The sequence below is a fragment of the Pedobacter sp. AC163 genome, assembly GCF_979258665.1.
This window is the reverse complement of the sequence record NZ_OZ409872.1, coordinates 4,094,676-4,152,346: the sequence shown is the minus strand read 5'-3', so window position 1 is coordinate 4,152,346 and position 57,671 is coordinate 4,094,676. Positions and strand designations below refer to the sequence as shown.

The following is a 57,671-nucleotide window of genomic DNA, read 5'->3' as shown; positions in this document are numbered from 1 at the left end:
AAGCCCTAACCAGTAAATGGGAAGGGCTTGAAAATGGTTTTTTATAAAATTGTTACTGATCCCACCATAATCTTGTGGTTCTTGGTACATCAACAGGAACGTTTGCTCCATTTTTACTTCTTTCACCCTGAGTGTAATCCAGGCGGCGAATGAAAGTTGGCAATGCATTATTCACTGGCAATGTAAAATCTTTGTATTTATAATCGAAACGGCGAGCATCATTCCAGGCTTCTGGGTTGAGATAGGTGGCGATATATTTTTCTTTAAAGATTAAATCTTTAGTAAGAGCAGCTGCACCTACAGAAACCGTAGGCCTTGCTAAATAAGCAGCCTTATCTGTTGCTTCAACCTGAAATTTATCCATGTTCGCAGAAATTCCTGCCAAATACGCGTTATATGATCTCGTTCTGTCGGTATCAAAAGCAGCTTCTGCTTCAATAAATTTTAGCTCTGCGTAGGTTACCAGAAAAATTGGAGAAGTGTTTCCGCTCCAGGGAGAATTCTGTGAGATATAATTTTCATTTTTCAAAGTGTTTGCTCCGGGAGGTCGATTACCTGCTCCGTTTACAGTGCCAATCCATTTTCCATCAACGGTTAAGTCAGTAATTTTTGGTAGTCGTGGATCAATCGGACCAGGATATGATGTCCCGTTTAATGCGTCTATCAGTTGCTCAGACAACCAACCACCTAAAGATTGCTGTGAATTGCTTAACGCAACTCCGGCCCAAAAATTACGTTCTCTAAAAGTCTGCATTCTTGCATCTTCATTGTTATTAGCGATTGATTTGCTCACAGCATCTAAAACAGCTGCCGGATTGTAGCTAGCGTTTTTACTTACTTTATTCAATAGTCTGGCTTTTAAAGCGTAAGCAAATTTTAACCAGTTGGCTCTTTCAGTTGCAGGAGTAGTGCCATAGATTAAATCGCTGGCTGCCGCTAATTTTACTGCTGAGTTTGTTTTTGCCAACTCCACAATGGCCTCATCAATCAATGCCATAGAAGATGCATAAACATCTTGTTGCTTATCATACTTCGGAACTAAATTATTGATATTGAAAGCTTCAGAAAAAGGAGCATCGCCCCATAAATCATTCACCATGATCAAATTGTAGGCAATGATCACATCGGCAACGCCCTTATATTCACTTGAATTTTGAGCAATTGCCAGCTTTTTCATTTCATTGGCATCAGCCATAGCAAAATATAATGCATCCCAGGTACCGCTAAAATCTATGGCCTGGTAAGTATCGCCGGCGCCATTGGCAGCAGGATTGGCTGTATACTGCACGTAAGGCAAAATAATACTCGCCACATTATAGTTATTTAAACCCGCTTTATAAGTAGAAGTTGCTAATAAGGCGTTTAAGGTTGGGTTAGCAACCTGGTTTGGATTATCTGATAGTTTATCAAAGTAACTATCCTTACAGCCTTGCAAACCTAATGTTGCAATCATGGCCGAAAACAAGGTATATTTTATAATCTTTTGCATCTTAATTCTTTTTAAAAACCAACATTAAGCGTGAACAGAATCTGACGTGAAGATGGATAGGTAAATCCTGCAGAGCCATCATTGTTGCTTCCTGCATCATAAGAACTTGATTCAGGATCTACGCCGTAATATTTTGTCCATAACCACAAATTGTTTCCCGTAACCGATAACGAAGCGTTTTTAATTGCTTTTGCAGGTAACCAATTCTGTGGAAAACGGTAAGATAAACTCGCTGAACGTAAACGTACCCAGGAAGCATCAGATACAAATGGCTCAGATACATTTCTGTAATAAATCCGGTAATAACCCTCGCCGTAATTAACACCATCAGGGCCGGTAGTTTGGCCGAGCCAAACTTGTTTGGTATTCGGCGTTCCATTTGCAAGTACACCTTCAAATGTTTTAAACGATCTTCTGTCTGTTGTGTAATCTGGCAAGCCAAATGCCGAATAAAAATCTTCTAACCAGTTATATTTCTCGAAACCTAAACGGGCATCAAACAACACGTTTAAGCTGAAGTTTTTGTAGTTGAACGTGTTTCCTAAACCAATAATATAATCTGGTTGAGAGTTACCTAACAATCTTTGTGTGCCACCGGAAATAATTGGAAAACCATTTGCTCCGATTAGTAAAGGAAGGTTTTTATCTAAAACGATTGGATCTTGAGGGTTTGGAGAATACCTCTGGAAATAACTTCCATAAATATTTCCGTAAGGCTGGCCTTCTATCAGTTTCATGGTTACCCCAGCATTTCCATAACCTCTCGCAGCGCCATACACAATCTCTTTAATGCCATTAGGCATGTTAAGCACCTTGTTTCTATTTGCCGAAAGGTTAAGGTTTACGCTCCAGTTGAAATCTTTACCTACAATTGGTTTACCATTAATTACCAATTCTACACCTCGGTTACGAATATCGCCCGCATTAATTGATTTGGTTACATAACCTACAGCTGATGAAATCTGGGTTTGAATAATTTGATCCTGACTTAATGAATAATAGTAAGTGAAGTCAAATCCCAAGCGGTTTTTGAAAAACGACATTTCCAAACCTGCCTCGTAGGTGTTTGTAAACTCTGGTAATAAATCAGGATTACCCAGGTTAGAGGCAATTGTTAAACCACCCGTGCCTGTTGGTAAACTACCGTAAGGAGAATAGCCTGTAAAAGTAGAATATTCCGAAGCATCCTTACCAATCCGTGCATAAGACAACCTTAGTTTAGCCTGATTGATCACTGATGGCAGTTTTAAATGATCAGAGAAAACGTAGCTTAAACTTGCAGAAGGATAAAAGAATGATCTGTTTTCTTTTGGCAAGGTTGAAGTGATATCATTTCTTCCTGTAACGGTTAAGAACAGATAATTCTTATAATCAAACGTAGCCTCTCCAAAATAACCCACCAAACGCTTTTCGCGGAGGTTTTGGCTTAGTGTTACCACCCCTGCGTTAGTAAGATTAAAGAAATTATAAATCCCTAAAATACTACCTAAGGTTCCAATTTCTTTAATTCGTCTGTCGTAAAGTTCTTGCCCTAACCTTAAAGTACCTGTGATGTCTTCCCCTAATTTAGTTGTAAAAGTAGCAACTAAAGTACTGTTCAACGTTCTAAATTTGGTATTGTACTCTCCATAAAAGCCCTGCTCATTATCATACATCGCTTCACCGGTATACATTGGGCCACGAGCTGTTCTCACCCTGTTATCATTATAAGTATCGATACCAAAACGATACGACAGATTTAACCATTTTGCAGGATCATAACTTAAACTTGCACCGCCAATGAAGCGGTTTACATCGCCTTTAAGCTTATTATTAGCGGTTCCCCAAATCGGATTATTTGTTCCAAGATATTTTTGAGAACCATCTGCATTTTCATAATCAGAAACATCGTATCGAGGTGAAAAATAAGCTAAACCTTCTCCAAACCGATCGGCGGCATAAGTATAACCACCAGAATTGGTAAAGTTCATGTTAACAGAAGCCTTAAACTTTGGACTAATAATGAGATCGGTATTTAGTCTTGCAGATAAGTTTTTATTATCCGTATTAGGCATCATCCCTTTTTGGTAAAGTTGCGAGATGGAGGAGAAAAATTTAATAGCATCACTTCCACCAGTTAATGAAACCGAATTCTTAACCTGCTGTCCAGTGCCAAAAGCCTGATCATAATTATTAAAAAGCTTATCAGGATGGGTTGGATCAATTAATTTTGCTTCAGCAATTGTTGGTCCCCAAGCTGGTCCGATACCACCTGGAGGATTGGTATAAACACCTAAAACCCCTTGTGTATACTCTGTTTGAACTTTCGGACTAATTAACACATTCTCGAAACCGTAAGTACTGTTGAAATTTACCTGGATTCCATTTTGTTTACCTCTTTTTGTGGTAATTACTACTACGCCGTTTGCTCCTCTTAAACCATATAAAGCTGTCGCTGCACCACCTTTTAAGATGTTAATGGTTTCAATATCTTCAGGATTTACATCAGAAGCTCTATTGGTTACCCCTCTCGAGCCATAAGAATTACCACCTGGATTCGCACCCACAGTTGAAGTTGAGTTATCAATCTGTACTCCATCAATTACATAAAGCGGATCGCCAGAAATGTTTGGGTCAATGGAGTTTACACCCCTAACCCTGATACTTGCACCCTGACCAGGACCGCCACCAGTACTTGAAATAGTAGCACCAGCAACTTTTCCCTGTAACGCATTAACTAAATTGGGTTGATGGTTATAGTTTAAATCTTCCGATTTAACCGTTTGTGCAGCATAACCTAAAGATTTTGCCTGCCTGGTAATTCCTAAAGCTGTAGAAACGGTAACTTCTTCAAGCTGTTGTGAATCTGAAGCCAACGCCAAAGCAATTGTAGTTCTGTTACCAACAGTAACTTCCTGTGTTTTGTAACCGATTAAACTGACTACTAAAACTGCAGATGAAGAAGGTACCTGAATAGTAAAACTACCATTACTATCAGTTGATGTTCCGGTAGTGCTTCCTTTTACTTTAACGCTGGCGCCAGGTAATGGCCCAGAATCATCAGAAGAAGTAATTTTTCCTGTTATTGTTTTTACCTGAGCCATAGAAGGAAGACCCGTTAGCAAAACACACAGAAAAAATAGTGATGTAAAGATTTTTCTCATATCTCTATTATTTAGGTTAAGGTTTGTTAGTTAGATGCAATATATAGTTTTTATAAATAAAAAACCGCATAAAAACTGAGCAAAAACTGGTTAACTCTAAATAAATAAAGAAAATTTCCATAAAACCTGCAACAAGAATCAGCCATATCGAAATTATACCGCAAAAACAAGCATAATCTTTGCTAAACAAACGGGTTACAAGATAATTTCCAGACCCTAAGTGTATTTTATACACCGTAAACAAAAAAGCCTTCGATAAAAATCGAAGGCTTTAATATTTGTCTCTAAATTTTATTGTTGAATGCCGCCCATTCCGCCACCACCTTGTTGTTGGTCTTGTTTAGCATCATCATTTTTAATTTTTTTCTTTTCTGTGAATTTCAATTTACCAAAACTATAACTGAAGTTAACTCCAAAAGAACGAAGCGGATAGTAGATATTCATGCTTTGATATATTGTACCCGTAGCATTTACCGCATTATTTACTGTTTTAATATGAAGATCTTTTGTAAATGGATTTAACACGTTTACTCCAATGCTTCCTTTTTTCTTAAATAAATCCTTTTTAAATGAGGCACCGTAAATATAAAACGGATCTGTAACGCCTTGATAAGTACGCACTCTTGAGGTAATAACATTGAATAGTTCAAAATTATATCCTTTACCGAAACCGTAAGCCGAACGTACAAACCAATTGAAATTGAAGTAAGTTCCAGTATTAACATTCGTTTCGTTATTCGTTACCGAGTAAGTACTACCAACAAAATTGGTCATCAATGTCCATTTTGGTTTAGGATTGTAAGAACCGAACAAGTTAAAGCCATAGGTTTCTGCAGTACCCACATTAATATACGAACTCAAGGTTTTGTTAATTCCATTTTCTGTAACAGGTGAAATAGAACGCTCTATTACGCCACCTGTACGACGATAAAATAATGAAGCCGTAATAACTGAACCTTTGATATAAGTGTTGTAACCCAATTCAAAATTCTGACTTAACTCAGGATCCAATTGTGGGTTACCTTGCATGATATTAAACTGGTCGCTTTCGTTACGGAAAGGATTCAGATAATTCTGGGTTGGTCTTTGAACACGGCGATTATAGCTCAATTTCAAAGTAGCCCCACCTTTTAAAGTTCTGGAAAGAATGGCACTTGGAAACAAGTTCAAATAATCATTTTTCTGGATTCCGCTGTTTTGAGTATTAAAATCAATCTGTGTATACTCTGCTCTGACACCACCTTTGAATTTCCATTTTTTCGATAAATCGAAAGCAATTACACCGTAAGCTGCACCTACATTCTGGTTATAATCAAAATCTTGTGCAGCAATATCAAACTGACTTTTGATATCGCGTAAAATAGCTTTTGCACCAACCTCTAAAACGGTAGCTTTTGAAAACGGATAAGTATAATCCGTTTGAAAAGTATACTCATTGTTTTTACCCGTATTGTTGCTATTGGTAATTAAGCCTGTCGGGAAAGCCGCAGAGGTAAGTGTATTACTGAAACGTGTGGGATTTCTACCTGCGGAAAGCTGTGCAGAAATGGAAAATTCTTCTCCCTCCTTCTTACTCGTTTTACGGTAATCCACGTTCCAATCTAAATTCCTGAAGGTCATTTCCATATCTCCAATATTTGCTGCACCAATGTTGTTGATGATATAATTGGTTTCACTTGGTCCTCCGTTAGAAAAGCTATTGATTTTAGCTGTTGTGCTAATGTTATTGTACGCATTAAAATCATAATCTAAACCCAGGCTTCCGTTGTAGCCATCACGTCTCCACTTAGAAAATCCATTTTGCGAAATGCTATTGGTTGTACCGTTCAAATAAGTGGTATTGGTTATAAATTCTGTAAGCGATTTTTGCGGATAAGCCAGGTTAGTACCTAAACTGGTATTCACACTTAAACGGCCAGTTTTAGCAGTTAAGTTAAACGCTCCATTGTTCTGGCGTGTTCCAACTGATGCATTAACACTTCCGCTAACACCTTGTGCGGTAGATTTTTTAGTGATGATATTTATGATACCTCCCGATCCTTCAGCATCGTATTTTGCAGAGGGACTGGTAATCACTTCAACACTTTTAATTTGTTCTGCCGGAATCATTTTCAAGGCATCAGCTACACTGCTGGCCATTGTTCCTGAAGGTTTACCATTGATTAACACACGAACAGCCCCGCCACGCAATTGTACATTTCCCGTCGCATCAACCGATAACATGGGCACTTTACGCATCACGTCTGTAGCATCGCCACCGGCATTAGTTCCGTCAGCTTCAGCGTTGTAAACCATTCTGTCGATCTTATTTTCGATCACTGCTTTTGTTCCCTGAACCTGTACATCAGCCAACGTATTTTCTGTTGAAGAAATATAAATGGTTCCTAAATTCTGATCGGGTTTTGCCGGCGTGGTGTTAACCAAAATAGTTTTGGTCTTGTAACCCATAAAACCGATCATCAATTTATAAGAATCAGGCGCAACATTTTGCAATGATAACTTTCCTTTCGGATCTGTTACCCCACCGTTTACTGATTTATTATCCTTTGTATTAATAAGCGAAACTGTTGCGTAATCTATAGGCTGTTTGGTAACAGAATCTAAAATGGTTGCCGTAACGCGGCCAAAAACGCTTGGTTTTTTTGCACCTCCACCTAAACCACCGGGAAATTGGGCCTGAGCGTTGATAAATATTCCCAGCGATAGGATTAAGAGTAAAATTCTTTTCATATTAGTTTGTTAATCTTTGGTTATTAGTCGGCGGAAGAGGCCATTTGTTACAATGCAGGAGAATACTTTTTCGCAACTTCGTTAATTTAGTCGGCAAAGGTGCAAATTTTTCAGACAATAACAGCGTAAAAATGATAGACCACTAGAAATGTAAAAGGAAAGAAAAACAGATTACAAAAAAGCAAAAAAAACATGCTTTTTATCCGTCATTCAATTTCATTTGGTAGTGATAGCGATATGATTACGGAGTGCAAATATCCTTAGAAAGAATAGATCTTTTCCAGAACATTGAAGCATTGAACCAACCGAAGTAGTTTAAGTAAGAGACATTAGAGGATAAAATCAATATGCACTGTCTAACCACCGCATATTGATTTTATCAGGGAAAAATGGATTCTGTCAACAGAATTGACTATACTTTTCTTATTTTGATGATCCGCATCCAGTGCAAAACCTTCATTACCGGATAGGTTGGATCAAACTCCCACCATTTAGTAGCAAAGTTCGGACTATTGGGTTTTTTATGGTGATTATTCTGAAACAACTCGCCCATTAATAAGAAATCCCATGGTAAAGAGTTTTTGCTATGGTCATCGTTATCGTGGTTGGAATAACCATATTTATGCCCGCACCAGTTAACAATGGCGCCATGTAACGGACCCATTAAAAAATGAATTGGCAACAAAATAAACAACCACCAATGGTTTGCAAACATGATATAAAAACCGATATAAAATAAACCACAAGCAATTCGCCATAACCAAGAATTTCCAATCTTATCAACAATAGGCCATTCAGGATAATTACCCTGAAAAGCCGGCTCAGGCTGTATCTTAAACTGTAAATAGTTCATATACATATTCTTTGTAGCAATCATCATCCCGAAAACATCTTTAAAAAAATGCGGGGAGTGCGGATCCTTTTCCGTATCGCTATAAGCATGGTGCATACGGTGCAAAATAGCGTAAGCCCTAGGATTCAAGAATGATGAACCTTGAGAAATAAGTAAAATTAAATAAAAGAATTTTTCCCAGAAAGGTTCCATCTTAAACATTTTGTGCGATGAATAACGGTGAAGGAAAAAGGTTTGGCTAAATAAGGATAAGAACCAATGGCAAAGAAAGAAAATGAGGATAATCATGTATTGTGTGTATGCTTTATTAACGTATTTTATCTACGTTTAGTTTTTGGCGGTTAGAAAACCAGGTATCCAAAGGAGGAGTTATAATAATCCTGCCCGATTAAAACGAGCAGGATTTAAAAAAATATTATCTGCCAAAATCATCCTGAACGCGAACGATATCGCTTTCATCAGATGGGTTTGATGAATCCGTATGTTGCCAAATCTCAGCTACAACACCCCAGTCATCTAAACCGATTAAACGGTGGCGTTCACCTTGTTGTAATTTAATTTGATCTTTTGGGGCGTATGTTTTCACTTCACCCTCTTCGTCAGTCTGACTGGTTTTAATGCCTACTGTACCGGTAACCACTTGCCAGATTTCGGCTCTGCGGTGGTGGTATTGCCATGATAAACGGGTATTCGGAGCAACGATCAATATTTTTGGACTTAACTTACCGCCAATTTTTAAACTCTCTACATCTAAGCCATCAAAATAAGTATCAGCAAATTGTTGAGCCTGCGCCTCATCAATTACAAAGAAACCACCCCAAGGACGTGTTTCATCGCGGTTTACCACATTAAAACCTTCAATCTTTAAACGTTGTGCAACGCTGTCAAATATTTCTTTTTTATCGTTTGTCATTACTAATTAAGTTGTTTTAAAGCTAAGAGACTGTAAACAATTTGGTTGATCACATTCTACAGTTTTGGCAAAAATAATGCTTATAAATTAAAAACTCCTTTTTAACGCTGCATTTTTTGGTAATATTTTCGAGCCGTTCAGAGTCTGGAGAAAACGAAAAGTTTAATCTTCCGCTGTCGAGAGGAAAAGATTAACTTCGATGTTGAATCAGAAAAATATTTCTGTATAAATTGGATAGTCGTTAAAACTTTGGTACTGGAAGGTTATTCATTTGGAAGCGCTTCAACTTTTAGTTTGGGGAAACGAAGCGATATCAACGTTATTTTACTTTAGCGAAAGCTATATTTTGTGAATCCTGTTCTGCACTAAGCTCCTGGGCTTTGATTTTATTCATTGCCATTTCAATAGTAACAGAGGCATTTGGTTTTTGATATTGATCAGAGATAGACGCTGTAACGGATAATATTTGTTTAAGTGTGGCAAAGAATTGACGATCCTTATTTTTTACATATTGTAAATCTCTACCAGATTCACTATAGCTCCTATTTACATTTTCAGCACAGTTTTTCTGGTAAGCATCCAACATTAGCAACTTGTTTGTAATAGCCTCTAACGCTTTTTTCGACAATAAAAAACCTTTTATTTCTACCACTTCATTGTTTTTTAAAACATAGGTATGGCCATCAAAGACAACTAATGAATTGGAGTTAAAAATTGATTTGGCTACTGGGAGCGGAATGCGTAACCGTTTAATTAAGCTTTTATTGAATTGGTATCGCTGATCAGCCAATTGCTTAACATATTGGTTACCATCAATAGCCTGATTTATATTCTGTGCATCAGCATGATAAATAAAACTGGAGAGGAGAATGGCGATAATGAAGATGTTTTTCATGCTTAATTTTTGATTCTCAAAATAACACAAAAATTTTCAAATTATGTATAATAAAGTTTACAATTTACTTTACACTTGAACAACTAAAAGTTGTATAGCTAATTTCCCCGTAATTTTTAGCACAAAAAAAGCCGATTTAACTTCATAAATCGGCTTCTTGCGGAAAGTGTCGAATTGAATATCAGCCTAATAATGTGCAATAGGCGACCAAAATATTTTTCCAGTAATACCTGAGTCTTAATTGCAATTACACGGCTTTGGTACAATTCTGTCAACCGAGTTGATTTTCTAGTCCTATCTAACTATACTCAACTTTGTTGTTAAACTATTTCACTTCAAATGTAATGAGTACTGCTGCATGATCTGATGGATATTTTATATCATGCTTTTCGAGAACCTTTGATGTTAACGGTATTATATCATCGCCTTTAAAATAAACATAATCAATTCTATCTTTAAATGCTTCCGGGAACTGAGGACTCCATGTGATGCCCCTTTCTTTTAACGGGTCGGGATGTAGTACTCGATACGCATCTTTAAAGCCGGCCTTCTCTAACAAGATTCCAGTTGGAAATGGCATAACGTGTCCCTTATTTAAGTGTTTTGTGGCAGTTGTCCAATCTAAGTGAGAACCAGTATTAAAATCTCCGCAAAAGATAATAGGTATATTTTGTTTTAATTCTTTTTTCATTGCATGAAGAATATCATTCATCTTAGCTGCATTAACCCTTTGTTGTTTACTCATCCATGATGCGCTATCGAGTTTTACATTTTTCTCTAAATCATCCCAATAATCGAAAGGGTAGTTAATCCAGTTTGTAACAAACAATATTTGCTTTCCATCACCCAGGTAGATATGTGCACCACCATTATTGAAGGGTGCCTCACCTTCTATCGTATCCCCAATTGGAAATCGACTCATGATGGAGAGATTAGTGCTACGCAAATAGAAATAATAGCCCAACGCGTCAGCAATTCGGGCCCCTGACCCATAGGTTTCCTGCATTGAAATGATATCAGCGCCCGATGACCTAATCACATCAGCAATTCGCATCGGACCAACATATTTCCCAGTTTCATTTCCACCATGCCAGATATTGTAATTCATTACGCTAACTTTCTGTGGATTGAAATTCGTTTTATTTTTGGTTGGTTTGCCAGCCGCTAGTTCATAACCTGAGAGTATTTGTTTTGAATCTAATATTCCATCAAAAACCAGAACCTCATCAATCATTCCATTAAATGTGTCCCATTGTAGTAACTCACCTTTTGCTACTCCTCCAATATTCAGTTGAGATTCCTTATTTAATCCAGCCAATTGCGGGGTTGCATAAATAGCCACATTAATACCATCATAATATAAACGAACTTCTTTCTTTAGATGATCAAATGAATAGACCAGCTGATGCCAATCCCCGTCGGTAATGGGCTGCCGTTGCAAAGTGGGTTTGTAATCGTATCTGTTCTTACCCTTAAATCCGCTCCAATACCAGGCCCCGTTAGATTGCTTTCCCAATTCCAGAACATTTGACGAACCATCAGGCAATTTCGTTGTGGCTGTTAGCACAGCATAACTTTCATCATCTTGCATAGAAGCTTTCACCCAAACTGAAATGGTATATGATCCGTAAGCTATTGACGGAGGCAACTTCCTTTGAATGGGCTGTCGAAACGCAGCACTTTCGCTCAGGTCTAAACAATCACCGCTTATCCCTTTTGAAGTTTGGTAACCAGTTAAGTCAGTTTTACTGAAATGTTCTTCGAATAATATTTTATGCTGTGCTTTAGCAAAAAAGGTAGTCACGATAAGTATTGTTGCTAATACCGCTTTCATTAATTCTTATTTTAATACTTATGGATATTGTTCCACAATTTAGAGATCACTCAGTTTTAAAAAGCATTGCTTTGAAAAAATCTACTATGCCTGAGCTTTTTCTATGAAAATGGTCAAGCATAGTAAATCGGTGATTTTGTTGCTAGCTACTCTACTTTACAGTCCACATCACTCCGTTAGTCGTATCTCCATCGGGATATTGACTGGCAACGGCAGCTGCAACATTTGATGCATTATTTTGATATTCATCTGTTGGATAAATCCATCGCTTTGGAACTTTCCCACCATTTAACGTTCCCGGGCCAACACTAAAAGAAGGTATCCCCGTTCTGCGTTGATCATAAAATGGTTCCCATCCTGAGTTCATAAAGAATGAGATGTACTTTTGAGTAAGTATCATGGTTAAGCCATTGCTGGCATCATATTTAACCAAACTTTCATTCAAATAATTAGTGGCCGTTGAGCCAGAAATCTTATAGAACGCAAGTGAAGCGAGTATACCATTGTTATAATGACTTTCAGCACTTCCGGTTGTCCAGCCTCTCACAATACCTTCTGCAATTAGAAATTCCTGTTCTGCATAGCTAAGTAAAATCATGGGCTCATTGGCAGGAGCGGCAAGACTTGAATACCGTTTGGCGAGTAAGGAAGCGTTTGCGGCGGAACTTTGTTGTGCGGCCGGCGTTAAACCAGCGTCAACTCCGTTATAACTTGAAAATACGCCTGCAGTCTGCCCAGCTATGGGTTCTGCGAAAGAAAATATTCTCGGATCTCTCCGTGCTTTCAGTAAATTCACAAACGATAATTCAGGAGAAACTAAAGAAGCTACACTTAAGCTTCCTGCCGTTGGGTAATAATTGCTTATATCTGAAGTGTTATAAACAATCTGTGCATTGTCGGCAATGCTTGTCATCAAAGGATATTTGGATGGATTTGATACAATGGAATTAAACTGAGATTTGATATCAATCTTGGAGTTGCCTTCGCGTTTTGATAAATGGATTAACATTCTCAACCGGTAAGCATTGGCCAATTGCTTCCATCGCTTAATAGTTCCCCCGTAAATAATATCGCCACTAATGGCAGTTCCACCTTCTGCCAATTGCGAATTTGCCAATTCCAATTCGTTTAAAATGCCTGCATAAACATCTTCTTGTGTAGAATATTTTGGTTTTTCAATTCCACTTTCTACCATTAAAGCTTCCGCATAAGGCACATCGCCGAAGGTATCCGTTAATTGGCTAAACAATATTGCTCTGAAGAAATGGCCTAAACCTGCATAACTGGTATTTCCCTGAGCAAGTTCTTCCATTTTCTTTACCTGCCTTAAAGTATTATATGCACCAAAAGACGAGCGACTCCAGTTGTAGTTAACATATTCGCTTGGGCGTTCGTAATAGGTTAGGTGCCGTACAGCATAAGCAGAACCCATCGGATCAACATTAAATACCGAATTACAAATATTTGTTAGCAACAGTGCAGGTGTTGCTGTAGTAGGTAAATTTGGGTTTTCTAAATAATAATCGAATTTTTTACAAGCGCCCAGCGATAGTAAAACTGTAAACAAAACAGTGATTTTCTTTATATTCATGACAATATCTTTAGTGTCTAAAACTTTAAATTTAAATTGAACCCGATATTGCGGGTTGTTGGTTCTGCTAACGAAAAATCTGTATAACCATCAGGATCCATGTAAGGAACTTTAGACCATAATGCAAGATTACGCCCTACAATTGATGCACTTAAACCTTTAAAGGGTGTTTTCTTAAGGAACGCTGCAGGGATTTGATAGCTGAATATAATTTCTCTCAATTTCACGAAAGTACGGTCATATAAGTTGGCACCTTCTACACCGTTTGCATAGTTTGCAAATACAAAATCTACATAGTTAACTGACGTTGTATTTGGAGCAAACGTACGGGTATCGCTGGTTATATTTCCTTTTAGGTCATAGGTTACTGTTCCCCCAGTTTGAACTACACCACCATTATTATAGGTTTTTTTGTTGGCATATGCATCGTCTCTGAAACTATTTGCTGTAGCAGGATGCATACCGCCTTCATACATTTTGGCCTCTAAGCCGTTAAACATTACACCACCAACACGTCCATCTATGGAGAAGCTCAAACCGAAATTTTTGTATCTAAATGCATTGATCACTCCAAATTCCCAATCAGGGCCGGTATAACCAAGATTTATCACTTGATTGATGTATTGCGGAATTCCCGATTGGTGAACAATTTGACCATCTGGTGATCGTTGCCAATCGTACCCACGAAAAACATCAGTTCTGTCTCCGACTTCCACGCCGCCTCGTATTAAATCACCGTTGGAATATTCTTCAACTGTTCTGCGTAATCTAGAATAATTGGCCGTAATATTCCAACTGAAATCTCTCGTTCTTACAGGCTCACCACTTAGAACAAGTTCAATACCACGGCGTCTATATTTATCTCCATTGGTTTGGGCCGATGTAAAACCTGTTGCAATAGATAAAGGGATGGATACCACATTATCTACCAAGTCATAATTAAAATAGGTAAAGTCTAACCCAATTCTGTTCCTTAAAAACCTTACTTCAGCTCCATACTCCTGAGAAACAGTTTTATTTGGCTTTAAACCTGGTAAAAGAATTGAGCCTGGCGTAATCAATGATGGATTTCCAGCCCAACGTGAACCAACTGTATAGTTTGTCAGGGTACTATAGGGATCTACATCAGTTTTAGCATTTGCTAATGCACCTCTTAATTTAACCATGGATATTACTTCTGGTAGTTTCACCATTTCAGATACGATTAAACTCAACGAAGCCGAAGGATAAAAATAGGTATTGTACGGTGATTGTAAGGCTGAAGACCAGTCGTTACGACCTGTTATGCTAAGGGTTGCTATCCTTTTATAATTTAAATCGACAGAACCGTAAGCGCTGTATACCAGTTTTTCGGTTAATGAATTGGAAGATTTAAGGGGGTCTCTCGAGTTTGCGAGGTTATACCACTCCGGAACTGCTAAACCACCAACTGTATTAGAGGCAAGACCATTCGCCTGATCAAGGCGGCTACTTGCTCCTGCTCTTGCAGAAACATTAAAATCCTTTAAAAACGTTTTGTTATAAGATAATAATACATCAGTAACGACACGTAAAGTATTGTTTTTACTCAAACTGTAATTTCCAAACGGCGCTGCATCTGTTCCATAGTTGATATAACTGTATGGAATTTTACTATCGCTATTTGCCTGATTATTAGTAATCCCTCCCCTAACCAATAGTTTCATGTCTTTATTAAAGTCGTAGGTCATGTTCGCCTGTGCAACCACAACATCATTTGTGTACTTACGAACCTTCTCTCCTGCCAGAAACCATGGATTATTGTACCAACTGTAATTATAGGTAAACTGTTCTGTACCCTCACGCCCTGGTTTCCAATAATTTCTTAGGTCATTGATATCTACTTCTGGGCCCATCCACAACACGATGTTGTATAAATAGTTATCTGGGGAATAACCCGAAGTTGGATAGTTTGGAGAATATTGTTTGTTGTAGGACAGACTTGCTTCTGCTCTTAATTTATCATTTATTTTGAGGCTACCGGCTAAATTCAAAGTAGTAGAATTTAGTTTTGTTCCAGGTACCTGCCCTTGTTGATAAACCTGCGATGCCGATATTCTATAGTCAGCACGATCGGTACTGCCTGCAAAGTTTATGTTGTGAGTAGTTAGTAAGCCGTTGTTCAAAAAACTTTTTAGGTTATCATCACTTCTAGTAATCCAAGGTAACGGTATAAGCTTTCCTGTGGCCTGATCTCTCGGACTATTGTATTGCGCAATTTCGACAAAACCGCTTTTAGTGGTCGGATCCGGTACATTAAGCTTTGGGCCCCATACATAGCCATAGCCATCGTTTATTCCCCCGCCCTTTCCATCTACAAAAGAATACTGTCCATTAAATCCCATTCCATACTCTGATTGGGTTTCTGGGATACGCAAAAAACCAGCTTGGAATTGAGTGCTTGTGTTATAGGCCATTTCTAAACCTGGCGCACCTCCCTTACCTTTTTTGGTGGTAATCATTATGGCGCCATTTTGAGCCAATGAGCCGTACAGCGCAGCGGACGCCGTTCCTTTGAGTACAGTTACATTTTCAATATCATCAGCATTAAGACTCCACATATCAAAATTTGCAGGCGCAGGTACTCCGTCAATCACGATTGTTGTACCAGCTCCTCTTAAAGTAATTCCAGGATTTTCAAAAAGGGTAGTTTTGGTTTGAACTTGCAAACCAGCTACTTTTCCTACTAAACTAGTCGCTACGTTGGCTTCTCTAGCAACCTGCAATGCTGCACCTTTAACTTCTTGAACGGCATAGGTAATCTGACGTTTCTCTTTAGTAATACCAAGCGCAGTCACAACAACTTCTTGCATTAAAATTTGAGATGATTTAAGAATTACATCAATACGGGTTTTGCCATTTATGGCAATTTGTTGTTGTTCAAATCCAACATAGCTAAATATTAGGGTTCCGTTTTCAGGTGCTTTAATAACAAATTGCCCGTTGGCATCTGTCACTGCAGCGCTTTTAGTTCTATCTTTTACCACAACCGATACCCCTGAAAGTACTCCTACTGAATCTCTGACTGTTCCGGAAATCGAAATATCTTGTTGACCGGTATTGACAACCTTTTTATCATCAGCAATACTGCTAATAATAATTGTTCTGGCAATTTGCTTGTAACTCATTTTCCTCGAACTCAGCAATTCAGTTAATACCTGATCGAGCGAAGCATGCTTAACATCAATTGTCACTGGTCGCGATTGTTTTAGCAATAAATCATTATAAAAAAACTTAAGTTTTGTTTGCTTTCCAATTTCTGAAAGCACTTTAACCAGCGGGTAATCTTTTACTGAGAGATTAATCTCTTGTGCATTACCGGAAGCAAATAAAGCACTTGTGAAAAAAAGAACCAGAAACACAGTCAATTTCATGGTAATAATAATTTTAGTCGATTTTGAATAGTTCACAGGACTGCCATTCGGCTTTTTGCCATAGCGGAAATAATTCATAATTTTGGTAGTTAGAGTTGTTTACAGTTGTTCAGCTTTGCATTTTTACGGGGGTGCCGGAATCACCCTCGTTTAATTTTTGTTTGGTAGTTTATTTCATTCATAGTTATAGTTATTTATTTGGTTTAAATTTGATTATTAAATTCTTCTTATTTATTTCAAATTTTGCTGATGTAATGGGCTTTAGCATTTCTAAAACCTCTGAAAGATTGGCTTTCCTATCTATGCTGCCAGTGTAAAGTTCGTTTGGCACTACTCCTTCATAGCTTAACTCAACATCATACCAATTGGAAATCTCATTCATGATATTTTCCAAACGGTCATTCTTGAAATAAAAGTAGCCGTCTTTCCAAGCCGTTGTCTGTTCTAAGTCGGCATCTCTGACTTGAATGTTTTTCTCTGCCTTACGAACTATCGCCTGTTTACCTGGAATTAACTTTACAGATTGACCAAGCGCTGAAACCATTACCGAACCCTCAGTCAAGGTTGCCTTCAGATTAGAAAACTGATCTGAATTTATGTTAAATTCGGTACCCAAAGCTTTGACAATAGTATTACCAGTTTGGGCAATAAAGGGCATCTTTGGATTTTTAGCGACCTGGAAATAGGCTTCACCTGTGAGATAAACCCTACGTTCCACACCATTGAAACGCGTAGGAAAACGCAGTGAGGAGGAAGCATTTAGCCAGACTTTCGAGCCATCTGGCAATAGAAGCTCGTAACTACTTCCCTTTGGAACAATTAGCGTATTAGTTAAAATTTTTTCCTCTTCTCCGCTGTCGCGATAAACTAACTGACCGTGTTCATTGGCAATTGTTGTCCCATCAGACTCCGTCAGTGCTGTTTTATCATTATTCAATTCAACAGTACGGCCATTGGAAAGTATCAGTGTAGCTTTTTTCCCTACGGGCAGTACATCATTAGCATAGCCATAAGCATTGCTTTGGATAATTTGTGCATCAGTATGTCTCAACCAGTTCCAACATGCCAGGCATACCAAAATAGTGGCCGCTATTCCACCGATCCACAATAACCGATGCCTTGAACTGACATTTTTCGAAGGGGTTTCTCTTTTATTTTTGATACTTAAAAACAAGCGTTCTTTAACGTTATCGACAATGAGAGTTACGTTATCGCCAGAATCAAATGTTTTTTCCAATTCATTCTTCACCAGAATAGTCAAATCCTCTGGAACTACGTCTTTATCAAAATAGCTTAAAATTTCTTTTAAATCGCTATCCGAATAACGGTCTTCCAAATAGGAATTAAACAACTGAATTACTTTTGAATCTTTTTTCAACTTCTTAATTTTATACTAATACGAACAACTCTAAAAAAGTCACTAGTATAAAATATTTTTTTTTAAGAAGGTTGTTATTGGCCTTAAAAACGAACTGCTGAAGCAATCAAAATTGCGATCAAACATTGGAAATAGGATGAGCCGGAGAGTTGAGCCCGAATGTGCTTATTTGCTTTTACAAGATGATTACTTATAGTATTTACAGAAATCCCTAACAAATTACTGATCTCTTCGTATGATTTCCCTTCAAGTTTACAAAGCTTAAAAACCAACCGGCTTTGCGGAGATAAACTTTCCAGTATCTTATTTAGAAAATCTCTTTTTTGGTGATCGTCGAATATTTCTTCGATATGGGTGTAACTTAAATTCTGATTTACCGCTAAATGCTTCTCGAAAGATTTGATTTTCGCTGCCTTTCTAAAGAAATCGATTACCATGTTATGTGCTATACGATAAAGATAGGCACGGAAGGAAAGATTCTGATCCAACTGGGAACGGTTCTCCCAGATTTTGAGGAAAAGATCATGCAGCAGATCTTCCACCATTGACTCCGATTTTAATAACCTCAATAAATTCTGGGCAATCTGTGTTTTGTATCTATCATACAACATCTCAAAAGCCACCTCATCGCCAAACCTTAGCCTCTCCACTAAATCAAAATCAGAAATAACATGCACCTTTTGGTTCAACTTTTCCATTAATAAAGAGTATACTGACAACAATTTTTGACGTTATTTCATCTAGATTAAATTAAATGATATAAGTCTATCTAACTCTACAAGTTAGCGGCAATTATTAAATTTATAAAAATTATTTTAGATTCAAAGTTACATCGCGGGTGTTAAGACTATATGAAAACTATTTAAAGAAATATCCTCTACAGGAATAAGTGACTAGCTCCTCTGTCACCAGATTACTCTTCCAACAACAAAATTAACACCTGATTAACAGGTCATTAATTTGTTTATCACAAGAAAAGCTCGGCTACTAACTTGCTTTAAACTACAATATGGAATTTTAGGCGCACAAGATAAAGGTGTTTAAAAGTTGTACGCTAACGTCTGCAATAATGTTGAAGTATATAAACTTCAGGATCTCTTCAGAATTCGATGATAGCTTTGGCCTTTCGGCCAGAATGAATATCAAACTAATGAACATTTTTAAAAAATTAAATAGTCTATTTCAGTACAGATTTGGACCTGTACTACTTGCTGTGATTTTGCTATGCACCGCTTCGCTGCTGACCAGGATTTCGCTCTTAGTTTATTCCTCGGCATCTTTTGAATGGAGTTCAACAAATCTCATCAAGGTATTTTTTATTGGCCTATTCTATGATCTGGCAGCTGCTTCTTATGCAATAATCCCCCTTATTCTTTATCTGTGGATTTTTCCATCGAGATGGTACAGCAAAAAAATAAGTAAGATATTAATCCTTGCCTATTTTTTTGTGGTAATATTCACGCTTATTTTTAATGCAATTTCCGAATGGATTTTCTGGGAAGAATTTTCGGTACGCTATAACTTTATTGCGGTCGATTACCTGGTTTACACTACTGAAGTTATCGGAAATATCAGGCAGTCGTACCCTGTTATTCCCATTTTAACGATCCTTCTTGTCCTTTCAGCATTTATCACTTACTTATTAAGGAAAAAAGTGTGGGAATCTACCCTTATTCCAATGCATTTTGCAAAGCGTTCAAAGTTTCTATTGCTATTTCTTATCGCTCCGATTGCGACTTACTTTTTAGTTAGCCATAACTGGAAAAATCACAGTCGCAATCAATATGTAAATGAACTTTCGGGCAATGGCATGTACGATTTTGGCTTTGCCTTTTGGCACAACCAGTTAGATTACGATACATTTTATAAGACTATACCACTGGAAAAAGCCTTGTCTATCATCAGAAAAGATCTTGATTTTTTACCTGTTAATTCAAGCGACCGCAACACCATCAGGAATATCAAAGCTGATTCGGCTGAAAAGAGAATGAACGTCATCCTGATTAGCGTAGAAAGTTTGAGTGCAGAATTCCTGGGAAGTTATGGCAATACGCAAGGCATCACACCCAATCTGGATTCACTTGCAAAAGAGGGTTTGCTGTTCACCAATTTATATGCTTCAGGTACTCGAACGGTTCGTGGCCTGGAGGCATTATCACTTTGCATTCCGCCAACTCCAGGGCAATCTATCGTTAAACGCCCTAACAACAAAAACCTCTTTACATTGGGCAGTGTATTTCAATCTAAAGGCTACAGCAGCAGGTTTATCTATGGCGGTTATGGCTACTTTGATAATATGAACGAATTTTTTTCTCAAAATGGTTATCAAGTCACTGATCGAAATGCATTGAGTGAAAAGGAAATCCATTATGAAAATACCTGGGGTGTTGCCGATGAAGACCTTTTTACACTTTCGCTCAGGGAACTGGACAAGGATTACAAAAGCAAAAAACCTTTCTTTGCGCACATCATGACGGTTTCTAACCACAGGCCATACACTTATCCGGAAGGCCGCATTGATATTCCATCACACACCGGGCGAGAAGGCGCCGTAAAATATACCGATTACGCGATTGGAAGATTTATCAGAGAAGCAAAACTTAAACTCTGGTTTGAGAATACACTTTTCGTCATCGTTGCAGATCATTGTGCATCAAGTGCCGGAAAAGTTGAACTTCCAGTTGATAAATACCATATTCCAATGATTATGTATTCACCAGCACATATTAAGCCTGGCAAATTCGAAAAACTTGTGGCACAGATCGATATTGGGCCTTCAATATTAGGATTGCTCAACTTTAGCTATCAAAGTAAGTTCTTCGGCCGGGATGTTTTTAAAATGAAAGACCAGCAGCAAAGGGCGTTTATCAGTACCTATCAGAGCTTAGGATATATTAAGAACAACAAACTTATCATTTTAGATCCAAACAGGAAAGCAACCACGTATACGCCGAATTTCAAAACCGGGGCTTCCAAATTAATCCCTTCTGAAAGTTGGCTAACAGATGAGGCCATTGCGAATTACCAGTTGGCGTCTTACTTGTATTCAAGTGGCGGATATCATCAATAAATCTCTCTCATATATCCTTAAAACAACAGAAAACGCTACTTGCCATTGCGTTTGGCAATGCAAAATTTGTCGGTTAAAGCCTATGGAGAAAGCTTACGTTAACAATCAATTATGAAAAATCTACTATTTATTGCACTCGTTGCGATTTCATCGACAATACCTTGGGAACAGAACTTTGAAACCGCTCAGAAAAACGCTAAAGAGCAGCACAAGCTTATTCTCCTGAATTTTTCGGGCTCGGATTGGTGCGGCCCATGTATTAGAATGCATAGTGAAATTTTTGCTGATCAGGGATTTATAAAAATGGCAACAGCAAACCTGGTGATGATTAATGCAGATTTTCCCAGAAACAAGAAAAAACAGCCTGCGGAACCGATTAAAAAGCAGAACGAAATGTTGGCTGATAAATATAACCCAATGGGGAAATTTCCTTATACAGTAATTCTGGATCAGGATGGAAAAGTACTCAAAGCGTATGATGGGTTGCCAAATCAAACTGCAGGTGAATTTGCAAACGAGCTTCAAAGAATCTGCGATGCAAAAAGATAGAGAATTACAGCTCCCTAAAGCTTTCAAACTTACAGAGCGCTTGATGGGAAATACTTTTGAGCTAACTGTGGTTGCAAACAACGAAGATTGGGCAATGCAAAAGATCAGGCTGGCGATTGATGAAATAAAAAGAATTGAAAAACTATTCACCACGTTTGATGAGAATAGTCAAACCAATCAAATTAATAGCCAAGCTGGAATTGGGCGGATAAAAGTTGACCCTGAAGTTTATCAGTTGATAGAACGTTCCATAAGGATATCAGCAATTACAGATGGTGCATTCGATCTTACTTACGGCTCTATTAATAGGAAATTATGGAATTTCGATAGTACCATGACACGTCTTCCCGATAGCGAAACGGCCAGATCAATGGTGAGATTGATCAATTATAAAAACATCATTCTTGATCCTAAAAATAATACCGTAATGCTTAAAGAAAAGGGAATGCGGATAGGTTTTGGAGGAATAGCAAAAGGTTATGCGGCCGAAATGGCAAAATCTCTGTTAAAAAAAGAAGGAGTAGACGCTGGAATTGTAAATGCTTCCGGCGACCTCACCACTTGGGGCACACAGCCCAATGGGGATCCATGGACAATTGGCATTGTTGACCCAGATCATAAAAACACCCCATTTTCTTATTTGAACGTAACCGATATGGCAGTTGCTACATCTGGCAATTATGAAAAGTTTGTAAATATTGGCGGCAAAAAGTATTCGCACACCATTAATCCCAAAACCGGCCTTCCAGTTACCGGCATAAAAAGCGTAACCATTATTAGTCCAAATGCAGAAATAGCCGATGCCATGGCGACTCCAGTTACCGTAATGGGGATTTCAGCAGGTTTGGATATGATCAACCAAATTAATTACCTGGGCTGCATCATTGTAGACGACAATAATAAAATCTATACCAGTAAAAATATCAACCTAAAATGAAAGCAAAATTGATCAAACGAATGCTCGTGGTAGCAATGGCACTTGGTGTATTGCTCTTTGTACCTTCCTGCACAACAGTTAAAGAATATCAAAAGAACAGATTAAACGATGCAGAAATGATTCTAGGGAATAGGAAGATTGAGAAGACTGAGCTCAGCTTTCAAGGATACCGGGAAGGTGCTTCGGGCGCAAATTCGGGAAAAAGCGGCGGTGGTTGCGGATGTAATTAAGAAGATAAACACATGAAAAAAATATTTTTAACTGCAGCGGCTGTTTTCGCATTATTGCACTCCTTTGCCCAAACAACACCAAAAGACAGTACTGGTTTTCAGAGCAGAAAACTTAAACTGGATGAGGTAAATCTAGTTTCAAGTTATTATACACAAGATGGAAACAATGCTGCCGTCACGGGCGGTATCGGCTCACAAAAACTCACTGATATTGCCAACGTATTTGATGTAAAAATGGTTAAATATGATGCTAAATCACGCAAACATACTTTTGGTCTTGAAGTGGGGATCGATCATTATACTTCCGCATCATCGGATATGATCGATCTTCAGGCAAACTCTTCTGCCTCCCATGCCGATACCAGAATTTATCCTTCGTTAAGCTGGAACATTGAAAATGAAAAGAAAGGAACCACTTTAGCATTCGGTCTTTCTTCATCAACAGAATTCGATTACCAATCATTTGGTGGTAACGTGAGTTTCTCTACCAAAACCAAGGACAAAAGTGGGGAGTTTACTGCTAAATTGCAAACTTACCTGGATCAAGTTACTTTAATTCAGCCAATTGAACTGAGAACAAATACGATGGACCATGAGCAGTATGGATCGGCAGCACGAAATACATTTGCAGGTTCTTTATCATACTCACAAATTATTAATGAAAGATTTCATGTGATGTTGCTGGCAGATGTGGTGCAACAGAATGGCTATCTTAGTCTTCCTTTTCATAGGGTTTATTTTAAAGATAACACTGTGCACCAGGAAAATCTTCCAGACAGCAGGCTTAAAATCCCGCTGGGTTTTAGGGCAAACTACTTTATTGGCAATAACCTGATTATTAAAACCTACTACCGTTATTATACCGATAACTGGGGACTTAAATCTCACACCGCGGACATAGAAGTGCCTATCAAAATCAATTCCTTCTTCTCGATTAGCCCTTTCTATAGATATTATACTCAAACGGCAGCCAAATATTTCGCTCCGTTTCAAACGCATACTGCGGCAGATCAATATTATAACAGCAATTATGATTTATCTAAGTTCAACAGTAATTTTTATGGTGCAGGTATTCGCTTCGCCCCACCGAAGGGCGTATGGGGTATGCAACATTTCAGCATGCTCGAAATTAGATATGGGCATTATGCTAAAAACATTAACATGAGTTCGGATATTATTTCATTGAACATCAAATACAAATAAGGCTACTTTAGCTATCTTGTAGCAATTTCAACATACATGAAAATACTGGTTATAGAGGACGAGCATACGTTACGGACAAACATTATCGAATACCTGATGGCAGAAGGTAACGTATGCGACCAAGCTAAAACTTTTGCTGAGGCTGCGCAAAAAACCGCCATTTACAGTTATGATTGTATCTTGTTGGATCTTACCTTACCAGATGGTGATGGGCTAAAATTGCTGGCCGATTTTAAAAAGATGGAGCGGAAAGATGGCGTCATCATTATTACCGCAAGAAATTCGGTTGATCAACGTATAGAAGGCCTTAGCCTGGGGGCGGATGATTATCTTATTAAGCCATTTCATCTTTCAGAACTTAGCGCAAGGATCATGGCGGTTATCCGTAGGCGCACCTTTAATGGAAGTGATCTTGTAGTATTTAATGAGCTAACCATTGATATTCAAGCCAAAGAAGTTAAAGTAAACGGTAAGGGCATCAGTTTAACCAGAAAAGAGTTTGATTTATTGATATATTTTGTAGCTAACAGATCGAAAGTAATCGCCAAGTCTGCCGCAGTGGAACACATATGGGGCGATCATGCAGATATGGCAGACAGTTTTGACTTTATTTACACTCACATCAAGAATATCCGTAAAAAGCTAGTAGATGCCGGTGCAAAGGATTATTTTCATTCTGTTTATGGCGTAGGATATAAATTTACCGATCAATGAAGCTTTTTTCCCGATACAATCAAATTCTTTTAGCGACGGCATTTTTTGGTCTCTGCATGATTGGCTATCTCTTCTACCTTACAATGGGTCGATACCTTAATCAACAGGTAGACCGTTATCTTGAAGAGGAACAGTTGGAAGTAAGGGAAAATGCCCGTTCAATAAATTCCGACAATGCACACGAAATTTTTAAAGACCTGGTAGTAGACTATCAAAAAATCCAACGAATATCCATCAAAAAGCATTTTGCAGATACTGCTTTTTTCAACCCAAAAAAACAAATCAGGGAATCAGCAAGGTATCTCAAAGAAGATTTGCTTTTAAATGGGCAGCCAGTTAGGGTAACGGTTATTGTTTCAAAAATTGCCCATAGCGAACAAATAAAGGGCATTTTCTTAAGCATCATGCTTCCGGTTGCTGCCCTTTTTGTGCTTCTTTTAGTGGTAAACCGCATGATGATAGCAAGACTTTGGAAACCATTTAATGAACTCCTTCTTAACCTAAAATCATTTAATCTCAATCAACAGGATAACTTTAGGCAAGTTGAAACTCCCATCTTAGAATTTAGAGAACTAAATAATGCAATAGCAGAAATTTCTCAACGCATCCGGTCAGAATATAGAGAGATTAAGCTTTTTACCGAAAATGCTTCACATGAAATGATGACACCGATTGCGGTAATCAACTCTAAACTTGAAATGATGCTCCAGAGTGATGAGCTTAGCGAACAGCAGGGTAAAGATATACACGAACTTTATAAGGCGACTTCGAAGCTCACTAAGCTGAACCAATCGTTGCTGTTATTGGTAAAAATTGACAATAACCTATTGAGAGACCAGCAAGAAGTTGATATAAAAAATGTAATTGAGGAAAGGATAGGCTATTTTCAAGAACTGTTGCATAACAAGAAGATTTCATTCAATCTTGAACTGGATGAGAAAACGCTTTTGATGAGTAAATTTTTGGCCGAAACGCTGATAGATAATCTTATTGGAAATGCAATCAGGCATAACCACGTGGGCGGTAATATCCACCTATTGCTTACTAAGGATAAGCTCAAGATTACCAACACGAGCACTCTTCCCGCTATTGACCCGCAACATGCATTTGAGCGTTTTTACAAGGGAATGCAGTCTGAAGGAATGGGGCTTGGATTGGCCATTGTGAAACAGATTGCTTTGCTCCATAAATTTAAAATCTCGTACAGCCATCAGGATGGCAAACATACTTTCTGTCTTGATTTTTAAAGCTAATTATAGCTAGATCAGGGTAAGACACCAGTTATTGACTGTTACTTTTTTTGGAAAGTATGATAAACAGGCTCTAAGTAGGTACATTGTAGCTAACATTTGATAAGATTGGCATTTGATAGCTCATAAATTGTTGTCTCCAAACGATATCTAAAAGCGATTTTATATTCACAATTTAAGTGTCCGGCTGAGTTTTTTGAATTCTCAACCACCAAATCCATCTGAAAGGGTTAAAGGCTATGCCCCCTTATTTCTCACTTTACGATTTATCTTAATTTTAAAAAAATCACCTCATATGGGATTATTGTTTTGCGTTATACGATGTCCCTTGTTTCCAGCCCAATCTATTTATTTTTTACTGATAGAGTAAAATCCGAAAATTTTTGATTTCGCATTCAATAACTTATCCTTAAAATGTATCCTTTCTTCCTTGATTTGTATAATTTGAAGCAGAGCTCATATCCTAATTTTGTTTCATAATTTAAGTGTGAATAATGAAAGATAGCAAAAAGACAATAGCAGTGATTGGAGCAACAGGCTCACAAGGTTCAAGCGTAGTAAAAATTCTTGCAAACGAAGGCTCTTTTAATGTGAGAGCACTAACACGTAATCCAGAAAATTATTCTGGCAAGGCGCATGAAGCAGTGTATGCAGACCTGACCGATTTGCAGTCATTAAAGGAAGCTTTAAATGATGCTTACGGCGTATTTGTAGTAACCAACTATTGGGGAGGTGCAGACGAAATTGGCCAGGGGAAAAATGCCGTCGAAGCTGCAAAGGCAGTGGGAATAGAGCATTTTGTTTGGTCCACGCTTCCTGATGTTGAATCAATTAGCAATGGTGAATTCGACGTTCCTTTTTTTACAAACAAATCAAAGGTAGATGATGCAGTGAAAAATGCGGGATTTAGGTACTCAACATTTGTAGAAGCTCCATTCTATTTCCAAAATCTTGCATCTTGGCTTGCACCACAACAGCAGCAAGACGGCACAATTGGTTGGGCGCTACCACTAGATCCAACAAAAGAAGTAGTACATTGGTCAGACATCAACGATATGGGGAAAATTGTGGCAGGCGCATTTTCGCAGCCAGAAAAAGCAGGCAATGGCAATTACCTTACATTGGCAACAGAATTGTTCAGTTTTAACGATATTATCTCGACTTACAAAAAGTACGGTAAAGTGTATAGCTATTCACAGCTCTCAGGCGCAGTATTTTCAACTCTTATGGAAGGAGGAAAAGGGGTAGCAGATATGTTTGGGTTTTGTGAAAAATATACCTATATGGGCCCGGGTTCCGCTTCACGAATAGAATTTGCCAAAGAAATAGCTACTAGTAAATATGTAAGTTTTGAGGAATGGATAAATCAAAATAGTTAGGAAGACAGGTTAGATACCAAAACATATAACACTGAGAGGCTTCTCAAATAATAAGCAAGCCTTAAAACATCCAGGCAATAGTTCTAATAAAACTCATTGTCTGGTTAGTCTAGAGCTATCAAATATTGGAGTCACATGGATTTATTTAAATATTATTTAATAGCAAAGACCGATAACTTAATTTAGATATAAATCGTAACTTCTGCATCAATACATGAAACATTTCAAAACTATAACTGAAGTATACAAAACAAATGGATTTCCTCCACCAGAAAATCCATTGCTTGGGGTATTAACATTTAAAGAAATAAGAGACTGCGCATTTGTTTACTCAGAATTCACGTTAGGTTTTTATAAGATTGCTTTGAAAAAGGTGAAGTCTGGTACGCTAATGTATGGAAAGACAAAATATGATAGCGATACCGGTTCTATGTTCTTTATGAAACCCAACCAAATCATACAGATGAATAACATTGAATTGGAAGAGAATGGATTCATCATCTTTATAGATGAAGATTACCTGGTCAACCATCCGCTTTATGCTACGATTAAAAAATACGGGTACTTCGATTATGAGGCCAATGAGGCACTGCATCTGTCTCCTAAAGAAGAAGAAACCATTTGGGCTATCTTTAATAAATTACGTGAGGAATATTACAACAACCAGGATAATCTCAGTAGAGAAATAATGATAGGCTATGTTGAGTCGATTCTCAAATATTCATCGAGATTTTATAATCGGCAGTTCTTGAATCGGACTGTTTTATCAGGCACAATAATTTCTAAGTTTACAGATATACTAAAAGTTTACTTTGAGAGCGGAAATCTGCAAGCCCATGGACTGCCAACTGTAAAATATATGGCTTCCAGGTTATCGTTATCTGCAGGATATCTAAGTGATTTACTGAAACAGGAAACCGGTAAGACCGCCATAGACCATATCCACCTGGCGTTAATCCTCGAAGCGAAAAACATATTGATGAGTACAAACATCAACATATCAGAGACTGCATTCCAACTTGGTTTTGAAAACCCTCCCTATTTTTCTAGACTATTTAAAAAAGCTGTCGGGATTACCCCATCCGAATTTCGGAACCAGTTTATGAATTAACGGAGGAAAAAGTATACTCAGACAGTTAGCATGGCAACTGGATCCAACTGAGTCTGATTAAAGCGTCTATTTATTCCCTATTCAAAAATAATAATTCGGGGTTTTTGAATTTGCGAAAGTATTGACAAACTAATTTAAATAAGAAAAACCCTTAAAACTTAATTTAAGGGTTTGATTTAATGTAGTGGAGAATATCGGATTGAAAAATTCGCCTAATATTTCTCCGTAGATGCCTTTTTGATACTCTGAGAGGGGTTTTACTTTTCTCATTTCGCTACTTTTAAGAGGTATTTGGCAGACTTTTGTCAGACTTTTTACCCTTGGTTTCTATCTTAAAATTAAGAAAAAACCAGCTTTATTGCAAGAGAAACTGGTTTTTATTCTCATAGGATTTGAGTTCCAAAGGACATAACTGTCAGACTTTTACCTAAAGACTTTAAACGTCTGTTAAATATATGAGATAAATACCTGATAATGAATATATTAATCAACAGTAAAATTTCAGCATTCGAGGTCTACATATCAAACAATTAATACCCTTCACGAAATAGCTGATTGTAATTCCCAATGGTTCTGATCTACATCAATAACTTTAAACTTTCAAGATAAAAATTGCAAAAATCTTTTGTAATGTCTAGGGATTGTGCCCTCTCGGAGGAATACTTTGAACACTTAAGTGCGTTCTTACAGGTGCTTGGGCCAATTGTCGATGACTTAAAGAGCAAAGGATTTATATAAAAATCTAGTTTTTCGGAAAAGTGGCAACCGTTGTACTAAAAATATAAAACACAAAAATTTGGCAAATATGAATGAGATTAGTTGTGCCTTTTTTCATTGATAAGGACGCACCGATGAATTCTATTGGAGATTCCGCTAGGATTAATCAAGTCATTTTGGAACTTAAGATTAGAAAACCCAAATGCAGGTAAAAGGTCATATCTGATCCTTTAAACTTATACTTGCGACAATGAGTTTATCAATGCGAATAACCTGTATATTCGACCTAACTCTAATAAACTCAACGGACACGCATTGGGTAAATCGTAGTAGACTGACCCCCATCTCGCCAGTAAAAGTATATTACAGCACACTATTTTTAGAGCATTTGAAAAATAATTAACAATTGGTGCAAAGGGGTCAAATAAGTTGGTTTATTCAGCATAGGGGTAAATTCGTTTTTATAAGGGAGCAATACCGATTGGGGCCTCTCATCAAGACCCTAGTGACAATTATTGGAGCCGGGGTACTCCTTCGCGCATACATTGGTGGCAAGTACTGTTTAAGCAACAAATGGGGCTATCTACTGAGATTTTGCGTCATTGGCTGGATAAACCTAAGTACATTGACCCGTCTCACCTGAAATAAAATTGTTGTAAAATTTTGTTTGTCTGCATTTTAGTGAATTGGCGAAAGGGGGTCAAATGAATTGGTTTGTGCACCCAAATACAATTTGCAACTGCTTAATTGAATAAATTTTACATGGTCGCTTTTAAGATCCGTTTCGGACTAATTTGATTATATTTTATATTAGCGATATCTATTACTTACTCTACTTATAATCTAATTATCTGGTATAAACGCTCCAAATATGAAAAAACCACAAATTGTCAGTGTTCCTATTGAGGAATTTGCTAACTATCTTCAAAAAGATGCACTCAAAACGTTAAATAAATCGCTTGCATTAATCGCTAGCCCAACAGAGACTGAATTGAAAAATTACGATGAATGGATAGCTCAGGCTGCATTGCTCGATACCAATGTGGTCTACCATATATTTACCGTTACCAAGTCACTAAACACACAACTTGTCAATCAGGTCCTTATGGACCTGATGCCACATTTTCACAAGGCAAGTGATAATGCCAGTTTTGTCAAATTGTTGAAGGACATGTTATTTCTCATTGATGAACTCTGGATAAATCGAAGCGGCAAAGATGCATACTTACTTACTGAGGGAATCAATTGTTTCAACGCCCTGCTCGATCTGAATACAAATAATACGCTAAACAAGAAATGCTCCAAGATAGTTGGTACCACTTTAGCGAACATCGCTCGTTACCTCGATAAAGATTATGAAAGCGAGCAAGCGGTAGGAACCTTACTTACAGCGATAGTATTTTGCAAAGATTATGATAAGAAATTTACGCTAAAATTGTGCGAAGATGCTATTGGTCTGGCGTATCGTTATATCGAAGAAGATGTTTCAGTTCTTTTAGCCCAAACTGTTAATGTATTGTGTGAATATGCAGAAGATGATGAAGAGCAAAAACTTGTTGCCTATGATTCCCTAGAGGGCTTATTGCGTTATATCATATTAAAATATCAAAAAGATAAAGACTACAATGCAGGCGAATTCTTTTTGGATAATATACTCTACCTCCTAAAAACATATGGATATCTGTCAAGTTTAGGCTACTTATATTTTGGGATCCCTGGTATCGAAAGACCAAAACATTTGCCAGATTTGCAGGTCTTTATCTTTCCAATATGGGAAGGCGCGTCAGCTAGCTGGTTTAAGAACATAAGTGAAATTTCCATTCCATACATCACTGAGATGGCTGATGCTAGATTCAATTTGTTACCGACAAGGAAAGAATTGATGGTAAACTTTAATTCTTGGGCAATCAATTACTCTAAGATGTTAAATTCAATACCTCACGGGCAATCGATCCTAAAAGAAGAAGATTTGGACTCGATGCTGCTCAATCTAAAACATGAGCTTGTTCATGTTTACAGTTTGTTCGGAACTGTCGGATTAACACTTGACATCATGAGATGGACGTTAGTAGACCTGGAGTCACTGTTACTTGCCTATGGGCATTCCGGACACAATGATTCACTCTTCAAGGCTTTTATAGCTAAGGGACGGCCAGCAGAATTGATGGGTGCAGATTTGAATATTCTGGCACTCACTGAACGTTCAGCAGTAATTGAAAGTAAGATAAAGACATATGAACAGATCTGGACCCCATGGTTTGAGGGGCTTGCCCTTTATGGTGAATTTACTGACGACCCGACGGTAGACAGTGAAATCGAGTCTCCAATGACTTCGGTAATGAGCAATCTTGTAGATTTTATCCCTGATCCTGCTATTAAGGATCGGGCAAGTTTTATTAATGCTGGCAAGGCTCAACGAGAAAAGCTGGAGAGGTGTTACAGTAAGGCATTAAATGAGACGGGGAGATATGTTTTACGACCTTACCTGACCAGCTACCATAAGCAATATCTTCCGGGATATTTCACAGTCAGAGCTGTTGTGAAAAAATGGCGTTCGAAACTTGGAAAGAGATTGATGAAGAGCGACCAAGCTTTTCGGATTTTGCTTCACCTGACTCGCTATTCCGGAGAGGAGCTAATCCCGGATCTTTCTATACCTGCTGATGAGTTCAAAGAAGTAGCGATCCAGAGTCACCTAAAATGGTTGGAAATGATTTCAGATGTTGATGCCGCGGACTTGATATTTTTGATAGAAGCTGGAGACAGCTCGAATCAGCAGGGATTTACTTGGATGGATGGAAAACTAATCCATGATCCGAATGAACTTGCGAAAATGGGCAGTAGACAGGCAAATTTTATTAAAAAGAAATCCAGAGAACTACTATCTACTTACATTGGTAAAAACCACAATTCTGACCGCTTTAAGCATCAAAGAACGCAGAAGCTGGCAAAAGAGATTGCAAAATTTGCGGAAAAAACTAGCGCGAAATCTTTCGTTCTAACTGCTTCGAATGAGGATCTCGTTAATCGCAATATAATCATGCCGTTAGCCTTTACACAGACGCCATTTTGGTTGATGGCAGAGAGTAAGCGGCTTTGCTGTTTAATAAGAACTCGGGAAAAGGATTCTACAACTGGCAATCCTTCCTATAACCTAACCTCATTCGCACTCAGCAATGAAGATTTCACCTACTTAACCGAGCATGTAGAAAAACATGGCAGCTCATATATTGAAGTCACCAGAGCTGTATTTCTGGGAGGGGCAAAAAAATCATTAGTCAGCAGCAATCATTACCTGGTTTACAAACTCGGTGATTGGATTAAAATCCAAAGTGCGGGATTAATCTACTCCAATCCAATTGAGCCTGATGTTGAGGCAATTATACGCTCAAGATTTACTTCGCATAACGGCCTGTATTTTAAGGATTTAATTAACAGCTCAGGCCTACCTTGCACTATAAGAACACAGGAATGGTTGACAAGAAGTGTCTGGACAGCTGTTGATGTAGGTGGACAAGAAATGGATCTTACCGAATGGGCAGAAAAAGTAAATGAGCTATGTACTGCTAATCTTGAAAATCATACAGAAATTATCGATAGACTTAGTTTAGAAATGTTGAATTTTGTTTACTCAGATATGCAGCTAGCGAAAAAGGTGTTTGACTCGGGATTGGATGTGGCAGCGAGCTATGAAAACTCTGTTACACAAATTGTAACGTACTTGTTTGAAAGTGCTAAAGCTAGTGAAGAGGTTAGTGTAGAATTATTTGAAAATCAAACTTTTTTTAAACCAATATAATCAAAATGTATACGACAGTAATTATAAATGATGAAGCAATTGAGATTGCTATCAAAAAAGTAAACGACATTCATAAAAAACAAAATGAAAACACGTTAAATGGGATATTAGATGCAGAAATCTTCGGTAAAATGGAAGAGGAATGGGAAAATTTCACAAAAGCAATACATGAAACTTTCATTTTTGGAAAAGAATACACCCGTGAAAAGATAGATCGGATCATCACTAAGGTTGAGGGGTTCATAAATAACGGCAAACAAAAAGCGAGGGAGATTCACAACTGGTTCAAAACCTCTCTTCAGGTGTTCATGAAAAGCCTTATTACTGCCGGATTTCAATCCGTTCCTGAGTCAATTGTTATCGGTACAGATACTTTCACTATACAAAGTCTAAGTTGCAACCAAAAAATTGGCTTGGGTGGTTCTCTAAAAGCAAATTTTATGGAAGCTGTAGAATTAACGGCTAATGGAGAAATTGAAATCGGAGTATCCTACGGGAAATAATCTAAGGAAATCAAGATTCTCATCTCCTATCAGTAATTAATTTGATAATGCCGCTGACTGCTCAGTGGCGTTATCCTTTTTGCCTGGACGCTTCCTTTGTATTCTAATCTTTTTACAAGGTGGAGATTTTGGTAGCTTTGACCATATCGTTTCGGAATTTAGGGTCAGTATGTTTCTGTCTAAACTGACCACCCCAATAAACTTATAAATAATAGGTTAGAAATGGATCGTATTGTCTTTTAAACTGGCCAATCCGACACGAAATCGCTTGATCAACGAAGGCGTAATCTCCAACCAGGCAACAGAATGTTATTTTCAATATCCCGCTGGATTGCCAAAATCACCTGATTGACATTAGGAATTTCACTTTAGGGCGCTATATCAATTTGATAAACCATTTAAGGAAAGGGAACCTGGATTGAGTGAATATAAAACATACAAAACTAACAGCCTGACTCTATCCCTACCAGAAAAGCCTTTACTTCAGACTTATGTCCGATAAATAAGGAATATAAAAGAATTTAATTTTGTGAATACCTCAAAACCAACCTATACGTGATAAATTTCTTTAAACAACAAAAGCGGAATCTAACAGATTCCGCAAGCAACAAAAACGAACAGGGCAGAATCGAAGTTGGAAATGCAAATCATCAAATTCCGACCACTGTGTATAGAATTGGCTATCACCTTTAACACTTGCAATCCCATCAATCAAAAAAGTGAAAGCAAAAAACCAGCAGAATTGCTTGATTAAATAGCTATACATTTTGTAGACGGAGGTGTTAAGCATGAGGAATCTACGAAACAATAGGTCAATCCGTCAGGATGATTTTGCTCCCTCCAACAATAACCAACAATTCCATTGTCAAGATTTAGAATCTGCTTTTTAAGTTCAACACCATTACCAAAATCACTTAATCGTTGCGCGAATGCATTCACATCTTGATAATTAAGTGGGCTTACAGTAACATCAGTTAGTTTCACACCCAAATCCTTTTGTTGAAATGCATTAAATTGCTCTATCAAATTCTCAAAAGTTTGCGTATGAGGTGGTGCATCAAAATATGTTTTAAATAGAGGATTTGCAACATCGATACCCACTTCATTTAAACTAAATAGGGCATGATAAATTAGCAAACACTCTGACAAATCGATCACATCTACCGATTCGCATGATATCTCAGTTTCGGTAATATAATATTTATCATTTGCTTTTTGGATTGCTATATCAGTGGCAATTTTAATCGAGTCTGTAAAGAAGAAAAGGCCTGCAGCATTTTTTCTACCCATTCCCTGATATTCATACGCGGTAAAATCTTCACGCCATTCAGTTGGGGGTATAATGTAATCCCCACGAAACATTTTAAAACCTTTGTTTAATTTTTTAATCATTTTTATTAATTTTAATAATAAGATAACCTATGCCAACTCATTTTTAAAGGTCAAAATAAATTTTTCTTTTTGTTGAAACCAATCCCCCTAAACCGACGTCTTAATGATTACCAATCGTTAAACAATACTTTCTATGCAAACCATCACAAATGATCAAAATTATCAGTTTGCACTGCAGACCATTGAAAAGCTATTGGCCAAAGGCTCGCAAGCCATCTCAGTAGAAGAAATCTCACTCGTAACCACCTTAAGACATCGGGCCTCTGCTTACGAAAGGGCAAAGTATGACCATAGCGATACCCAATCCCTGCAAATGATTTAAAAGGCGTTAAGAAAACCTATACCGGCATCAATCCTTCATTACCAAAACTATAATATCCGTCGGGAGATAAAATAAGATGATCAAACACCTCTATTCCCAACAACTTACCTCCAGCTTTTAACCTCCCGGTCAGATTAATATCGGCCGCACTTGGCAACAATTACCAACTTGGATGATTGTGCCAGAATAATTCCATGTGCTCCGCACTTCAGCGCCACAGAGAAAATTACTTTCGGATCCACCAATACCCCCGCGAATCCTCCACTCGCTGCCATTACAACTCCCAATACCCTATTCGACCTGTTTAAAAGCAGTATTTTAAACTCTTCCAAAAGCTCCATCCGATCTTCATTCCAACCCTTTCTTAATATCTCATAAGCCTGTATTGACGAAGTCACCTTCGGACGTTCCATAGCTTTAAACCCTGGGCGGTAACTCACTTGAATTTCCGACACCTTAAATTGCAATTTTTTCCACAATCTTGCTGAATTAATTTATGGTGCAACCAAAAAGGTGATGCCCTGCCAAAGCAAAAGGAGGAACGGAATAAATGGACAAGAGGGCAAAGGCCACAGGAGCGTTTATGCCGGAAATTCCTTTGCATGCCAGGGCATCCACCTTAACTTGGCAGCAATAAAGAGTCAGTCAAAAAAAGTCTGTTTATACCCCATCGTAATGAAGAACAGTATTCAGGGAGAGCAGCTATCCAAAAGTTTTTACAATCTGCTTAGAGTTGTATGTAGCTAATATATTGTACATAGGGATATTCTTATCTTGGAATAAAATTGGGTTAGTTTGGAATGGCCTTCAAGGGCTCATGAAAAATCGTATATAAAGAACCACCACCAACCATAATAAAAAATTAGTCGAGGTCTTAATACTTTTAGGTTCAAGATAAAAGTAATAAACTCAAAGTTGGGAAATATCATTATCATTTTGAATGGACATTTGAATAATTAGCTAATGATTATGTGTTAAAAGCTTGTTAAGCTGAAACATAATCTCGCTATGAAATATTAATAAAAGATATATATTTACGATTAGGCTAAATCACTCTCATAATGGATATCGATAAGTTTACCAAAATAATCGAAAGCTGCCACCTAAATTTTCTTATCGGGTCAGGTGCATCTCGGAATTTCTTTGAAACATTAGGCAATGTTGAAAATCTTTTAACAGATTTATCATTGGAAAAAAAATCTGATGAAAGGGATATCGTAGAAGCTTCAATCAAAAATGATTATTACACAAAAGGTATTGAAGGCAATATCCACATATTAAATCATTCATTGTTAAGAGATAGAAAAGATCTTAATGATACTAAAACAAACTATCAGGAATTTCTCAGTGCAATTAACATAATTTTGATAAAAAGAAGAAGTACATTAATCGGCAAGCAGGCGAATTTGTTTACAACAAATATGGATCTCTTCTTGGACAAGACACTCGAAGACCTAAATCTGGAATATAACGATGGGTTCTCAGGCAAACTTAATCCGACCTTTTCAACGAGTAACTATAGAAAAAGTATCTTTCAAAAAAGTCCGCATTACGAAAATCAAGCTGAAATCCCCTTGTTCAATTTATTTAAACTCCATGGATCGGTAACCTGGAAAGCACAGGAAGATAAAATCATTTTTGATAAAAATTTAAGTATTTTAAATAATGTCAAAAAAACAGATCCTGGGAATGACTTAATCATAGAGTTTAATCATGAGAATGGTGAACCGAAGAAGATAAAAAAATTAATTTCCGATGCTGTTAATTATCAGAAATCGAAAAAAGTAGACGCATTTCTAAGTGCCTATAGCCAAATGGTTATAATAAATCCTACTAAGGATAAATTTAGCACCACAACCACTCAGTATACTTTTTATGAATTATTAAGAATGTACTCTAATGAATTGGAGAAAGAGAATTCAGTGCTATTTGTTTTCGGTTTTTCATTTGCCGATGAACATATTAGAGAAATTACTAAACGGGTAGCCAATTCTAATCCAACACTACTGGTTTGTGTATTCGCTTATGATCTGAATGCAAAAAATGATATTGCCAGCAAACTAGTATTGACAGATTTCAAGTTTAACAACCTTGAAATCATTATTGCTGGAAGCTTTCTGGAAGTAAACAAAGTCTGGTTTTCTAATCTTGCGAGGCAACTGGATACCAATCAGTATCCCAAAGAATTAGTAAAGGAAGAGACTAAGTAATTATGGAAGAAATTGATTCAGTAATTAAAATCGGTGTCGTTACCGCAGTCCGAGGCCGTAGTGTTGAGTTGCAGGTAGATACCAGTAAAAATGTATCCCATTTGCTCTTCAGGGGAGAACTTATAAAAAATGTTTCTGTAGGTAGTTACATTAAAATAGCAAAGGGATTTTCGCATCTTGTTGGCAAGATTGAAGGTGAGTTTATCACTCAGGATAAGATCTTAATACAAACACCTTATGTCAAGCAACAGCAAAAAGTTAAAAGAATTCTACAAATTAGCTTAGTTGGCTTCTTAGAATCGAAAACTTTCAAACAAGGAATAAAAGAGTTACCATTGATTGATAACGAAGTTTTCTTATTAACACAATCCGAATTTAACCTGGTTCATAAATTTGTTCATGACGGGGAGGAAACATTTGTTCTTGGAAATTTAGCTCAAGAAAAAGGAAAAGCGATAGAATTAAGTATAGATAGGTTAATGGCTAGTCACATCGGTATATTCGGAAATACGGGCTCCGGTAAATCCTATACGCTGGCTAAGCTCTATCATGAGATCATTAATAAATTTAAGGATGAAAAAAAATTTCAGCAGAATGCTCGATTCCTACTAATTGATTTTAATGGAGAATATGCATTGCCAAAAGTTGAGCAAAATGTTAAAGATGATGTGATAATTAACGAAAGATATAAACGCATATATAGACTTTCAACCGGCCGAAATGGAAGTAAATTAAAATTTCCTGTATTGCCAAGAACACTAAAAGACGAACAATTCTGGTCATTAATTTTGCATTGTACTGAAAAAACACAGACACCATTTGTGTCTAGAACACTTAAAAATGAATTTATCGATAATAATATTCGTACTAATGATGGTTTTAGAAAACTGATATCTGTAACGCTGCAAAGCATCTTCACTAAAGTAGAACAAAACCAGGAACGTAATATGGCGTTCACTTTTATGGAAGAACTATCGCGTTTCGGATTAGAAAACAAAATCGATGGATTTAAAGCTCTCTTCTCTGACTATAGGAAAAACTTGAACTTCACACCCAGAGAAAAGGTTTACATATATGGTGGCATAAAATCTTCAGATGCTGAGTTCATTACTAAAGTAATAACTGAAAAAACACATGCATTAACACCAGACATTACTAATCTCTCAGAAATCCACATTATTCGCCTAAAAATTATTTTTAATTTTTACCATGAAGTCCAAAAAGGCTTTTCAAACAAAGAGCATATTGGTCCTGTAATGGGAAGATTAGACGATAGAATTTCAGATTTAGAGAAAGTAATAACGGTTGACCCAAATTTAAAGGATGATGCAATTCTTTCAATAATTTCGCTCAAAGATGTCAATATGCAAATGAGAAAGATATTGCCCATGATTATTTGCAAACAGGTTTATGAAGATAAAAAGGAAAAATTTGAAAAACACAAATACCTAAATATCATCATAGATGAAGCTCATAATATATTATCATATAATTCTGAACGTGAAAACGAGACATGGAAAGATCACCGATTAGAAACATTTGAAGAAATAATAAAGGAAGGTCGAAAATTTGGAGTTTTTTTGACAATCGCAAGCCAAAGACCATCAGACATCTCGACAACAATAATCTCCCAATTACATAATTACTTTTTGCATCGTTTAATTAACAATAAGGATATTGAGGCGGTAGAGAAGACAATCTCGTATCTCGATAAAGTTTCTTTCGATTCGCTACCAATACTTCCACAAGGAACATGTATTCTTGCTGGATTAGCAGCTCAATTGCCAATTGTAATCGAAGTTGAGAAAATATCTGAACAATTCAGGCCATTCAATGAAACTATGTGTCTTACCGTAAACTGGAGGGGTTAGCCCATCAAATAATGAATCATTATAAGTTGCAGTTTTCAAAATAGCAGTAATTTAAGAATATTGATACGAATGATGAATCTCAATTTCCATTATCAGAAAACAAGAGAATGTTTAGCATAGTATAAAAAAATATTTAATGGTGACATGATCAAGCCTTAAAAAAACCAGATAATAGATTGAGAACAGTTGATTGGTTTTGAGTTTTAGTTTTTGCAGACATATTCATGATAATGGGATGATTATATATAGTCTCCACGGTTGGCTCTTTTTTTTCTGGGTTTTCTGGTTGAAAATAATTTTTATCTAACCGTTCAAGCGCATCCAACAATCCGGGTGGATTGTTGTAATACGAATTCACTTCATTCCGCTCATATAATTCTTTAGACTTATACGCATACCAATAAAGGAGCGGTCTGTAAGAATCATAATAGAAATCTAATGTATCGAAATACTTATTTGATGATTTTTTCATCGATAACAACTGATAAAAACCAATCAAATCATCCAATTTATGCCGCTGTTCTGAATCATGAATATAAAATTCTGAAGCACTTTTAAACTGCTGATCATATACATGTTTGAATTTCTTAAAGATTTCTTTTTCAGAAAACTTGTCTACATACCTATTGATATACGCTTCTCCTAGAACAAAATTGGCATACTCTTCATATTGTAAACATTTCTTCAAAGTTGCCCAAGCCTGTCTTCGAGTAAGCCTAAATTCTGTGGACATAAAAAATTTATGCAATTCAATAAATTCATTGATATTAGAATACTTTCGACTATCCACAAAATCTCTTCTTTGATAATAGAGCGTGATGATAAGGCCTGCAAATGCGAGTGCGGAAAATAGCGTGTCTAAACGCTCTACTGTAGAATCCAGATCATAAGAATCACTTTCGAGCAGGTTGACTAACGGCGGATAGAACCACCATAAAATTACAATTGCGATAAGTGCACTTAAATAAGCTGCTAAAGAATATTTGTTGTTGGTCTTCATTGAGAGAGTTAAATAGTTGAAGATAAGTATTTTCTTGAAGTGTTCAATATCTACCTGAAGAAATAATATTTTTAAATTTTTTTCTTTATTTTCCCAGATGGATGAAAAGTATTTCTGTCAGAAATGTGGTGGCTTAAGAAACCATATTCAGCTTTTTGAGAAAAAGATTACTGGAGGTGAAGATGAATATAATTTTCAATGGATTCGTAGGTACCAAATTATAGAATGTGCTGGTTGCGAAAACATTTCATTTTTAGAAAAATACGGTGATAACTTCATGATGAGGGAAGATTCGCATGGCGAACCTGAATATTATGAAAATAGTGATATCTACCCTCCTTACCTAAAGGTTGGTGAAGAGCTCAGAAATGTTTATCAAATTCCAGAAGTAATCAAAAATCTTTACAAGGAGACAATAAATGCACTAAAGGTAGATGCTTTATTATTGGCTGCTGCGGGGTTTAGGGCAATTATAGAAGCAATATGTAATCATTTAAAAATCAGTAAAGCCAATTTGGAAACTCGGATTAATCTGTTATTCGAGGGTGGACATCTAAGCAAGAGTGAATCCCGAAGATTGCATTCAGCAAGGTTTCTGGGTAACAATGCACTTCATGAGATTGAAACGCCAAAGCAGGAACAACTGGATATTCTACTAAGAATAATTAATCACCTACTAAGTAATCTCTTTATCAATGATAAATTAATTAAAGGAAAATTAGACATGCCACTTGATAGTTACTTGGAATTCACAAATGTGGTGTTACGACTTCTCAAGAAAGAAATGATTGGTAATACGATTTCATTAGAAGATGTCTTAGGAAAAACTAAAAGGTTAATTTCGACTAAGGATTATAAAACTTTTAAAACAGATTTTCTTATTGATGTAATTGATGGCAAACACGAATCTCTTCAAGCTATTGACAAAGAAAAACCTACGTTCAAGGTATTAAACGTCCCAAAGCTCACAATGGAATTTGACTTGTAAACTAATAAAACACCAACTCTATTTTTATCATACCCATTCATTGCGTTTTATATTCCTATCAGAGTACACAGTTGATAACCTTCCTTTTCCACATGGAAAATATTGATACATTACCTATTGATTTAAAAGCAGTTATCCTTTAAATTTACTTCATCAAATTATCTTTTCAATTTCAGACTTGGGATTTTTAGCGTTTAGCTTACCATAAATTGCCAAAAAAATTCTATGGGAAAAAGAAAACAAGTGCGCCCAGAAAAATAGTTCAAACAACGGATCAGATTGTAATGCAACTCCTACCCCCTGAAATCAGGGACTTGCTGAAAAATACACATTATCTAGAAAAACCAATCCAATTGACCCCTTTCCGCCAAAACACCAATGTAAAGATAAACAATAATTTACAGTGAATATATTTCTAGTGAGACGGGGTCAATCTATTCTGGTTTATCCACTCCATTGGAGCATTCATCGTAATATCCCTGGTTAGCATCAGGATTTTTTCTTTTGACAGAATATTTCTTGCAACCTCTCCTATCGATTGACAATTACCGTTGATCAGGATTTTTTCCAACCGTTTATAGGTATCTTCATGACCCTTAAAATAATCGGATGAGTCAGCAGCTGTTCTGGATTTTTAGATTTCTTCCTTGCATAATCTTGCTTTTTAAATTGGCTTCAGCATTTTCGAGTTCCGAGAAAAATGCCCGACCACAAGGGCGCAAGATTTTTTTGTGTATACAAAAATACATCTTGCAAAACACCCGAGTGGTTAAAGTATTGCTGCAATTAACTCTAATTTGAAGTGCTTATTATAATTTCTTTTTTGGAAAATGTAGGCTTTGAAGGTGGCTTCAGTAATTGGAATGTAGGTTATTTTGGTCCGTAGATTTACCCGGATTTGTCGATAATAAATAGAAGATCCAGATTTAATTCTTGGTCTATAACTGCACATTTGATTTTGAGTGATCATAATTAATGGATTAAAATCAAATATGCGAAGTATCAATAATACTAATTGGTACTTAAGTGCGCAATCCTGTGTTTTGTAGGATGAGAACGCACCATAAAAAAACTGATGCCTTTAATGCTCATCAAAACTGAGTCACTACTAACTGGGCAATCCGTTTGCAATTGACACCATACAGGCAAAAATCATGTAATTTTAAAACAGTTTTCCGATATATTGCCAAATAATGAAAAATAGGTCCGATGAGGTCAAATTAATTGGCATATCCAATTACACAAAACAATTTAATTTTTACAGAGAGTGGTCTTTATGAAGAAGACTCTCATTCCATATCTAAAATCTGCGCTGAGGTCAACTGGACTCCAGGAGATACCAGTAAAGTGATGCATACCAATACCGGAATTATCGGTACCATGGGGACAGGTAAAACGCAGTTCACCAAATCACTCATTACCCAACTGGCTCGCCAAGGCAAAAACAATGTTGATCAGCGTCCAATCGGCATATTGATATTCGATTATAAGGGTGATTACATCAATTCAGAATTTGTAGAGACCACAGGCGCTAAAGTGCATAAACTTTATCACTTGCCCTATAACCCATTGGCAATTGATATTGGTCAAAACCCAATGCCATTGTTACCGCTTCACATCGCTTCAACCCTTCAAGAAACCATTTCTAACGCCTTTGGTTTAGGTGCGAAACAAAAGGCTTTCCTGAAAGAAGTCATCATGCAAGCCTACGAAGAAAAAGGGATTCAAAAAGCAGATGAATCCACTTGGACCAAGACTGCCCCAACCATTTCCGATCTTTGCGAAATTTATCTAGAAGATGAAAAGATGGCCATCGACAGTTTACACGCTGCATTAAAACAGCTCTACGACTTTGAAATCTTCCAACCAGATGGCAAAAAAACGGCATCCCTGTTTGACTTAATTGATGGGGTCACAGTTATTAATCTATCAGGCTATAGTCCAGACATCCAAAACTTAGTAGTGGCCATCACCTTAGATGCTTTTTATTCTCAGATGCAAAAAACTGGACACAGCAGAATTGAAGGTAATATCAGGCAGTTAACCAATATGGTTTTGGTGGATGAGGCGGATAATTTCTTGAGTAAAAACTTTGGTGCGCTCAGAAAAATTCTAAAAGAAGGGCGCGAGTTTGGTGTAGGAACCATTTTATCTACACAGTTCTTGAATCATTTCTCAACGGGTGACAATGAATATGACCAATATATCTTGACCTGGATTATTCATAGGGTAAATGACGTGAAAGTGAAAGACATCGATTCTCTATTTTCGATTACCGACAAAGACCAAAAAGATAAATTGGTACAAATCATTAAAAAGCTGGAGAAGCATCATAGTGTTGTCAATCTGGCTGGATCGCCACCCATTATGATTGAAGATTTAGCTTTTTGGAAATTGATTAGCTAACCGTCAAAATAAGATGAGACATAACCAAAAAGACTTGCAGCGAAAATCTGCAAGTCTTTTCTTATTTGATAGTGAAAATAATTTAATTTTCCTCTAGCGCAGCTGCAACCTCATCTTGTAAAGGTATGGGAACTAACGCTGCGCAAGCGACAACAAACGGTATCACATCCTCTATTAGATTCTCGCAAACAAAACGGTATTCCCCATTTGCCAAAGCTTCCAAATTAAAGCGTTCCCTCAGTTCCCAAAAACCCTGCATGCGCTTACCATCATGTAGTACCCAAGAGTGATTAGCCTGTGATAGGGATAGACCATTAACCAGCCTCAAACGAGCAAAACCCGAATACTGTGCGTAGCTTTGAGGCACATTAAGTGTAGCGTTCGTCAAGTCTTCTCTTGTTCTAAGCTCAAGTACAAATGGATTACAATGATAACCACTGAGCGCGGAAACCTTAAAAGTTTCAATTGTTGGCACCTTCCAATCTAAATCTTTTATGGTAAAAATTGCCTGACGAATCATTTCAGGATATTCCAGTAAATACCAATTTAAAGTATTTTTTGGCAAGGTACTACGCACACTTTTCCAATGATTTTCACAAAATTGCAGAACATTTAGATTTCGGTCCCTTCTAATAAAAAGATCAAAAAGCTTAGCCAGTGGCTCCCTAATTTCGCCGTCTGGCGAGGCCATTACTCTGTGCCATCTATCAACTCTTCCCCATAATCGCATTTCTCCGATGCTCGTTCCAGCAATATGTGTCCCCATGTATCCTAAGGAAATCAATAAACGAATCAGACCATGCGTATCCTTCGCACCCATCAAAGCTAAAAAGTCTGGAACAATAAGATCAAGCTCAGCTGGCGAATATCGTTTAAGATCAACATTAAAAAGTAATCCTCGGAATGACCAATTATCTTCTAAACGCTGAACTAAAGATTTCAAGGCAAGATCAGTCTTGAAATATTCATATTTATCCTGCTCATATTTGACATATCTTAATGAACTAACACTTGAATTTTGCAGTGCACCGTAAGCATCCTGTGGATGATAAACTGCGCCAAGTACATTTAAAATCTGTCCAAAATCTTCAGTTCGAATATCAGTTGCTAGCGTGAAATTTTTGCGACTCTTCTGATTGATATTGTTCAAGTAATTCCTGCAAATACGCAAGTAATCTCTTAAATTCTCTTCTACTTCAGTATTATCTTTTTTGTTAACATAAATTAACCAGGCAAAAAACAACAATTTATCTGTAGCATCTATGAGAGATTCATTTAACACTGCACCAATTATATTCGTGACTCCCTCATGCCTAACCCGGTCAGCAGCGATTTCTTCCTTAATATAAATTTGGTTGAAATAATCATCATAGCTATCTAAATTTCTAGAACAAATAAATTCCATTGACTGAATCAAAAACACAATATTATCCTTATCACTGTAGATTTTCATCATCAGCTCCTCAGAAAAAACAAAGTTTTTCTCTTGGGTGTTGCTTTTATGGAAAAGTAGCTCGGTGATCGAGGTGATTAGCGCCAGCAAATAAGCTCCAGAAGCCTTACTTCTATCTTCGGTATCTTTAACCCCACGACTGAGCAACCAAACTTTATCCAACCAACCTTTATCAATGGCCTGGGAAAAACGCTCATGCAAATCTAAATCTACAGCATGAATAGCGCCTTCAAGTAATGCCTTTAGGTTTTCAAAATCTGTAAGTCCTTTACCCCGGGCATTCATTTTAATGTACAAACTATCCCCTTTTCCATGCTCAGGAATATCAATAAGATAAAACCCAATTGAATTTTTATCAAGAAGCGTTTCAGCTTTAATACCACCAAAGTTCGAGGCAATATGTTTTAACATCACCATCGCCGATTGTACCGTAGGATCTTTCATCCAGCGTTCATGGAACCAACTTTGATCTTGGATTATTGAAGGTAAATTCCAAGTCTTACCTTGCTCAATTTTCATCTGTATCTCCTGATAGAGATTCAATACATGGCTTTCCTTATTCAAACCTTCAAAAAATTCATTAGAAGATACCCTTGAACGGTAAGAAATTCGACTAAAAGCATCCAAGTTTTCTAAAAGCTTTCCTTGAGTGAAAAACAGATACCAATGAATTAGATACAAGGTCGTTAGTCGCTGCTGTCCGTCTAAAGGAATAAACTTTTCACTAGACAAATACCCATACACAAAATCAAGTTCTAGTGGCTCTATATTTTCCGCCTGATTTTGAACTGCCAAGAGCTGGCCGTGAATGGCTTCTAGGAATTTTTTACGAATCTTTTTTGTTCGAACGTCTTCTCGGCCCTGCGCATAATCGCGCTGAATCATCGGAATCTCTATTCCTTGCGGAATTTGCTTATCAAATAAATCTACATTGTTTTCTAGTAAATCCCAAAGCGTATATATTTTGCTATTTGCCATTATATTTTTTCTGTTTGTAATGTATCAATCAACTGCTGAATTTTTGACATGTAAGTTTTCCTATCAGCAATGGTCCAGTTGAACAAGTTACTTGGATAATCACTGTAATACTTTAAGAAAACATTTTTCGTCGCCTGAGGTATAAAAGCGCCTTCCCGTTCTTTATCCATTATTTTTTTTCTTTTTACTGAAAAGACTCTTTTCCCAAGTGATGAATTACTACGTGCATCTAAAAGCGCTATATTGGAAATATGATTGACGTCAACCCATGGATCTAAGTCACTCTCCTCTTCTTCTTTAAGTATTTTGTGCTCCGAAAGGAAATCAATTACGCTTGAAGCTAATTCCTCAAATTCACTTTTTAGGTCCCCGGGTTTTGCTATAGGTAGTATTGCGGTCTGAAAATGTTGAATTTCCGCGGCCAATTCAAGATTACCCATAATGCCTGAACGTTCAACTTCTGCCAGATGTTCAACCATCCAATCTGCATAATCTTTTTGCGACACTTCTTCCGCATTCTGCGCATGAATGTGCTCTAAAGTCCACTTATTTTTTTTACTCTTTAGCAGTCCGAATGGGAATCGCTGTGAGACATCCTTACTACTATTAGCACTGAGTACATTAAAGAGCACCATTACTTTTTGGAGTTGGGAATTGTGGTCATTATAATAAAGATCTTTTATTGCAACTGCGCTAACGGTCGAATATGCAAGATCAGCTAGCCTTGCTTTAAAACGGGTTTTGTTATCCTCTTTATAGTGCTTTAATAACTTAAGTAAATCCATACCATCATATATCAAATAACCGATTAAATGGTGAAGTTCTTTGTCTGCATGCCACTCTTCCAAGATTGAAAAGCAGTTCTTAACTTCTTTCCATTCGTCTTCTAGGAGCATTAAAAACGGGGCTGGTTTAATCTTAGCTGCTGCAAAACGCTCATAAAAAAAACGGAATGAGCTATGTTCATCTCTTAGAACTGCGTCGTTCATGCGAGCGACCAAATCGAAGATAAAATCGATACGGGTAGCAGTATCGTTCTCTTTGTGATTGATGAAATCCCACAGACTGTTCTGCTGAAGACCATACTCGATCTGATTCCAATCACTGGCTAGTTCAACCTGTCTAAAATTTAAATTGATTGACTTAATTTTATCTGATGAAGCCTGTACATTAAGGTTGTCACTACTCAAAAATATTGCCTTAATTAATTCAGCGCCGGTTAGTGCAATTTTACCAACGTTTAGACGGGTAAATATTTTGACTGAGTCTTCGCGGTCTTCATCTGCATCACCTTTAGGTTGAAGCTCATACCAGATTATTTCTAATAGGCCTGCTAAATAAAACAAATATTTATGGCGTTTAACCGGGGTACGCAGATCCTTTGTTTCTGCCCAATCATTAATGACCTGGTACGCTTCACTAATATGAGCATAATCAGGATTCTCATAATTAGATTGATTACCCTTTAAAGCAAGCAAAAATCCTGTACAACCCTTTCTAGTTTCATAATCAAGAGTAAACAAAGTACTAGCATCTGTAGAAAGTCGCAGTAAAATCAAATACAAAGTGGTTAATCTCTGCTGCCCATCAATCAGTTCAAAACGAGCCTTCGGTTCGAGCGTTTTTACCACAATAGGTTGGAGACAGTAACTTTCTATGCCACTTGTTTCTGCCTCATCGATATCTGAGAGTAATTCCTTAACTTGTTTGATATCCCACCGGTAACCACGCTGGTAAGAAGGTATATAAAAAGTATATTCAGGATTTATGATTTCTTCGAGTTTAATCCTATCGATAATGTTGGTCTCAGTCATAGATGTAAATGGTCTTAAGGGCGATTTATAACGTTAATTAAATTTAAAAACGACAAGACGCATTATAAATAGCCGCTTGCCAGAAAATATTAGAGTATAAAAATTTAACCTACTGTAAAAAATTACAGATAAAATCCCACAAAAGGATTTCGTCGGTTAAAGCATTTTAGGGCATTGGAGAGGTCATTCCATGGAGGCAGGGCAATGGCCGAATAGAGTTGTTTCATTTGATGTTAATTTAGAGATTAGAGCTGTGCTCAAAAATTATAATAATTATTCAGATTTCAAGATAATATGTAACCTTTCTTTCTTTAAAATCTTTTCTAATACCTCTAAAAACCGGAGATGTGTTCTAAAAATTCAACATTCCCTGTGGGGATTAATTTGTCTTTTTCAAAAACTTTAGATATCCCTAGGGTAAGGGAGATTATTTTTATGTATGGTTCATAATTTTACATTATCAAATGAAGAGAAATATTATGACACACAAAGATAAGTCTCCAAATCTCGAAGTTCGCAATCAAGAACTGTTCGATATTATCTCAGATCTAGCTAGAAAGGTTAATGACATCCATCGTTTGCACTTTTCAGAAGATCAATTAAAAAAGTGTAAAAATCAAAAACAAAGGTTTCTTGCAGAGATCTTGATAAGTCCTGCAAGAAACCCTAAGAAAATTTAAATGGCTGGAATGGCTTTGTCCGACCTAACGAATTTTAGCAGTTCTTTCAGATAAGTTTCCGTTTCTGAGAGACTTCCATGCCTATTGGCCGAACAGATTTCTGCGAGGGTCCATCCTGCCCGGAATTTTCTTACGTTTGACAGGTGCTTAAACGAATAGAGTGTATAATTTTTATCCAACAAATTTGTTGCCTCCAAACATTTTTTGAATCGATTATAGGCGTAATTTTCTGCGCACATACTCCGTGAGATAAATGTTTGGCCAGAACCGAGCAGAAAATATTCTTTGTCGAATTTTTCTATCTTTAGTTTATCCAGTTCAACTCTTAGGCTCACATCAATATTTACAGGGATTGATTTTTTATTCTTCGACACGGTACCCGGTACTGTAATAATATTTTCCTCCAGATCAATATACTTCAATTGAAGAAATCTAAGTTCCTTTGGACGGATGCAGGTGTAATAAATCATCCGTACAAATAGCTGACAATATTTATCATGCTTATCAAGCCAGTCCATGATAACCTTGAAATCACGTTCCGTGAAAACCTGATGGGACTGTGTCGGCATTTTTTTTCGTGTCTCGCAATCAGTTACAGGATTCTCGGAAATATATTTATTAACCTTTAAGTAACGAAAGAAATTATTGAGGCCGATCCTGCAGTTATTATAGGTTACCCCAGCCCATTTTTCCTCCCTTTCCTTGAAATTGAGAAAATCGGTTATCTCAAAATCACTGATCGTATTTACCTTTTTACTTCCCCCATAATACTTGATAAAAGAATTGATTGTTGAACGGTAAGTACTGATTGATTTGGGCCTGGTTCCTTTGGCTTTATGATAGGATTCAAAAAGAACCAATGCTTCATTTAGGTCGATGCCAATGAGTTCCTTTTTTAGGCGAGCATTGGCATGCTCATCCAATGGGTTCCAACCGCCTTCGAGTGCAATCCGGTAAGCTTCACACAGATTATTAAAGTTTTTAAGCTTTTGCCTTGGATCTTTAATCCGATTAAGCCTTCTGGTCACCCTGATCCGCTCCATCCGCTCTTCTGCCGCATTGTGAAAAAAGAACTCCACGTACCAACTTTGCTTAGCCACTTCTTTTTCCATCGTACTCCCCGCAGGAACCCTGGTTATCGTTCTTCCCTTTACGACACGGGGGACAGTATATGGCAACTCAGGAATTTCCATAAGCTCAAAATTAGAGCCACGAGGAGTTCTTCCCTGGAACTTACGTTCAGGATAACTACTGATTTTTTCTTTTTCTTCTGAAGAATTTTGATTTTTTCGCCGTGCCAGACGGGGCGAATTCTTTGTTCCCGAGGCGTTTAGTGGCAGACTTGTGTCAGAGTTTGAAGGTAGAAATTCATCTAAGTTATTGACTTTCAATAACTTAGATGAACCCGTGGAGAATATCGGATTCGAACCGATCACCTCTTCACTGCCAGCGAAGCGCTCTAGCCAAATGAGCTAATCCCCCATGTTTTTATCACTCATCGATCAAATTCCCAATGATCAATGTTATTCCAAGCAATCATCCCTTTCAAGCCGAGCGAAGCGCTCTAGCCAAATGAGCTAATCCCCCATGTTTTTGTTACTCATTGATCAAATTCCAATGATCAATGTTATTCCAAGCAATCATCCCTTTCAAGCCGAGCGAAGCGCTCTAGCCAAATGAGCTAATCCCCTATGTTTTAATATGCAAAAACTCAAGGTAATTTCAATCAAAATAGCTTTTATATGAAATATCTCCTTGCGCCAGCAAAAATAGCAAATACTTTCTCTAAACCAAATGAAATTAAAATTTCAGTTTAACAGTAAATAAACTCATAAAACAAACAATGCTCATTGCGGAGGGTAGCGGATATTGAATAAATAAAAAAAGCAAAAATGTTGCAGTGATTAACAACATGCAAAACATAAATGCTTTGAATAAAGAACCCATACAACACATGGCTATGGTGGCTACAATATAAATGGGGATTATAACTGCGGTTAGAAACATTAACCGAAAATAACCTGCAGATATTAAGTGGTAATTACCTAAATATTAACTTCTTGATCTTTGATTCAACAGCGACTGATATTCATCCACAAATTGAGATACATGAAAACCATCCATCAAAGCATGATTGACGTGAATTGAAATTCCCATCACCTTGCGCCCATTTTCATCTCTTACCTTTCCAAATGAAATTTTAGGACAACTATCGTGATAAGAAAATTTTCTTGCATGAGACATCGAGGTAAAATTTAACCAGGGCAATGCTGAATAGTGGATTACGTTTTCGCCCGATGATGAAGGAATTAATCCAGTGCTTTGTTGAACATTCTCAATTTCCTTAAGCGCTTCGTTTTTGAAGATATCAAAATCAGGGTCGAAATCCATGTAGCCAAAGCCGAAGGTTCCGTTGGGGCGATTGATGGTTGTAGCAGCGTTCACCGAATCGTATTTCCACACTTCACCATTAATAATTCTGTAGCGAAATTCCTCAACTTTGTTAACTGCAGCTAGCGATTTGTGTAAATAAAGCAAGAAGAATGAAACGCCGGTTTCCTTTGCTTCCTGATAAGTTGATGTACAATCTACATCTACCGTAACACCGAAGAATGGCTCCTCAAAAGTGTTAAAAAATTCAAAATGATCTTTTCTGATCCAGGTATCTATATCTATTTTTTCTTTCATTCAATTAATTTTGGTAAAACATCAGCCAAACTCTCCATTTGGTAAAAGTTAGGATGTTCGATGGTATGATCAATCCGCTCGTGCACCCAGGTAGTGTGGAAGGGAATATGAACCGCATGGCCACCAACCGCCAGTACTGGTAAAACATCCGATTTTAATGAATTGCCAAGCATTAAAAATTCTTCTGGCTTGCAATCGAGGTGTTTCATCAATTTTTGATAATCCCGATCCTGCTTGTCGCTCATAATTTCGATGTGATGAAAATAGTGATCTAATCCCGATTTTGTAAGCTTGCGTTGTTGATCTAACAAATCGCCTTTGGTGGCCACGACTAACCGATATTTGCCATGTAGTGCTTTTAAAACTTCTTCTACGCCATCCAATAACTCAATGGGTTTATTTAACATTTCCTGCCCCAACTGTATAGCTTTGTTGATTACTTCGGGATTTACCTTCCCTTCGGTGATTCTCAAAACGGTTTCAATCATGCTCAACATAAACCCTTTAATCCCGTAGCCATAAAGCGGCAAATTGTCTATTTCGGTTTTTAGCAATTCTGCAACAACACTGTGATGGGGCATGAAATCTTCCAGTAAGCCTGCAAACTTTTCTTCAGTTTCGCGGAAATAAGGTTCGTTTACCCAAAGGGTATCATCAGCATCAAATGCGATTACCGTAATTTGATTGTTCATGGTTATAACAGTAATTTAGTGCTGCAAATGTAAATCAACCTTTCGCTATCAGAAAGGACATTTGTCCCTTATTGTAAATTATGTTACGTACCAACCTTGTCTTTTTGTCTTTCATCGAACGTTATGTCGAGGAAAATACGGCTTCGAATATAACTTTAAAAACCTTTCCTTCAGGATTCAGATTTATTACGCAGGGAGAAAAAATCAAAAATATATACATCATTAAAGAAGGCATTACCAAATGCTTTATCTCCGAAGAAAATGGGAAAGACTTTATTATAGAATTTTTGGGAAAAGGAGAAGTTGCCGGAGAATTAGAAGCGATAAAAAAGATCGACTGCCTTTGCAATGTAGAAGCCATTAGCGAAATAACGGTATTTGCCATCCCCGATTATGTGTTTAGCTCCTTAATAGAAAACAACATCGAGTTCAACAAAATTCTGTTACAAGAGTTATCAACAAGAATTATACAAACCAGCTCAAGGGCCTCTTTTCAGCAGCTTTATACCTTGGAATATGGTTTATTAAAACTTTTAAAGCTGCAAACCGAAGAGCAGATTTTGATTTCGAAAGAAGATATGGCCGCTTACCTGGGGATTTCTGTGAGGAGCTTTAACCGAACCCTACAACAAGTTAAGGCTAAAAATAAGGATCGTGGTTTAGTGAAAGTATTAGAGAGCCTGGGCTAAAAACGAGCAGGATGACAAGCTTAGCTTTAGTATTATTCAATAAGTTGAGATTAGATAAACAAATCCTCGTTTGCGCTCCAAAATAAATTCAACTGAACTTTTGAACAGGATATTTGTTTATCAATTATGCCCGAAATCCTAATTATAAATGGAAGCGCCAGATTAAATGGAGACACCCAAAAGTATATCAGTAGGTTGTTGGAAGGGCGGGATTACCAACAAATCAATTTATTGGAGCATTATTTTCTGCCTTATCATTATAATAATCAATATCCACCCGATGATCAGTTTGAAGGATTTGCAAAGGAGATCCTGTATCATAAACATATTGTATTTGCAACGCCTGTATATTGGTACGCGATGAGTGGGAGAATGAAAAATTTCTTCGATAGATTAACGGATTGGGTAACCTCAAAAAAAGAAGTAGGCAGAAATTTAAAAGGCAAAACGGTTAAGTTGATAGCTGTAGGTACAGATGGAGATTTACCCGATGGATTTACCACCCCATTTATACGTACTGCCGCTTATTTGGAAATGGATTTTAAAGGATACCAATATTTTAATAGTGCTGACTTGATTACTGACGATGAACTCACTGAAATTCGAAAATCTTTTTTTAGTTTTATATCAGAATAGTTCATCTACAATAAAACAACTTATAATAATTTTAAAGCAAGAAACATGAATGTAGCAGACGTTTTTAAAAACAATGAATCATGGATATCCGATAAATTATCGTTAAATCCAGATTATTTTACAGAGTTAGCAAAAGGACAAACGCCTGAATTTTTATATATCGGTTGCTCTGATAGCCGCGTAACTGCCGAAGATTTGATGGGTATTAAACCTGGAGAAGCTTTTGTACACCGTAACGTAGCCAATTTAGTTAACAATGTGGATCTAAATGTGATGACCGTTCTAAATTATTCGGTACGCCATTTAAAGGTAAACCATGTGGTAGTTTGCGGTCACTATAATTGTGGTGGCGTAAAAGCAGCTATGCAGCCAGCAGATATGGGTATCCTAAACCCTTGGTTAAGAAATATCCGCGATGTTTACCGCCTTCACAGAGATGAATTAAATGCTATTGAGGATGAAGGAAAACGTTACGACAGACTAGTTGAATTAAACGTTCAGGAGCAATGTGTAAACTTGCTTAAAACTGCAGCTGTTCAGGAAGCCATTACCGAACGTGGATTAACTGTTCACGGTTGGGTTTTCGACATCCGTACTGGTAAATTAGTTGATTTGAAAATTGATTTCGAAGAAATTTTAAAGGATATCAAAGAAATTTATAATCTTTATTAGAAGGGAGTTCTGAGTCCTGAGTCTTTAGTCGAAAGTCCGCAGATTATCACTTAGCACTCGATTTAAAACTATAAAATAAAAAAGACCGATGTATGAAACCTGGAAAATTTATCCTTCCAATTTCATGCATCGGTCTTTTCTTACTTTGGACTCGGGACTAGAGACTCCAGACTAAGGACTCACTAACGTCCCATCCAACCGCCGTCAACTGTTAAAATTGTACCGTGTACGTAATCGCTGGCGCTAGAAGCTAAGAATAAGGTTGGACCTTTAAAATCTTCTGGCGTTCCCCATCTTCCGGCAGGAATACGAGACAATATTGAAGTGCTTCTATCCTGATCTTCTCTCAATGCTGTAGTATTATCAGTTGCGATATAACCCGGTGCAATCGCATTCACATTTACACCTTTCGACGCCCACTCATTAGCAAAAGCTTTAGTTAATGAACCAATTGCTCCTTTACTTGCAGCATAGCCCGGAACGGTAATTCCGCCTTGGAAAGTAAGCAAAGATGCGGTGAATATAACTTTTCCACTGCCTCTGGCAATCATATCGCGACCGATTTCTCTGGTTAAAATAAAAGGAGCAGTTTGATTAACCGCAATTACCTCATCCCACATATCATCAGGATGTTCTGCAATTGGCTTGCGTAAAATGGTCCCGGCATTATTGACCAAAATATCAATCACCGGATGGTCTGCTTTAACTTTCGCTGTAAACGCTAACGTGCTTTCGCGGTTACCAAAATCGCATTGATAGGCATAAAATTTTCTACCTAAATCGGTTACTTCGTTTTCTACGGCGCTTCCTTCAAGTTCCAGACTTGCAGAAACGCCAATAATATCTGCACCAGCTTCTGCCAGAGCTAAAGCCATGGCTTTACCAATTCCTCTTTTGCAACCGGTTACTAATGCAGTTTTACCTGCTAAATCAAATATGTTTGACATTTTTATATTGTTATTTTTATAATCCGTCATTGCGATCCCGATTCTTCATCGGGAGAAGCAATCTCATTCATAATTTATTTATCAAATGAGATTGCTTCGTACCTCGCCTGCTTGCCGCAGGCAGGCAACGACGTTCACTTTATTTCTCTTTGACTACGTTAAATAAAAAGCTCCTACTTCAACTCTGTAATGGCACAGTGATCCATATCGCCATAATCTAAATTTTCACCAGCCATACCCCAAATGAAAGTATAATTGCTTGTACCTGCACCCGAATGGATAGACCAGTTTGGAGAAATCACGGCCTGATCATTTTGCATCCAGATATGGCGGGTTTCTTGTGGCTGCCCCATAAAATGGCAAACACTTTGCCCCTGCGGAACTTCGAAATAAAAATAAGCTTCCATTCTCCTATCGTGGGTGTGTGCTGGCATCGTATTCCAAACACTACCAGATTTCAGCTCCGTCATTCCCATTTGCAACTGGCAAGTGGGCAATACGCTATTGACCAAAAGCTTGTTAATTACCCTATGGTTAGCCGTTTCAGGTGTACCCAACTCCACAATTTCCGCATCAGCTTTGCTTACTTTTTTTGTTGGATATTTGTGGTGCGCTGGAGCAGAATTTAAATATAATTTTGCAGGTTGAGCAGCATCAGCCGATTCGAAAGTTACCTCTCTAGTTTCCTTACCAATATATAAAGCCTCTTTATATTCCAGTTCGAAAGTTTCACCATCTGCAGTAACAATGGCTTTTCCGCCAACATTAATCATCCCTAACTCTCTCCTCTCCAGAAAATAATTAGCTTTCAAATCATCGGGATTTGGGAGCGCCAATTTTCCGTTTACCGGCATAGCACCGCCAACTATATACCTATCAAAATGAGATAAAGTTAAATTAACTTGGTTAGCCTCAAAAACGTTTTCGATTAAAAAATTTTCACGCAAAGATGCGGTATCCATTTGTTTAACTTCCTTTGGACTTTGAGCGTAACGGCTTTCGAATTTATTCATTGGTTAAAATTTGAGATAAGATTTGGAATCGAAAATCAATTCCTTTTCGCAAATATATTTATACGATGTTTAAAAATGTAACGAAACCTAAACTTTATTAAGCATGAAATGGATACAGAAACTAAATATAGAAACTAAACCTGCCAGCGGTTTATAAATACCACTTTTTATATCTTGCCAAAGCCTCTAAATAATAGTAATCAGCATAAATTAATGGCACATCTATTTCGCTGTTTAAAGGATAAGCGCCAGTACTGTGCATCAGCAAAAAGCCTCCATTTTCGCCAAGTTTGGCTCTGTAAGCATTACTTGCCAACGAATAAATCATGGTTTCTGCAGCAGATTTAAATTCAGTTTTTTCTTTATCGGCTGTATATTGTACCAGTTCTAGCAATGCCGAAGCCATAATCGCACCAGCAGAAGCATCACGTTTTGCAAAAGGAACGCCTTGTGCATCAAAATCCCAAAAAGGAATTTTATCTGCTGGCAAATTAGGATGATTTAAAATAAAATGGGCAATTCCTTTGGCTTGTTTCAAATAGTTTTCATCCTTTGTAAACCGGTACATCATGGTGTAACCGTATAAAGCCCATGCTTGTCCACGGCTCCATGCAGAACAATCTGCCGCCCCTTGCCAGGTTGCTTTTCTTTTTACCGCACCTGTTTCCGGGTTATAATCAATTACATGAAACGAACTGAAATCCGGGCGAAAGTGATTTTTTAAAGTTGTATTGGAATGGATGACAGCAATTTCCTTAAATTTTTTATTTCCGCCGTTATCCGTTGCCCAATTTAACATCTCGAGGTTCATCATGTTATCAATAATTACCGGATAATTCCAATATTTACCTTTATTCCACGATTGGATTGCCTTCACATTATCATGATAACGGGTAGAAAGCGATTCTGCAGAACGTTGAATAATGGCTTTATATTCGGGCTTCCCTGTCAGGCGATAAGCATTTCCAAAGCTACAATACATCATAAAACCCAAATCATGATTGCCCGTAAAGGTTTGATTCGCCTCGATAACTTTTAAAGCATCTTCAGCTTCTTTTTTGATGCTTTCATTTTTGGTCTGCTCATAAATGTACCACAGGCTACCCGAGTAAAATCCACTGCACCACCATTGAATATCATAGTTAACATGTTTTCCATTTTGATAGGTTTGCGGCGTTTTACCGGCAGGAATGCCTTTTGCTAAAAATTTGTATTGATCGGCAGCAAACTTAAATTCGTCACTAATAAGCTGTGCCATTGGCTTTCGCACATTGTTTTGTGCAAAGGAAACTGAATTCAAAAGAACCAGAAATGCGACTATTAAACTATTTTTATTCATGTTTTTACTGTCTTTTTTAGTTTGAGATATTGTATTTTAGGGTTGATCCTGCCCATGCACCAATCGGAAGATTACAGGTGATTATTTTATTGCTTTTCAGCTTAGGGGTTTTTATTTCGATCTGAACTTTCGAGTTTTCTTGTGTAGGGTCTGCGATAAAAAAAAGCGGGTTGATGGCGTTCAACTCGTTGATCTGAACAA

The 57,671-nt window shown here is 37.3% G+C and carries 45 protein-coding genes and 1 tRNA gene (1 of these 46 only partly in view); 20 read left to right on the top strand and 26 right to left on the bottom strand.

Annotated elements, in window-relative coordinates:
* Positions 1–52 precede the first annotated feature (52 nt).
* The 11 genes from ACZZZK_RS17880 to ACZZZK_RS17830 all read right to left on the bottom strand — a co-directional run bounded on the left by ACZZZK_RS17880 (position 53) and on the right by ACZZZK_RS17830 (position 18,916).
* The gene (locus ACZZZK_RS17880) at positions 53–1,489 is read right to left on the bottom strand and encodes a SusD/RagB family nutrient-binding outer membrane lipoprotein (protein WP_463485303.1); all 1,437 of its coding nucleotides are present in this window, start codon (positions 1,487–1,489) and stop codon (positions 53–55) included.
* 11 nt (positions 1,490–1,500) lie between these two features.
* Positions 1,501–4,632 carry a SusC/RagA family TonB-linked outer membrane protein gene (locus tag ACZZZK_RS17875; RefSeq protein WP_463485302.1) on the bottom strand — a complete coding sequence of 1,044 codons (3,132 nt, stop codon included), beginning with the start codon at positions 4,630–4,632 and terminating at the stop codon, positions 1,501–1,503.
* A gap of 291 nt (positions 4,633–4,923) precedes the next feature.
* Positions 4,924–7,362: a TonB-dependent receptor domain-containing protein gene (locus ACZZZK_RS17870; protein ID WP_463485301.1), complete on the bottom strand. Its 2,439-nt coding sequence runs from the start codon at positions 7,360–7,362 to the stop codon at positions 4,924–4,926.
* Positions 7,363–7,774: 412 nt separating this feature from the next.
* Positions 7,775–8,503 (bottom strand): acyl-CoA desaturase, encoded by a 729-nt coding sequence (locus ACZZZK_RS17865; protein ID WP_056848680.1) that lies wholly within the window; start codon positions 8,501–8,503, stop codon positions 7,775–7,777.
* A 127-nt stretch (positions 8,504–8,630) separates the two neighbouring features.
* Positions 8,631–9,128 (bottom strand): cupin domain-containing protein, encoded by a 498-nt coding sequence (locus ACZZZK_RS17860; protein ID WP_463485300.1) that lies wholly within the window; start codon positions 9,126–9,128, stop codon positions 8,631–8,633.
* 319 nt (positions 9,129–9,447) lie between these two features.
* Positions 9,448–10,023 carry a hypothetical protein gene (locus ACZZZK_RS17855; protein WP_463485299.1) on the bottom strand — a complete coding sequence of 192 codons (576 nt, stop codon included), beginning with the start codon at positions 10,021–10,023 and terminating at the stop codon, positions 9,448–9,450.
* 325 nt (positions 10,024–10,348) lie between these two features.
* Positions 10,349–11,857 (bottom strand): endonuclease/exonuclease/phosphatase family protein, encoded by a 1,509-nt coding sequence (locus tag ACZZZK_RS17850; RefSeq protein ID WP_463485298.1) that lies wholly within the window; start codon positions 11,855–11,857, stop codon positions 10,349–10,351.
* 151 nt (positions 11,858–12,008) lie between these two features.
* Positions 12,009–13,448 carry a SusD/RagB family nutrient-binding outer membrane lipoprotein gene (locus tag ACZZZK_RS17845; protein ID WP_463485297.1) on the bottom strand — a complete coding sequence of 480 codons (1,440 nt, stop codon included), beginning with the start codon at positions 13,446–13,448 and terminating at the stop codon, positions 12,009–12,011.
* Positions 13,449–13,465: 17 nt separating this feature from the next.
* The gene (locus ACZZZK_RS17840) at positions 13,466–16,918 is read right to left on the bottom strand and encodes a SusC/RagA family TonB-linked outer membrane protein (protein ID WP_463485296.1); all 3,453 of its coding nucleotides are present in this window, start codon (positions 16,916–16,918) and stop codon (positions 13,466–13,468) included.
* A 112-nt stretch (positions 16,919–17,030) separates the two neighbouring features.
* On the bottom strand, positions 17,031–18,218 hold the full coding sequence (locus ACZZZK_RS17835; RefSeq protein ID WP_463485295.1) for a FecR family protein: 1,188 nt from the start codon (positions 18,216–18,218) through the stop codon (positions 17,031–17,033).
* An 83-nt stretch (positions 18,219–18,301) separates the two neighbouring features.
* Positions 18,302–18,916 (bottom strand): RNA polymerase sigma factor, encoded by a 615-nt coding sequence (locus tag ACZZZK_RS17830; RefSeq protein ID WP_463485294.1) that lies wholly within the window; start codon positions 18,914–18,916, stop codon positions 18,302–18,304.
* Between the two features lie 371 nt (positions 18,917–19,287).
* On the opposite strand from ACZZZK_RS17830, the gene ACZZZK_RS17825 reads away from it, so the two are divergent.
* From ACZZZK_RS17825 to ACZZZK_RS17785, 9 genes are all read left to right on the top strand, one after another.
* Entirely contained in the window at positions 19,288–21,288 is a 2,001-nt protein-coding gene (locus ACZZZK_RS17825) for an LTA synthase family protein (RefSeq protein ID WP_463485293.1), read from the top strand.
* A 111-nt stretch (positions 21,289–21,399) separates the two neighbouring features.
* Positions 21,400–21,837, top strand: a complete 438-nt coding sequence (locus ACZZZK_RS17820; RefSeq protein ID WP_463485292.1) for a thioredoxin family protein — start codon at positions 21,400–21,402, stop codon at positions 21,835–21,837.
* On the top strand, positions 21,824–22,774 hold the full coding sequence (locus ACZZZK_RS17815; protein WP_463485291.1) for an FAD:protein FMN transferase: 951 nt from the start codon (positions 21,824–21,826) through the stop codon (positions 22,772–22,774). Before ACZZZK_RS17820 ends, ACZZZK_RS17815 begins: the two co-directional genes overlap by 14 nt.
* Complete coding sequence (locus tag ACZZZK_RS17810; protein ID WP_463485290.1) at positions 22,771–23,004, top strand: DUF4266 domain-containing protein; 234 nt, start codon at positions 22,771–22,773, stop codon at positions 23,002–23,004. The genes ACZZZK_RS17815 and ACZZZK_RS17810 overlap by 4 nt, the downstream gene beginning before the upstream one ends.
* A gap of 12 nt (positions 23,005–23,016) precedes the next feature.
* Complete coding sequence (locus tag ACZZZK_RS17805) at positions 23,017–24,207, top strand: DUF3570 domain-containing protein (RefSeq protein ID WP_463485289.1); 1,191 nt, start codon at positions 23,017–23,019, stop codon at positions 24,205–24,207.
* Between the two features lie 36 nt (positions 24,208–24,243).
* A complete protein-coding gene (locus tag ACZZZK_RS17800) occupies positions 24,244–24,921 on the top strand; it encodes a response regulator transcription factor (RefSeq protein ID WP_463485288.1) in 678 nt (225 codons plus the stop codon).
* On the top strand, positions 24,918–26,168 hold the full coding sequence (locus ACZZZK_RS17795; RefSeq protein ID WP_463485287.1) for a sensor histidine kinase: 1,251 nt from the start codon (positions 24,918–24,920) through the stop codon (positions 26,166–26,168). The genes ACZZZK_RS17800 and ACZZZK_RS17795 overlap by 4 nt, the downstream gene beginning before the upstream one ends.
* Before the next feature lie 497 nt (positions 26,169–26,665).
* The gene (locus tag ACZZZK_RS17790; protein ID WP_463485286.1) at positions 26,666–27,550 is read left to right on the top strand and encodes an NmrA/HSCARG family protein; all 885 of its coding nucleotides are present in this window, start codon (positions 26,666–26,668) and stop codon (positions 27,548–27,550) included.
* Between the two features lie 214 nt (positions 27,551–27,764).
* Positions 27,765–28,661: a helix-turn-helix domain-containing protein gene (locus tag ACZZZK_RS17785; RefSeq protein ID WP_463485285.1), complete on the top strand. Its 897-nt coding sequence runs from the start codon at positions 27,765–27,767 to the stop codon at positions 28,659–28,661.
* A gap of 129 nt (positions 28,662–28,790) precedes the next feature.
* Here the strand turns inward: ACZZZK_RS17785 and ACZZZK_RS17780 are convergent, their stop codons facing one another.
* On the bottom strand, positions 28,791–28,931 hold the full coding sequence (locus ACZZZK_RS17780; RefSeq protein WP_463485284.1) for a hypothetical protein: 141 nt from the start codon (positions 28,929–28,931) through the stop codon (positions 28,791–28,793).
* 1,318 nt (positions 28,932–30,249) lie between these two features.
* Here ACZZZK_RS17780 and ACZZZK_RS17775 point away from each other — a divergent pair.
* Positions 30,250–33,177, top strand: coding sequence for a hypothetical protein (locus ACZZZK_RS17775; RefSeq protein WP_463485283.1), 2,928 nt, complete (start codon positions 30,250–30,252; stop codon positions 33,175–33,177).
* A gap of 5 nt (positions 33,178–33,182) precedes the next feature.
* Complete coding sequence (locus tag ACZZZK_RS17770; RefSeq protein WP_463485282.1) at positions 33,183–33,680, top strand: hypothetical protein; 498 nt, start codon at positions 33,183–33,185, stop codon at positions 33,678–33,680.
* A 750-nt stretch (positions 33,681–34,430) separates the two neighbouring features.
* Here the strand turns inward: ACZZZK_RS17770 and ACZZZK_RS17765 are convergent.
* The gene (locus ACZZZK_RS17765) at positions 34,431–35,072 is read right to left on the bottom strand and encodes a hypothetical protein (protein WP_463485281.1); all 642 of its coding nucleotides are present in this window, start codon (positions 35,070–35,072) and stop codon (positions 34,431–34,433) included.
* A gap of 133 nt (positions 35,073–35,205) precedes the next feature.
* Between ACZZZK_RS17765 and ACZZZK_RS17760 the strand changes: the two genes are divergently transcribed.
* On the top strand, positions 35,206–35,394 hold the full coding sequence (locus ACZZZK_RS17760) for a hypothetical protein (RefSeq protein WP_463485280.1): 189 nt from the start codon (positions 35,206–35,208) through the stop codon (positions 35,392–35,394).
* A 16-nt stretch (positions 35,395–35,410) separates the two neighbouring features.
* On the opposite strand, the gene ACZZZK_RS17755 is transcribed toward ACZZZK_RS17760, so the two are convergent.
* Together ACZZZK_RS17755 and ACZZZK_RS17750 are read right to left on the bottom strand one after the other, a co-directional pair.
* Positions 35,411–35,494, bottom strand: coding sequence for a hypothetical protein (locus ACZZZK_RS17755; RefSeq protein WP_463486303.1), 84 nt, complete (start codon positions 35,492–35,494; stop codon positions 35,411–35,413).
* A 34-nt stretch (positions 35,495–35,528) separates the two neighbouring features.
* Complete coding sequence (locus tag ACZZZK_RS17750) at positions 35,529–35,849, bottom strand: JAB domain-containing protein (RefSeq protein ID WP_463485279.1); 321 nt, start codon at positions 35,847–35,849, stop codon at positions 35,529–35,531.
* A 732-nt stretch (positions 35,850–36,581) separates the two neighbouring features.
* Here ACZZZK_RS17750 and ACZZZK_RS17745 point away from each other — a divergent pair.
* Entirely contained in the window at positions 36,582–37,604 is a 1,023-nt protein-coding gene (locus ACZZZK_RS17745) for an SIR2 family protein (RefSeq protein WP_463485278.1), read from the top strand.
* 2 nt (positions 37,605–37,606) lie between these two features.
* Positions 37,607–39,475 (top strand): ATP-binding protein, encoded by a 1,869-nt coding sequence (locus tag ACZZZK_RS17740; protein WP_463485277.1) that lies wholly within the window; start codon positions 37,607–37,609, stop codon positions 39,473–39,475.
* A gap of 148 nt (positions 39,476–39,623) precedes the next feature.
* On the opposite strand, the gene ACZZZK_RS17735 is transcribed toward ACZZZK_RS17740, so the two are convergent.
* Complete coding sequence (locus tag ACZZZK_RS17735) at positions 39,624–40,475, bottom strand: hypothetical protein (protein ID WP_463485276.1); 852 nt, start codon at positions 40,473–40,475, stop codon at positions 39,624–39,626.
* A gap of 97 nt (positions 40,476–40,572) precedes the next feature.
* Between ACZZZK_RS17735 and ACZZZK_RS17730 the strand changes: the two genes are divergently transcribed.
* Both ACZZZK_RS17730 and ACZZZK_RS17725 read left to right on the top strand, forming a co-directional pair.
* Positions 40,573–41,463, top strand: coding sequence for a DUF4145 domain-containing protein (locus ACZZZK_RS17730; protein WP_463485275.1), 891 nt, complete (start codon positions 40,573–40,575; stop codon positions 41,461–41,463).
* 1,224 nt (positions 41,464–42,687) lie between these two features.
* The gene (locus ACZZZK_RS17725; protein ID WP_463485274.1) at positions 42,688–43,869 is read left to right on the top strand and encodes an ATP-binding protein; all 1,182 of its coding nucleotides are present in this window, start codon (positions 42,688–42,690) and stop codon (positions 43,867–43,869) included.
* A gap of 82 nt (positions 43,870–43,951) precedes the next feature.
* Here the strand turns inward: ACZZZK_RS17725 and ACZZZK_RS17720 are convergent, their stop codons facing one another.
* The gene (locus ACZZZK_RS17720) at positions 43,952–46,300 is read right to left on the bottom strand and encodes a GmrSD restriction endonuclease domain-containing protein (protein ID WP_463485273.1); all 2,349 of its coding nucleotides are present in this window, start codon (positions 46,298–46,300) and stop codon (positions 43,952–43,954) included.
* Positions 46,300–48,114, bottom strand: a complete 1,815-nt coding sequence (locus ACZZZK_RS17715; protein ID WP_463485272.1) for a DUF262 domain-containing protein — start codon at positions 48,112–48,114, stop codon at positions 46,300–46,302. Before ACZZZK_RS17715 ends, ACZZZK_RS17720 begins: the two co-directional genes overlap by 1 nt.
* A 464-nt stretch (positions 48,115–48,578) precedes the next feature.
* Between ACZZZK_RS17715 and ACZZZK_RS17710 the strand changes: the two genes are divergently transcribed.
* The gene (locus ACZZZK_RS17710; protein ID WP_463485271.1) at positions 48,579–48,794 is read left to right on the top strand and encodes a hypothetical protein; all 216 of its coding nucleotides are present in this window, start codon (positions 48,579–48,581) and stop codon (positions 48,792–48,794) included.
* Here the strand turns inward: ACZZZK_RS17710 and ACZZZK_RS17705 are convergent.
* The 4 genes from ACZZZK_RS17705 to ACZZZK_RS17690 all read right to left on the bottom strand — a co-directional run bounded on the left by ACZZZK_RS17705 (position 48,791) and on the right by ACZZZK_RS17690 (position 52,174).
* Complete coding sequence (locus tag ACZZZK_RS17705) at positions 48,791–50,185, bottom strand: tyrosine-type recombinase/integrase (RefSeq protein WP_463485270.1); 1,395 nt, start codon at positions 50,183–50,185, stop codon at positions 48,791–48,793. The genes ACZZZK_RS17710 and ACZZZK_RS17705 overlap by 4 nt on opposite strands.
* Positions 50,186–50,202: 17 nt before the next feature.
* Positions 50,203–50,276 (bottom strand) — tRNA-Ala (locus tag ACZZZK_RS17700).
* 570 nt (positions 50,277–50,846) lie between these two features.
* On the bottom strand, positions 50,847–51,482 hold the full coding sequence (locus tag ACZZZK_RS17695; protein WP_463485269.1) for a CatA-like O-acetyltransferase: 636 nt from the start codon (positions 51,480–51,482) through the stop codon (positions 50,847–50,849).
* The gene (locus tag ACZZZK_RS17690; protein WP_463485268.1) at positions 51,479–52,174 is read right to left on the bottom strand and encodes an HAD family hydrolase; all 696 of its coding nucleotides are present in this window, start codon (positions 52,172–52,174) and stop codon (positions 51,479–51,481) included. Before ACZZZK_RS17690 ends, ACZZZK_RS17695 begins: the two co-directional genes overlap by 4 nt.
* 80 nt (positions 52,175–52,254) lie before the next feature.
* On the opposite strand from ACZZZK_RS17690, the gene ACZZZK_RS17685 reads away from it, so the two are divergent.
* The 3 genes from ACZZZK_RS17685 (at position 52,255) to ACZZZK_RS17675 (ending at position 54,171) form a co-directional block, all read left to right on the top strand.
* On the top strand, positions 52,255–52,863 hold the full coding sequence (locus ACZZZK_RS17685; protein WP_463485267.1) for a Crp/Fnr family transcriptional regulator: 609 nt from the start codon (positions 52,255–52,257) through the stop codon (positions 52,861–52,863).
* A 126-nt stretch (positions 52,864–52,989) separates the two neighbouring features.
* On the top strand, positions 52,990–53,499 hold the full coding sequence (locus tag ACZZZK_RS17680; protein ID WP_463485266.1) for a flavodoxin family protein: 510 nt from the start codon (positions 52,990–52,992) through the stop codon (positions 53,497–53,499).
* Between the two features lie 45 nt (positions 53,500–53,544).
* Positions 53,545–54,171: a carbonic anhydrase gene (locus tag ACZZZK_RS17675; RefSeq protein WP_463485265.1), complete on the top strand. Its 627-nt coding sequence runs from the start codon at positions 53,545–53,547 to the stop codon at positions 54,169–54,171.
* 182 nt (positions 54,172–54,353) lie between these two features.
* Here ACZZZK_RS17675 and ACZZZK_RS17670 read toward each other — a convergent pair whose 3' ends face one another.
* From ACZZZK_RS17670 to ACZZZK_RS17655, 4 genes are all read right to left on the bottom strand, one after another.
* Complete coding sequence (locus ACZZZK_RS17670; RefSeq protein ID WP_463485264.1) at positions 54,354–55,118, bottom strand: SDR family NAD(P)-dependent oxidoreductase; 765 nt, start codon at positions 55,116–55,118, stop codon at positions 54,354–54,356.
* A gap of 173 nt (positions 55,119–55,291) precedes the next feature.
* Positions 55,292–56,131, bottom strand: coding sequence for a 5-dehydro-4-deoxy-D-glucuronate isomerase (gene kduI, locus ACZZZK_RS17665; RefSeq protein WP_463485263.1), 840 nt, complete (start codon positions 56,129–56,131; stop codon positions 55,292–55,294).
* Between the two features lie 151 nt (positions 56,132–56,282).
* Positions 56,283–57,470 (bottom strand): glycoside hydrolase family 88 protein, encoded by a 1,188-nt coding sequence (locus ACZZZK_RS17660; RefSeq protein WP_463485262.1) that lies wholly within the window; start codon positions 57,468–57,470, stop codon positions 56,283–56,285.
* Positions 57,471–57,486: 16 nt separating this feature from the next.
* On the bottom strand, positions 57,487–57,671 hold the 3' portion of the coding sequence (locus ACZZZK_RS17655; RefSeq protein ID WP_463485261.1) for a polysaccharide lyase family 8 super-sandwich domain-containing protein. 1,900 nt of this gene lie beyond the right edge of the window; only the last 185 of its 2,085 coding nucleotides appear in the window; its start codon lies off the right edge, out of view; it ends in the stop codon at positions 57,487–57,489.

Coding starts and splice junctions, on each gene's coding strand:
- ACZZZK_RS17820 (WP_463485292.1), top strand. CDS start 21,400: ATGAAAAATCTACTATTTATTGCACTCGTTGCGATTTCATCGACAATA.
- ACZZZK_RS17760 (WP_463485280.1), top strand. CDS start 35,206: ATGCAAACCATCACAAATGATCAAAATTATCAGTTTGCACTGCAGACC.
- ACZZZK_RS17880 (WP_463485303.1), bottom strand. CDS start 1,489: ATGCAAAAGATTATAAAATATACCTTGTTTTCGGCCATGATTGCAACA.
- kduI (WP_463485263.1), bottom strand. CDS start 56,131: ATGAATAAATTCGAAAGCCGTTACGCTCAAAGTCCAAAGGAAGTTAAA.
- ACZZZK_RS17735 (WP_463485276.1), bottom strand. CDS start 40,475: ATGAAGACCAACAACAAATATTCTTTAGCAGCTTATTTAAGTGCACTT.
- ACZZZK_RS17670 (WP_463485264.1), bottom strand. CDS start 55,118: ATGTCAAACATATTTGATTTAGCAGGTAAAACTGCATTAGTAACCGGT.
- ACZZZK_RS17720 (WP_463485273.1), bottom strand. CDS start 46,300: ATGGCAAATAGCAAAATATATACGCTTTGGGATTTACTAGAAAACAAT.
- ACZZZK_RS17730 (WP_463485275.1), top strand. CDS start 40,573: ATGGATGAAAAGTATTTCTGTCAGAAATGTGGTGGCTTAAGAAACCAT.
- ACZZZK_RS17765 (WP_463485281.1), bottom strand. CDS start 35,072: ATGATTAAAAAATTAAACAAAGGTTTTAAAATGTTTCGTGGGGATTAC.
- ACZZZK_RS17875 (WP_463485302.1), bottom strand. CDS start 4,632: ATGAGAAAAATCTTTACATCACTATTTTTTCTGTGTGTTTTGCTAACG.
- ACZZZK_RS17690 (WP_463485268.1), bottom strand. CDS start 52,174: ATGAACAATCAAATTACGGTAATCGCATTTGATGCTGATGATACCCTT.
- ACZZZK_RS17850 (WP_463485298.1), bottom strand. CDS start 11,857: ATGAAAGCGGTATTAGCAACAATACTTATCGTGACTACCTTTTTTGCT.
- ACZZZK_RS17675 (WP_463485265.1), top strand. CDS start 53,545: ATGAATGTAGCAGACGTTTTTAAAAACAATGAATCATGGATATCCGAT.
- ACZZZK_RS17845 (WP_463485297.1), bottom strand. CDS start 13,448: ATGAATATAAAGAAAATCACTGTTTTGTTTACAGTTTTACTATCGCTG.
- ACZZZK_RS17855 (WP_463485299.1), bottom strand. CDS start 10,023: ATGAAAAACATCTTCATTATCGCCATTCTCCTCTCCAGTTTTATTTAT.
- ACZZZK_RS17805 (WP_463485289.1), top strand. CDS start 23,017: ATGAAAAAAATATTTTTAACTGCAGCGGCTGTTTTCGCATTATTGCAC.
- ACZZZK_RS17710 (WP_463485271.1), top strand. CDS start 48,579: ATGAAGAGAAATATTATGACACACAAAGATAAGTCTCCAAATCTCGAA.
- ACZZZK_RS17660 (WP_463485262.1), bottom strand. CDS start 57,470: ATGAATAAAAATAGTTTAATAGTCGCATTTCTGGTTCTTTTGAATTCA.
- ACZZZK_RS17740 (WP_463485277.1), top strand. CDS start 37,607: ATGGAAGAAATTGATTCAGTAATTAAAATCGGTGTCGTTACCGCAGTC.
- ACZZZK_RS17825 (WP_463485293.1), top strand. CDS start 19,288: ATGTTGAAGTATATAAACTTCAGGATCTCTTCAGAATTCGATGATAGC.
- ACZZZK_RS17815 (WP_463485291.1), top strand. CDS start 21,824: ATGCAAAAAGATAGAGAATTACAGCTCCCTAAAGCTTTCAAACTTACA.
- ACZZZK_RS17695 (WP_463485269.1), bottom strand. CDS start 51,482: ATGAAAGAAAAAATAGATATAGATACCTGGATCAGAAAAGATCATTTT.
- ACZZZK_RS17685 (WP_463485267.1), top strand. CDS start 52,255: ATGTTACGTACCAACCTTGTCTTTTTGTCTTTCATCGAACGTTATGTC.
- ACZZZK_RS17810 (WP_463485290.1), top strand. CDS start 22,771: ATGAAAGCAAAATTGATCAAACGAATGCTCGTGGTAGCAATGGCACTT.
- ACZZZK_RS17830 (WP_463485294.1), bottom strand. CDS start 18,916: ATGGAAAAGTTGAACCAAAAGGTGCATGTTATTTCTGATTTTGATTTA.
- ACZZZK_RS17785 (WP_463485285.1), top strand. CDS start 27,765: ATGAAACATTTCAAAACTATAACTGAAGTATACAAAACAAATGGATTT.
- ACZZZK_RS17775 (WP_463485283.1), top strand. CDS start 30,250: ATGAAAAAACCACAAATTGTCAGTGTTCCTATTGAGGAATTTGCTAAC.
- ACZZZK_RS17680 (WP_463485266.1), top strand. CDS start 52,990: ATGCCCGAAATCCTAATTATAAATGGAAGCGCCAGATTAAATGGAGAC.
- ACZZZK_RS17780 (WP_463485284.1), bottom strand. CDS start 28,931: ATGAGAAAAGTAAAACCCCTCTCAGAGTATCAAAAAGGCATCTACGGA.
- ACZZZK_RS17800 (WP_463485288.1), top strand. CDS start 24,244: ATGAAAATACTGGTTATAGAGGACGAGCATACGTTACGGACAAACATT.
- ACZZZK_RS17870 (WP_463485301.1), bottom strand. CDS start 7,362: ATGAAAAGAATTTTACTCTTAATCCTATCGCTGGGAATATTTATCAAC.
- ACZZZK_RS17715 (WP_463485272.1), bottom strand. CDS start 48,114: ATGACTGAGACCAACATTATCGATAGGATTAAACTCGAAGAAATCATA.
- ACZZZK_RS17790 (WP_463485286.1), top strand. CDS start 26,666: ATGAAAGATAGCAAAAAGACAATAGCAGTGATTGGAGCAACAGGCTCA.
- ACZZZK_RS17860 (WP_463485300.1), bottom strand. CDS start 9,128: ATGACAAACGATAAAAAAGAAATATTTGACAGCGTTGCACAACGTTTA.
- ACZZZK_RS17840 (WP_463485296.1), bottom strand. CDS start 16,918: ATGAATTATTTCCGCTATGGCAAAAAGCCGAATGGCAGTCCTGTGAAC.
- ACZZZK_RS17770 (WP_463485282.1), top strand. CDS start 33,183: ATGTATACGACAGTAATTATAAATGATGAAGCAATTGAGATTGCTATC.
- ACZZZK_RS17865 (WP_056848680.1), bottom strand. CDS start 8,503: ATGATTATCCTCATTTTCTTTCTTTGCCATTGGTTCTTATCCTTATTT.
- ACZZZK_RS17795 (WP_463485287.1), top strand. CDS start 24,918: ATGAAGCTTTTTTCCCGATACAATCAAATTCTTTTAGCGACGGCATTT.